General features: G+C 43.6%; 44 protein-coding genes and 1 pseudogene. 28 read left to right on the forward strand and 17 right to left on the reverse strand.

Going from position 1 to position 42,163, the window contains the following annotated elements; translation table 11 throughout:
* Positions 1 to 395: 395 nt before the first annotated feature.
* From LYNGBM3L_RS07615 to LYNGBM3L_RS07630, 5 genes are all read left to right on the forward strand, one after another.
* Positions 396 to 929: a helix-turn-helix transcriptional regulator gene (locus LYNGBM3L_RS07615; RefSeq protein WP_008181031.1), complete on the forward strand. Its 534-nt coding sequence runs from the start codon at positions 396 to 398 to the stop codon at positions 927 to 929.
* A 199-nt stretch (positions 930 to 1,128) separates the two neighbouring features.
* Entirely contained in the window at positions 1,129 to 1,338 is a 210-nt protein-coding gene (locus LYNGBM3L_RS45525; RefSeq protein ID WP_131826954.1) for a hypothetical protein, read from the forward strand.
* A 38-nt stretch (positions 1,339 to 1,376) separates the two neighbouring features.
* Positions 1,377 to 1,844 (forward strand): helix-turn-helix domain-containing protein, encoded by a 468-nt coding sequence (locus tag LYNGBM3L_RS07620; protein ID WP_008181033.1) that lies wholly within the window; start codon positions 1,377 to 1,379, stop codon positions 1,842 to 1,844.
* Positions 1,845 to 1,911: 67 nt separating this feature from the next.
* The gene (locus LYNGBM3L_RS07625) at positions 1,912 to 2,829 is read left to right on the forward strand and encodes a nucleotidyltransferase domain-containing protein (protein ID WP_008181035.1); all 918 of its coding nucleotides are present in this window, start codon (positions 1,912 to 1,914) and stop codon (positions 2,827 to 2,829) included.
* 6 nt (positions 2,830 to 2,835) lie between these two features.
* A complete protein-coding gene (locus LYNGBM3L_RS07630) occupies positions 2,836 to 3,594 on the forward strand; it encodes a nucleotidyltransferase domain-containing protein (RefSeq protein ID WP_008181036.1) in 759 nt (252 codons plus the stop codon).
* 5 nt (positions 3,595 to 3,599) lie between these two features.
* Here the strand turns inward: LYNGBM3L_RS07630 and LYNGBM3L_RS43005 are convergent, their stop codons facing one another.
* Entirely contained in the window at positions 3,600 to 3,740 is a 141-nt protein-coding gene (locus tag LYNGBM3L_RS43005; protein ID WP_154659706.1) for a hypothetical protein, read from the reverse strand.
* Between LYNGBM3L_RS43005 and LYNGBM3L_RS07635 the strand changes: the two genes are divergently transcribed.
* The 3 genes from LYNGBM3L_RS07635 (at position 3,739) to LYNGBM3L_RS07645 (ending at position 6,159) form a co-directional block, all read left to right on the forward strand.
* Positions 3,739 to 4,353, forward strand: coding sequence for a hypothetical protein (locus LYNGBM3L_RS07635; RefSeq protein ID WP_008181038.1), 615 nt, complete (start codon positions 3,739 to 3,741; stop codon positions 4,351 to 4,353). The genes LYNGBM3L_RS43005 and LYNGBM3L_RS07635 overlap by 2 nt on opposite strands.
* Positions 4,354 to 4,684: 331 nt before the next feature.
* A complete protein-coding gene (locus LYNGBM3L_RS07640; RefSeq protein ID WP_008181039.1) occupies positions 4,685 to 5,260 on the forward strand; it encodes a Uma2 family endonuclease in 576 nt (191 codons plus the stop codon).
* A gap of 131 nt (positions 5,261 to 5,391) precedes the next feature.
* A complete protein-coding gene (locus LYNGBM3L_RS07645; RefSeq protein ID WP_008181041.1) occupies positions 5,392 to 6,159 on the forward strand; it encodes an SDR family NAD(P)-dependent oxidoreductase in 768 nt (255 codons plus the stop codon).
* Between the two features lie 266 nt (positions 6,160 to 6,425).
* On the opposite strand, the gene LYNGBM3L_RS07650 is transcribed toward LYNGBM3L_RS07645, so the two are convergent.
* On the reverse strand, positions 6,426 to 6,656 hold the full coding sequence (locus tag LYNGBM3L_RS07650) for a hypothetical protein (protein ID WP_008181043.1): 231 nt from the start codon (positions 6,654 to 6,656) through the stop codon (positions 6,426 to 6,428).
* Positions 6,657 to 6,944: 288 nt separating this feature from the next.
* Between LYNGBM3L_RS07650 and gcvT the strand changes: the two genes are divergently transcribed.
* Entirely contained in the window at positions 6,945 to 8,102 is a 1,158-nt protein-coding gene (gcvT, locus tag LYNGBM3L_RS07655; protein ID WP_008181046.1) for a glycine cleavage system aminomethyltransferase GcvT, read from the forward strand.
* A 100-nt stretch (positions 8,103 to 8,202) separates the two neighbouring features.
* Here gcvT and LYNGBM3L_RS07660 read toward each other — a convergent pair whose 3' ends face one another.
* Positions 8,203 to 8,643: a DUF4079 domain-containing protein gene (locus LYNGBM3L_RS07660; RefSeq protein ID WP_008181048.1), complete on the reverse strand. Its 441-nt coding sequence runs from the start codon at positions 8,641 to 8,643 to the stop codon at positions 8,203 to 8,205.
* Positions 8,644 to 8,982: 339 nt separating this feature from the next.
* A complete protein-coding gene (locus LYNGBM3L_RS07665) occupies positions 8,983 to 9,369 on the reverse strand; it encodes a DUF1830 domain-containing protein (protein WP_044492458.1) in 387 nt (128 codons plus the stop codon).
* Between the two features lie 459 nt (positions 9,370 to 9,828).
* Here LYNGBM3L_RS07665 and LYNGBM3L_RS43010 point away from each other — a divergent pair, with 459 nt between their 5' ends.
* Genes LYNGBM3L_RS43010 through LYNGBM3L_RS07675 form a run of 3 tightly spaced genes read left to right on the forward strand, consistent with a single transcriptional unit; the run spans position 9,829 to position 13,001 of the window.
* Positions 9,829 to 9,975: a hypothetical protein gene (locus LYNGBM3L_RS43010; RefSeq protein ID WP_154659707.1), complete on the forward strand. Its 147-nt coding sequence runs from the start codon at positions 9,829 to 9,831 to the stop codon at positions 9,973 to 9,975.
* 32 nt (positions 9,976 to 10,007) lie between these two features.
* On the forward strand, positions 10,008 to 11,591 hold the full coding sequence (locus LYNGBM3L_RS07670) for a photosystem II high light acclimation radical SAM protein (RefSeq protein WP_008181051.1): 1,584 nt from the start codon (positions 10,008 to 10,010) through the stop codon (positions 11,589 to 11,591).
* 57 nt (positions 11,592 to 11,648) lie between these two features.
* A complete protein-coding gene (locus LYNGBM3L_RS07675; RefSeq protein ID WP_008181053.1) occupies positions 11,649 to 13,001 on the forward strand; it encodes a DICT sensory domain-containing protein in 1,353 nt (450 codons plus the stop codon).
* A gap of 33 nt (positions 13,002 to 13,034) precedes the next feature.
* Here LYNGBM3L_RS07675 and LYNGBM3L_RS40025 read toward each other — a convergent pair whose 3' ends face one another.
* Complete coding sequence (locus LYNGBM3L_RS40025; protein ID WP_131826956.1) at positions 13,035 to 13,277, reverse strand: hypothetical protein; 243 nt, start codon at positions 13,275 to 13,277, stop codon at positions 13,035 to 13,037.
* A 13-nt stretch (positions 13,278 to 13,290) separates the two neighbouring features.
* Between LYNGBM3L_RS40025 and LYNGBM3L_RS07680 the strand changes: the two genes are divergently transcribed.
* Positions 13,291 to 13,926, forward strand: a complete 636-nt coding sequence (locus tag LYNGBM3L_RS07680) for a pentapeptide repeat-containing protein (RefSeq protein ID WP_008181057.1) — start codon at positions 13,291 to 13,293, stop codon at positions 13,924 to 13,926.
* Here LYNGBM3L_RS07680 and LYNGBM3L_RS36085 read toward each other — a convergent pair.
* From LYNGBM3L_RS36085 to LYNGBM3L_RS07705, 6 genes are all read right to left on the reverse strand, one after another.
* Positions 13,897 to 14,136, reverse strand: coding sequence for a hypothetical protein (locus LYNGBM3L_RS36085; protein ID WP_202799165.1), 240 nt, complete (start codon positions 14,134 to 14,136; stop codon positions 13,897 to 13,899). The genes LYNGBM3L_RS07680 and LYNGBM3L_RS36085 overlap by 30 nt on opposite strands.
* Positions 14,137 to 15,156: 1,020 nt before the next feature.
* On the reverse strand, positions 15,157 to 17,079 hold the full coding sequence (gene glmS, locus LYNGBM3L_RS07685) for a glutamine--fructose-6-phosphate transaminase (isomerizing) (protein ID WP_008181061.1): 1,923 nt from the start codon (positions 17,077 to 17,079) through the stop codon (positions 15,157 to 15,159).
* A gap of 140 nt (positions 17,080 to 17,219) precedes the next feature.
* Positions 17,220 to 17,465, reverse strand: coding sequence for a photosystem I iron-sulfur center protein PsaC (gene psaC / locus LYNGBM3L_RS07690; RefSeq protein WP_006616272.1), 246 nt, complete (start codon positions 17,463 to 17,465; stop codon positions 17,220 to 17,222).
* Between the two features lie 281 nt (positions 17,466 to 17,746).
* Positions 17,747 to 19,246 carry an AAA family ATPase gene (locus LYNGBM3L_RS07695; protein ID WP_008181064.1) on the reverse strand — a complete coding sequence of 500 codons (1,500 nt, stop codon included), beginning with the start codon at positions 19,244 to 19,246 and terminating at the stop codon, positions 17,747 to 17,749.
* Positions 19,247 to 20,171: 925 nt separating this feature from the next.
* Positions 20,172 to 20,507, reverse strand: coding sequence for a XisI protein (locus LYNGBM3L_RS07700; protein WP_008181072.1), 336 nt, complete (start codon positions 20,505 to 20,507; stop codon positions 20,172 to 20,174).
* On the reverse strand, positions 20,495 to 20,914 hold the full coding sequence (locus LYNGBM3L_RS07705; protein ID WP_008181074.1) for an element excision factor XisH family protein: 420 nt from the start codon (positions 20,912 to 20,914) through the stop codon (positions 20,495 to 20,497). Before LYNGBM3L_RS07705 ends, LYNGBM3L_RS07700 begins: the two co-directional genes overlap by 13 nt.
* 158 nt (positions 20,915 to 21,072) lie before the next feature.
* On the opposite strand from LYNGBM3L_RS07705, the gene LYNGBM3L_RS40030 reads away from it, so the two are divergent.
* Positions 21,073 to 21,348, forward strand: coding sequence for a hypothetical protein (locus tag LYNGBM3L_RS40030; RefSeq protein ID WP_008181075.1), 276 nt, complete (start codon positions 21,073 to 21,075; stop codon positions 21,346 to 21,348).
* Between the two features lie 16 nt (positions 21,349 to 21,364).
* Here LYNGBM3L_RS40030 and LYNGBM3L_RS07710 read toward each other — a convergent pair whose 3' ends face one another.
* The 4 genes from LYNGBM3L_RS07710 to LYNGBM3L_RS07725 all read right to left on the reverse strand — a co-directional run bounded on the left by LYNGBM3L_RS07710 (position 21,365) and on the right by LYNGBM3L_RS07725 (position 26,803).
* Positions 21,365 to 22,888, reverse strand: a complete 1,524-nt coding sequence (locus LYNGBM3L_RS07710; protein ID WP_008181076.1) for a DUF1802 family protein — start codon at positions 22,886 to 22,888, stop codon at positions 21,365 to 21,367.
* 258 nt (positions 22,889 to 23,146) lie between these two features.
* Complete coding sequence (locus LYNGBM3L_RS07715; RefSeq protein ID WP_008181077.1) at positions 23,147 to 24,952, reverse strand: hypothetical protein; 1,806 nt, start codon at positions 24,950 to 24,952, stop codon at positions 23,147 to 23,149.
* Between the two features lie 83 nt (positions 24,953 to 25,035).
* Positions 25,036 to 25,791, reverse strand: coding sequence for a hypothetical protein (locus LYNGBM3L_RS07720; protein ID WP_008181078.1), 756 nt, complete (start codon positions 25,789 to 25,791; stop codon positions 25,036 to 25,038).
* A 490-nt stretch (positions 25,792 to 26,281) separates the two neighbouring features.
* Positions 26,282 to 26,803 carry a phosphoribosyltransferase gene (locus LYNGBM3L_RS07725; RefSeq protein ID WP_008181079.1) on the reverse strand — a complete coding sequence of 174 codons (522 nt, stop codon included), beginning with the start codon at positions 26,801 to 26,803 and terminating at the stop codon, positions 26,282 to 26,284.
* A gap of 219 nt (positions 26,804 to 27,022) precedes the next feature.
* Here LYNGBM3L_RS07725 and LYNGBM3L_RS07730 point away from each other — a divergent pair, with 219 nt between their 5' ends.
* Entirely contained in the window at positions 27,023 to 28,723 is a 1,701-nt protein-coding gene (locus LYNGBM3L_RS07730) for an MFS transporter (RefSeq protein WP_044492460.1), read from the forward strand.
* Between the two features lie 257 nt (positions 28,724 to 28,980).
* On the opposite strand, the gene LYNGBM3L_RS07735 is transcribed toward LYNGBM3L_RS07730, so the two are convergent.
* Complete coding sequence (locus LYNGBM3L_RS07735) at positions 28,981 to 29,235, reverse strand: hypothetical protein (protein WP_008181083.1); 255 nt, start codon at positions 29,233 to 29,235, stop codon at positions 28,981 to 28,983.
* A gap of 159 nt (positions 29,236 to 29,394) precedes the next feature.
* Here LYNGBM3L_RS07735 and LYNGBM3L_RS07740 point away from each other — a divergent pair, with 159 nt between their 5' ends.
* The 3 genes from LYNGBM3L_RS07740 to LYNGBM3L_RS40035 all read left to right on the forward strand — a co-directional run bounded on the left by LYNGBM3L_RS07740 (position 29,395) and on the right by LYNGBM3L_RS40035 (position 32,728).
* Positions 29,395 to 31,515: an NAD(P)/FAD-dependent oxidoreductase gene (locus tag LYNGBM3L_RS07740; RefSeq protein WP_008181086.1), complete on the forward strand. Its 2,121-nt coding sequence runs from the start codon at positions 29,395 to 29,397 to the stop codon at positions 31,513 to 31,515.
* Between the two features lie 265 nt (positions 31,516 to 31,780).
* Entirely contained in the window at positions 31,781 to 31,984 is a 204-nt protein-coding gene (locus LYNGBM3L_RS33750) for a hypothetical protein (RefSeq protein WP_008181088.1), read from the forward strand.
* Between the two features lie 60 nt (positions 31,985 to 32,044).
* On the forward strand, positions 32,045 to 32,728 hold the full coding sequence (locus LYNGBM3L_RS40035; RefSeq protein WP_048815185.1) for a hypothetical protein: 684 nt from the start codon (positions 32,045 to 32,047) through the stop codon (positions 32,726 to 32,728).
* 22 nt (positions 32,729 to 32,750) lie between these two features.
* On the opposite strand, the gene LYNGBM3L_RS07750 is transcribed toward LYNGBM3L_RS40035, so the two are convergent.
* Positions 32,751 to 34,103 (reverse strand): RNA-guided endonuclease InsQ/TnpB family protein, encoded by a 1,353-nt coding sequence (locus LYNGBM3L_RS07750; RefSeq protein ID WP_008181092.1) that lies wholly within the window; start codon positions 34,101 to 34,103, stop codon positions 32,751 to 32,753.
* 892 nt (positions 34,104 to 34,995) lie between these two features.
* Between LYNGBM3L_RS07750 and LYNGBM3L_RS07755 the strand changes: the two genes are divergently transcribed.
* The 10 genes and pseudogenes from LYNGBM3L_RS07755 to LYNGBM3L_RS47085 all read left to right on the forward strand — a co-directional run.
* Entirely contained in the window at positions 34,996 to 35,400 is a 405-nt protein-coding gene (locus LYNGBM3L_RS07755; protein ID WP_229414363.1) for an ATP synthase subunit I, read from the forward strand.
* Between the two features lie 76 nt (positions 35,401 to 35,476).
* Positions 35,477 to 36,226 carry a F0F1 ATP synthase subunit A gene (atpB, locus tag LYNGBM3L_RS07760; protein ID WP_008181099.1) on the forward strand — a complete coding sequence of 250 codons (750 nt, stop codon included), beginning with the start codon at positions 35,477 to 35,479 and terminating at the stop codon, positions 36,224 to 36,226.
* 132 nt (positions 36,227 to 36,358) lie between these two features.
* On the forward strand, positions 36,359 to 36,604 hold the full coding sequence (gene atpE / locus LYNGBM3L_RS07765) for an ATP synthase F0 subunit C (RefSeq protein WP_008181101.1): 246 nt from the start codon (positions 36,359 to 36,361) through the stop codon (positions 36,602 to 36,604).
* Positions 36,605 to 36,705: 101 nt separating this feature from the next.
* Complete coding sequence (locus LYNGBM3L_RS07770) at positions 36,706 to 37,137, forward strand: F0F1 ATP synthase subunit B' (RefSeq protein WP_008181102.1); 432 nt, start codon at positions 36,706 to 36,708, stop codon at positions 37,135 to 37,137.
* Positions 37,138 to 37,345: 208 nt separating this feature from the next.
* Complete coding sequence (locus LYNGBM3L_RS07775) at positions 37,346 to 37,879, forward strand: F0F1 ATP synthase subunit B (RefSeq protein ID WP_008181104.1); 534 nt, start codon at positions 37,346 to 37,348, stop codon at positions 37,877 to 37,879.
* On the forward strand, positions 37,876 to 38,430 hold the full coding sequence (gene atpH, locus LYNGBM3L_RS07780; RefSeq protein ID WP_008181106.1) for an ATP synthase F1 subunit delta: 555 nt from the start codon (positions 37,876 to 37,878) through the stop codon (positions 38,428 to 38,430). Before LYNGBM3L_RS07775 ends, atpH begins: the two co-directional genes overlap by 4 nt.
* Positions 38,431 to 38,600: 170 nt before the next feature.
* The gene (gene atpA, locus LYNGBM3L_RS07785) at positions 38,601 to 40,118 is read left to right on the forward strand and encodes a F0F1 ATP synthase subunit alpha (RefSeq protein ID WP_008181107.1); all 1,518 of its coding nucleotides are present in this window, start codon (positions 38,601 to 38,603) and stop codon (positions 40,116 to 40,118) included.
* 97 nt (positions 40,119 to 40,215) lie between these two features.
* Positions 40,216 to 40,473 carry a hypothetical protein gene (locus LYNGBM3L_RS45530; RefSeq protein WP_131826958.1) on the forward strand — a complete coding sequence of 86 codons (258 nt, stop codon included), beginning with the start codon at positions 40,216 to 40,218 and terminating at the stop codon, positions 40,471 to 40,473.
* On the forward strand, positions 40,461 to 41,411 hold the full coding sequence (locus LYNGBM3L_RS07790) for a F0F1 ATP synthase subunit gamma (RefSeq protein WP_008181110.1): 951 nt from the start codon (positions 40,461 to 40,463) through the stop codon (positions 41,409 to 41,411). Before LYNGBM3L_RS45530 ends, LYNGBM3L_RS07790 begins: the two co-directional genes overlap by 13 nt.
* Positions 41,412 to 41,555: 144 nt before the next feature.
* Positions 41,556 to 42,163: pseudogene (locus LYNGBM3L_RS47085) on the forward strand (RNA-guided endonuclease InsQ/TnpB family protein); the annotation flags it as partial.

Raw genomic sequence — 42,163 nt, forward strand, 5'->3', positions numbered from 1 at the left:
GAAGCGTTCGCTTCCGCGTGGCCTACGGCCTCCAGCTTCCGCGCTTGTGCAATCGGAGCCTCTGTCAGTAGACATACTGCCAAAGTCAGTCACAATATCCCACCAACACTTAGGTGCGCAAGACCCATTAAGAATTAAATTCGCCACTGGTCGCACCTCAGGAAACCTCTTCACAATCCTGTTCACAATGCTTTGCTACTTGATGTTTTAATAATTCAAATTAGAGCCAGCTGAGAGCTCAAAATTATTATACTTTATTATACAAATTGTCAAGTGCCAATTTTGGATCATCTGTTGTGATCACGAGGTGATCCAAACCTGATCCAAAACTGTGTCTAGCACAGCCTGGGCAAATCCGGAATTCTGGATAATGTGTAATTCAGGTTTAAGTAGTCATGGCACAAACAAGGTCAGAACCCCCATTACTGATCCAAGCAATCCTTGAGGGGTTTGTGGATGGGGTGCTGATTCTAACTACTAACCAAGATTGGTTTCATGCCAATGAGTGTGGACGTCGAATGTGTTCTAAAATCACTCAAGGTAGGTCACAGATAAATTCTATCCCTGACCCAATTTGGCGAGTTTGCGAATCATTAATTGATAGTCGTGAGTGGTTTTGCGATCGCAAACTAATTATCGAAGCTGAAATTCAAGTGGATAAGTCAGTTAACTTTCGGGTTAGGGTTAGATGGTTAACGTTAGAGTTATCTCCAGAACCTTACCTCTTAGTAACCCTAGAAGATCAAAATCAATCTTATCAAATTTCCGCTAGCACTGATGCTCTAAAATATGGCTTAACGCCCCGGGAAGAGCAAATATGGTCACTTAAAAAAGCCAACTTTACTTACCGAGAAATTGCCCAGCAGCTATTTATCAGCATCAATACGGTTAAGAAGCACCTAAAAAATATTTACGCTAAACAAAAATAATGATAGGCATCACCATTATTATATAGCAATACTTGTTTGATGGACTTTATTAATTGGTTTTATGGAGTAGGTATTGGTAGAAAATAAATTTAAATTTGTTCAGGTTTTTAATTTATAATTCAACGAATAAAGTTATGACTATATAGCGTTGATTGCAGTTATGAGGTACAGTCTTTTTTGACGTTGATTCCCTGTTTTGATGCAGCGCATTCCTATTCCCTATTCCCTGTTCTCTCTTCCCTGTTCCCTGTTCCCTGTTCCCTGTTCCCTGTTCCCTGTTCCCTGTTCCCTGTTCCCTGTTCCCTGTTCCCTGTTCCCTGTTCCCTGTTCCCTGTTCCCTGTTCCCTGTTCCCTAAAATCCCGAAATTTTGTACCTCATAGCTATGATAATTGCTATAAGTTTACTTAAAAAAATTAATAATTTAAAAAATATGGGATAAAAACTCTATGTCAAATCAAGAAAACCGAAAGTTGGATAAGTGGATTAATAGTAATCCAGATTCAAGAGAATTAAAAAGAGCGCTAGCTGTAAAATTTGCCATACAAGGCTGGAAATATCAAGCAATATCCGAATCATTAAATGTATCAAAGAGCTTCATTAGTAAGTGGAAAAAAAAATTTAATTCAGCGGGTGTAGAAGGATTAAAATTATCTTACAAAGGGGGTAAAGGCTATTTAAATAAACAAGAAAAAAAAGAAGTTATCACTTGGATAAAAAAACGATATAGATGTAACTTTGAGCAATTAGAGGGTTATTTAATTGAAGAATATAATGTAGTTTTTAAATCCCCAACTAGCTATTATAAATTACTTTCTGAAGCCAGGATGAGTTGGGAAGAGTCAAAAAAAAATAATCCTTATAAAGATCCAGATTTATTGGATAAAATACTGAATCGTATTTACAATCAAGCCTAGTTTTACATCTTACTTAAGAATGCTATAATATTTTAATATTAGGGTTTATACAAAAAACTTATAACAAATGAATCCTCACTTAATCTTGCCAGTCGGTACCCAAGTGGTAACTCGTGTGGCTGCTAAAAACTCTGCGGGTGAAACATTATGTGTACAAGGAGCAGTCGGTGTAATAGTCAAGGCACCAACAGATGATTCCCATGCCTATCGGGTGCGTTTGCCTGATGATAGGGAAGTTACCCTACGTCGCCATGAATTTAGTATTCGTAAACACTTCCAAAAAGAAGGGTTACAGCTCTCGGAAGACTTACTCACAGAGTTAAATTTATATGATCATGTTATCTACCGCTGTGTAGTAGGGTCGAGAGCATTTGGTCTCGATGATGAAAACTCTGATATAGACAGACGGGGTATTTACCTGCCACCAGCTGTGGTTCACTGGTCACTGTATGGGATTCCGGAACAGTTAGAAAAGCACGAGACTCAGGAGTGCTACTGGGAGCTTCAAAAGTTTATCATTTTGGCACTGAAGGCTAATCCAAATGTGTTGGAATGTCTCTACACACCACTAGTGGAAACAGCCACTCCTATAGCAGAGGAATTGCTAGCTATTCGAGATATTTTTCTGTCTAAGTTGGTTTACCAAACCTATAATGGGTATGTGATGTCCCAATTTAAAAAAATGGAGCAAGATTTTCGGACTAAAGGAGCAGTTCGATTAAAACATGCTATGCACTTAATCCGTTTATTGCTCTCAGGGATCACAGTCTTGAAAGAGGGGTTTGTACCAGTGAAAGTTGAGGAGTATCGGCAACAACTCCTAGCCATCCGTCGGGATGAAATGCCATGGGAGGAGGTTACGGCTTGGCGATTGAGTTTACATCAAGAGTTTGATGCTGCTTTTGCTAACACCAATTTGCCAGAACGTCCGGATTATGAAGCAGCTAATGGGTTTTTGATTAAAGCACGTCAAAGTATGGTTTAGTTATATATGAATTTAAACCAAAAACTACTATCTGTAATTTATACTCAACCCCATCCACTGTTATTCGCTACCCTCAGTGGAGCGCATTTGTATGGTTTCCCTTCACCAGATTCTGATTATGATTTGCGTGGTAGTCACATTCTGCCAGTACAGAAAGTTATAGGACTAGAGCCGGGACCGGAAACGATTGAAGTTTCGGAAATTCGGGATTCCATAGAACTGGATCTAGTCACTCACGATATCAAAAAGTTCTTTGAGATGCTGCTGAAAAAGAATGGTTATGTCTTAGAGCAGCTGTACTCACCCCTAGTGATTCATACTACACCGGAGCATGAGGAATTAAAAGCGATCGCAAAACAATGCATTACTTGCTACCATGCCCATCACTATCTAGGATTTTCCCGAACTCAATGGAAACTGTTTCAAAAGATGAGTCCATGTCGGGTCAAACCTTTGCTTTATGTCTATCGGGCGCTGTTGACTGGTATCCATTTAATGAAAACTGGCGAAATAGAAGCTAACTTGGTTAAGCTCAATCAGGTGTTCCAGTTACCTTATATTCCAGATTTAATTGCTCGAAAGCTAGCAGGAGCAGAAAAGTCTGTATTGGAAGATACAAATATTGAATTTCATGAGGGAGAATATAGTCGTCTACAGAGTCAATTAGAGGAAGCTTCTGAGTCTAGTTGGTTACCAAAAGCACCATCAGCTAAGGATGCTTTGAATGATTTGCTCTGTAGATTGAGGATGGCAAATTTAAATTGAAATTGCTATATAGCAAAGGGAACATCGGATCTGGGAACAGGAAACAGGGAACAGGGAACAGGGAACAGGGAGTAGGGAGTAGGGAGTAGGGAGCAGGGAATAAAATTTATAGGAAACTCTATAATAACTATTCGCAATTGTGACATGAGATTAAAAGGATTAGCAATTCCTAGTGTTATGGTTGCTCTGCTTGTGCTTGGTTGTGCTAGTGAAAGCCCAGCAGATAAAACCCAGCCTCGGAACGTAGCAGGGGATTGTAGCGAACGCCAATGTCAGGAAGTTTTAGCTGACCTTGGCGATAGTTTTCCTGAACAAATAGCTGAATGGGAAAGGGAGTGTAGTGATAGCAAACATTTAAGTTTAAAGGTTTTTCAGAATCAAGGACAACCCCAGCGAGTCAGCTTTTTTTGTTGGGATAAACCTATAGGAAATGGCAGTCGCACTGGTACATGGTTAGGGGTTTTGCCCTTAGTAGCCAATGATTCTACGTTTGTGAAGCCATTAGTTTGCTCTACTTCTGACCAACAGTGCCAGAAAGTATTGCCTCAATTACGAACAAAGGCTCCAGAGCTAGTCCAGAAAGCAGAATTTAAATGCGCGACTAAACAGGGGTCTCTATTTTTGAGAGTTTCTGAGCAGGAAATCGATATTATATGCGGTTTTTTCGCGACCTCTGTTTGGGATGATAATGGCGATGGTTTAGTGGATAATGAAGACCCAGTTAGTGTTGATATTTCAGTGGGTACTTTTAAACCCTAAGGTAAGCATTCAGCGGTCAGTGTTCAGTGGTCAGTGGTCAGCCGTTGGCCTTTGGCTGATAGCTGATAGCTGATAGCTGATAGCTGATAGCTGATAGCTGATAGCTGATAGCTTACGCTAATTTAGTATAATATCAAAAAATACTCCCAGCTCTTTACTACGATTCCCGATTCCCGATTCCCGATTCCCGATTCCCGATTCCCGATTCCCGATTCCCGTTCCCCTCCTGGGAGGGGTTAGGGGTGGGTTCCGATTCCCGATTCCCGATTCCCGATTCCCGATTCCCGATTCCCGATTCCCTATCTCCCCGAAATTGCTATAATTATCAATTATGACTGCTCTTATTCTCAACTTAGCTCCCACGATTAAACTAACAGATGAACAGTTCTTCCAACTCTGTCAGGACAATAAAGATTTACGTCTTGAGAGTACCAGCAAGGGAGAACTAATTATCATGGCACCAACGGGATGGAAAAGCGGAAACCGGAATAGCCGACTGACGCAACGTTTGGGTAATTGGGCTGATAGTGATGGAACCGGATTAGTGTTTGATTCTTCAACGGGCTTTACGCTTTCTAATGGTGCCAATCGTTCTCCTGATGCCTCCTGGGTAAGGGTAGAAAGATTAGAAGCACTTAATCGGGATCCTGATAAATTATTACCAATGGCTCCTGATTTTGTGGCGGAACTCCGCTCTGTTAATGACAACCTGAAGACGTTGCGGGAAAAGATGCAAGAGTACATGGACTGTGGTGTACGTCTAGGTTGGTTAATTGACCCTCAAAATCAACAGGTAGCAATTTATCGCCCTGGGCAGGATAGGGAGGTTTTGGAATCCCCGAGCAGCTTGTCAGGAGAGGATGTGTTGTCTGGATTCGTGCTAGATTTATCACAAATTTTGAGCTAATGTTGTTTGTTAAGATAAACCTTAAAATTATCTCCGGATAATTACCCTTAATAAAAATCTCTCCTATGTCCCTAAACTTCCCAAACTTCTCCTACTCCCTACTGTCTACTCCCTGCGCGGAGCCCTAATAAATGTCTATAGATGGAATTAACAACGCTAATGCCTTAATTATCGGTTCCAGCGGAGGTATTGGTCTGGCTTTTGTCAAACAATTGCTGCAAGATGAAACGTTTACCAAGATTTATGGCAGTTATCGTAACCGTGATTCTAGTTCGGAATTAATTGGGCTTGAAAACAACTATCCTAATCGATTAGTTTGTCTATCGATGGATATTACCGACGAGTTGCAAGTATCTGAAGCTGTCAAACAAATCAGTGTAGAGATAGACAAACTCCACTTAGTGATTAATTGTGTTGGATTGCTTCATGACGGCAGCTTACAACCAGAAAAAAGCCTGAAACAGATTAATTCAGAACACTTGATCCGTTACTTCCAGGTGAACAGTATTGGAGCAGTGCTGCTGGCTAAACATTTATTACCATTATTCCGTCATAGCGATCGCAGTATTTTTGCTAGCATTTCTGCCAAAATTGGCAGTATTGGTGATAACCAACTGGGAGGATGGTATGGCTATCGAGCATCGAAAGCAGCCTTAAATATGTTTATGCGAACAGTGGCAATTGAATACAGTAGAAAAAGTCCTCAAACTATCGTTGTTACCTTGCATCCTGGTACAACCAATACGCGCCTTTCTAAACCCTTTCAAAAAAATGTACCTGCTGATAAGTTATTCCCAGTAGAGCGTACTGTTACTCAACTACTGGCGGTGATCGAAAAGCTGGATAAAGGGGATAGTGGACAGTTTTTCTCCTGGGATGGAAGCGAGTTACCTTGGTAAACTACTGTAAGCTATCAGCTATGAGCTATCAGCTATGAGCTATCAGCTATGAGCTATCAGTTATCAGCTTTTGAATAAAACAGGTAAGGATTAGTTTAATAGTCACGAAAGTCTTTTGAATAAAACAGGTAAGGATTAGTTTAATCTGAGGAAAAAGGTTGATTTTAAGCTGACCACTGACCACTGACCGCTGACCGCTGACCGCTGACCGCACCTCAAGTAGCGCATATGCTTACATAAAAACTTAATTCAGTCTTGATAACTGACTAGTTTGAGTCGTCTTTGGCCACCTTATCTCTGGGAAAACCGGATATCAATCCGCTTTCAATCATCAAACCAATCCCGGCATTAATCACCACTAAGCTTAAGGTTCCTAACCAAAACCAAGGCTCTCCTTCAATTCTTTTAGAAACGGCTTCTCCAAATAAGCATAAGCCTAAGGGAAAAAGCAGAACTCCAACTTGAGATTTGATATACCAAATTACTTTCTTGTTCATATTAGTGGGATAGTCTTTACCAAGATAATATAGTACCTTAACAGTGATAAATTTAAAAGGGGCGTATTTACTAACTGTTTAGCAACTGTTGTTAAAAAAACGCGAAATTGTAACGGGCAAGATGCCCATTCCACATTGTGCTACACGGCCAAGATGCCCATTCTACATTGTGCTAAACGGGCAAGATGCCCATTCCACATTGTGCTACGCACACGCTACGGGAACGCATCTGATAATAGCAGATAGATGGTACACTAACCTGATAACTGAACACCATTATTAAAACCCGTGGCCAATTCCCCAGGATCTCCAGAGTCCCAATCCGAAACCCCTAAACTGGCTCGCACTCCCCTCTTTGACCAGGTGGTAGCACAAAATGCCCGCTTGACAGCTTTTGCCGGTTGGGAAATGCCAGTACAATTTAGCGGATTGAAAAAAGAACATGCTGCAGTACGAACTGCTGTCGGAATTTTCGACATCTCCCATATGGGTAAGTTTGCTTTTAATGGTAAGCAACTACGGGAGCAATTGCAGTCTCTAGTGCCTTCGGATTTAACCCGCTTGCAACCGGGTCAAGCTCAATACACGGTGTTGTTAAATCCGAATGGTGGAATCATTGATGACATTATCTTCTACTACCAAGGTGAGGAGGAGTCTGGGGAGCAGCGGGGGATGATGATTGTTAATGGAGCAACCTGCACCAAAGACAAAGACTGGTTGTTAGCTCACCTGGATGCTGACTCAGTTACCTTACAAGACCTCTCAACATCAAAAGTCTTGATTGCAGTACAGGGACCATTGGCAATATCACATCTTCAGCCATTTGTCAAAGAAGCCTTAGCACCAGTCAAAGCATTTGGACATCTAGAGGCAACGGTGTTGGGGAAACCGGCATTTATTGCTAGAACCGGTTACACAGGGGAAGACGGATTTGAGCTGATGCTAGACCCAGATGTCGGCATAGAGCTGTGGCACAAACTTTTAGAGTCTGGTGTCACTCCCTGTGGTTTAGGTGCCAGAGATACCTTGCGCCTAGAAGCGGCTATGGCACTCTACGGACAAGATATTGATGATACCACGACACCCTTAGAAGCTGGGTTAGGTTGGCTAGTGCATCTTGATAGCAAAGGAGACTTCATCGGACGCTCGGTGCTAGAGCAACAAAAAGCAACGGGGATCGAGCGCAAGCTAGTTGGGATCCAGATGCAAGGAAGGCAGATTGCTCGCCATGGTTACCCAGTCCTAGCTGATGGTGAGGTGGTAGGAGTTGTTACTAGTGGTACATTAGCACCAACCTTAGGAAATGCGATCGCACTAGCCTATGTTCCCAGAAAGTTGGGCAAAGTTGGACAGCAGCTGGAAGTAGAAATCCGGGGTAAATCCTATCCCGCCGTTGTGGTCAAAAAGCCTTTTTATCGCTCTCAAAATCGTCCATCGGCAAAGTAAAGCTATCCATCCCTGACAGATAACTTTAAAGTTTAAAGTTAAAAGTTTAAACTTTAAACTTTCGATAAATTTAAAATCGAAACTAACAATTAACAAATGACTAATGCCTAATATATTTCTGCACAACTTCCCAACCAGTAAGGGAAACCCAGGTAAATCCCACTAGCAAAGCAATGTTAGTAGCAACGTGAACAGCCCTTGCTAAGGGTTCTTGAGGGCTAATTTGGGTAGCACTAAAGGCTGAGAGTAATACCAGTGCTACCACAGACCATCCAGCTATTAAGTGGGCTGAATGGCCTAGATGACCGTAATGGCCGATGGTACCTACTAAACCAATCCCCAGCAGAACCAAGACTAGAGCGACCATGATCCAACCAATGATGTAGTGCAGAGGGCGTAACCAAGTCGGTCGTGGACGTCCAGAGTGACGTTGAGAAAACACAATGCTGCCGGTGATTGCCAGGAGTACATAGGCAAAGAGGGATAAACCCATAGACCAAGCAGCAATTTTCCAGAGCCAGAGAAAAGAAGGCAGATTCACAGGGTGATGGAGTGATGGGGTGATGGGGTGATGGGGTGATGGAACAGAATCTCAAGATCTGTTCTTGTTCACTTTTGAATTACCCTTGCTATGGTTACAGACCAAGTGACAAGTTACAAGTCTAGCACTATAGCCTATTTAGCTTGAACTCTCAACCTACCTGACAAGGGACGCCTGGGCAAGAACAACCTTCAACCTTCAACCTTCAACCAAACAACCTTCAACCTTCAACCAAACAACCTTCAACCTTCAACCAAACAACCTTCAACCAAACAACCTTCAACCAATGAAAAAGGGGTTGCTCCTGTTGTAAGCAACCCCAACGTATAGAGATAGTAACTAGACCGCGCTAACCAGGGTAGGCAATTTTTCAGTGAACACTCTTTGACTATCAACTGTTTCTGGATGTGGCTTGATATCGGCAGGTTGGGCTGATTCGGCGGAAACAGGATAGCCATAAGCATTACCACTTTGGCTAACCAATAAGCGGTCACAAGGGATAGTATCTGAGAGAATGGCACTTGCCATCATCCCTGTATGTATTTCTAGAAGAGCCTGTGGCGGTGCTTCAAAAACTAAGCGCTGCCCTGGGAAAACAACTCTTTCAAAGTACCAGTTAGGTATATTCGTTATTCTAGCAATCTGGATCTGGCTAGTGGCGTTCACATAGCAGCACAGAACGGAATCTTGGCTATCTGAAGGAATAGGATCAAAAATTTGTGTCATATCTATTAATTCTCTAAAGGTTAATTTATTACAAACACCAAGGTAGCATTTATGATCCCGGCGAGCTGTAAACATGGCTACTAATTATTGAAGTCTACCTCAGCCTATCACCGACAAAACCGCGTCAGTATGCTAATTATTGGTATTATTTAGGATTATTTGCTTTTTTTAGCGATATTCAGTATAAATCAGGTCTAATGCTCATTCTATAAAGCCTATTATAGTACTTTACTCTATTAGATGACTTGATGCTGATTTTTGATCCCTATAGACAAAACTACCATAAGGTTGAGGTAAATCCCTAATTTTGGTAAAGTTAAGATATGTAAAAACCAATTTCATAATTGTTGCCCACCCTTGGTAGCTTCTGCCCGCCGTAGTCTCAAAGTAGAGAAAATGGCGGTAGATAAATCTGTCTATAACTCTGGGTATAGATCTGGCTTGAAATCTTGAGCTTAATTGGCCTTTTGGCCTTTCGGCCACGCTACGCGAACGGCCACGCTACGCGAACGGCCACGCTACGCGATGGGCTTTGCCCGCGCCAAAGGCGATCGGAATTGGTCAAGAATAACCCAAACTAACCTTACTGATAAAAAAAACTTATAATAACAAAAAAACATTACTATAAACAGTTACCAATGGAACAGAAAATACTATATGTTCGCCTTCCGTGTAATCCAATCTTTCCGATCGGGGTGGTTTATTTAGCTGACCATGTTCATAAACAGTTCCCGGGTGTAGAACAGCGCATTTTTGACTTGGGAACTGTACCTCCTCTAGACTTTGCCAGCGCCTTGGATACTGAGATAGACCAATTTAAACCAACCCTGTTGGTATTTTCCTGGCGCGACATTCAAATTTATGCTCCAGTGGGTGGTAGGGGTGGTAACCCGCTCCAAAATGCCTTTGAGTTTTACTATGCTCGCAATCCCTTGGTGAAATTACGGGGAGCGTTGGGGGGTCTGCGTTTAGCGGCGTCTTACTATGGCGAACTGTGGGGGAACTTGGGGTTAATCAAACAAGGACTCAAACGGGCTAAACGATATAACCCAGACGCTCGCTTGATTGTGGGGGGTGGAGCAGTTAGTGTATTCTATGAGCAGTTGGAAAATAAACTGCCAACTGGAACCATCGTTTCCGTTGGAGAAGGGGAAACCTTACTCACGAAAATTCTCCTGGGTCAGAACTTCGATGATCAGCGCTGTTATGTGGTAGGGGAAGCTAAACCACGCGATCGCATGATCCATGAGTCTCCCACTCCCATTGAAAAAATTGCTTGCAACTACGACTATATTCAAAGCATCTGGCCCAGCTTTGATTATTACTTCCAACAGAACGACTTTTACATTGGAGTTCAAACCAAGCGTGGGTGTCCCCATAACTGCTGCTACTGTATCTATACCGTTGTAGAAGGCAAACAGGTAAGGATTAACCCGGCAGATGAAGTGGTCGCAGAAATGCGCCAACTCTATGACCGAGGCATCCGCAAGTTCTGGTTCACTGATGCCCAGTTCATTCCTGCCAAAAAATTCATTGGTGATGCCGTTGAACTGTTGCAGAAAATCCTTGATGCTGGAATGAGCGACATTAACTGGGCAGCATACATTCGGGCAGACAATCTCACCCCAGAATTATGCGACCTGATGGTAAAAACCGGGATGAATTACTTTGAAATCGGGATTACCAGTGGTTCTCAGGAACTGGTGCGGAAAATGCGCATGGGCTATAACCTACGCACCGTACTGCAAAACTGTCGTGATTTAAAAGCAGCGGGCTTCAATGACCTAGTTTCCGTCAACTATTCTTTCAATGTAATCGATGAAACCTTTGACACCATTCGCCAGACTATTGCCTATCACCGGGAACTAGAGCAAATATTTGGTAGGGATAAAGTCGAACCAGCCATTTTCTTCATTGGTCTACAACCCCATACCCATTTAGAACAGTACGCCTTTGACAAAACTATGCTCAATCGGGACTATGATCCCATGAGTCTGATGCCCTGGACAGCTAAGAAACTCCTATGGAATCCCGAACCCCTAGGGTCTTTCTTTGGTGAAGTTTGTCTGGAAGCTTGGCGGCAAAATTCCAATGATTTTGGCCGTGAAGTGATGAAAATCCTTGAAGAAAGACTAGGAGTCGCTCCATTAGAAGCAGCCCTCACTGCCCCAATAGTAGCAAATAAACGCCAAGAAAAACAACTGGTCAGTTTAAGTAAATAGAAAGGTGAAATGGCAAAATTTAATTAACAAAATTTAATTAACAATTTTTTAGTAACCATGCGCTCAGGTTCGATATTACAAAAACTAGAACAAGCCCATCGCGGCACCAAAAAACCTTTAAGCTTTGGAGTTTATTACAAAAATACCTTAGTATCGCTGTGCCATGCCCTAGAAGACTTTATCCTAGAGTCCGACAGTGCTCCACTAATGATTACGGCCTTCCAGCGGGGCCAATGGTATCTTGAGGAAGCTGAACGCTACGGCGATATAGCGGTAAAATCATCTCAGGTGGTAATCCTAGCAGCACCAGATACTGGCTTTGCTGAACATCCCACCAGCCAGCGGTCGAATGTTGCCCTAGTTAGTTTAGATTCCTCCGATCCTGTAGCTCAAGAGTGGCACTTGATTATTATTTCCGAGACATACACAGCAATGGTGTTATGTCAAGAATTATCTGAGTCGGATTATGGCACTCAAGGACTGCCAGAGCAAGACCGAGAGCGCAAATTCTACGGATTCTGGACATTTGAGCCAGACTTGGTCAGGGAGACAGTGGAGTTTGCGATCGCTCACATTGGTAAATATAAGCCAGACTTGCAAGCCAGCTTAACTGCACAACTTCAACAGATTATCGAAAGCACCAAGCCACGAGACTATATTGGGGCAGTGGTGAATCGGGTCGTGAACTATCTTCAGAAGGGTCAACAAGAGTTACCTTCCCATACCTCCCCTAGCCATGTTCAGGTGTTAGACGATAACCTGGTTTCTAATGAAATGCAGGCTTTCTTGCGTATGGCCCAGCTAATTGACCAAGCGGATGCTGTCAATCCCAATGCTGGCGCTGAGGTAAAAACCTTGTGTGAGACTATCGGGCAGTTGCTGGATTTACCAGCATGGCAACTGAAACGTTTAAGTCTGGCAGCACTCTTGCACCGTCTATCCCCCTTGCAGGGGGTTAACATAGAACTACCCCCTAAGTCAGCTGCTCAGAAAGACGTAATCGAGAAGCAGGAATCTCTTCCGAGGGGATCGGTGTTACGGATTATGCCTCGATTACAGGCTGTCGCTAACATTATTACCCATCAAACCGAATCCTGGGATGGTTCAGGACAACCGGATGGCTTAGCTTACGATAATATTCCCTTGGAATCGAGGATTTTGAGGCTGATGGCCTATTTTCAGCAGCAACTCAATACCCATGAATCTGAGGAGGATGCTCTGTCTATTGCCCTAAGAAGCTGTCAGGCATTGTCAGGGGAAGCGTTTGACCCTAAACTGGTGGAAACCCTGGGACTGATAGTGATGGGAATGCAGCAGGGTATGAGTTTGCAGGCTAATCAGCCTAAAATTGCTTCAGGAATGTGGTTGCTTGATTCCTTATCTGAGGAAAGAGTAACGGTTGAAGGATGAAGGAAGAAAAGTTGAAGGTTATATGGTTGAAGGTTATATGGTTGAAGGTTGAAGGTTGAAGGTTGTTCGCGTAGCGTGGCCTTTTGGCCAAGGTTGAAGGTTGTTCGCGTAGCGTGGCCTTTTGGCCAAGGTTGAGGGTTGAAGGTTATTGGGTTGAAGGTTATTGGGTTGTTCGCGTAGCGTGGCCTTTTGGCCAAGGTTGTTCTTGCCCAGGGGTCCGGTGTAGGGTAGGGTGAAGGATGAACAGTTGAACGCGTAGCGTGGCCTTTTGGCCAAGGTTATCTGGTTGATGGAAATTGAAGCAATTCGGGCGGGGAAAGTAAAGCAACTGCCAGGAGCAGATTTGGAAGATGAGGATCTTTCCGGTAGCCAATTGGAAAAAATTAATCTTGCTGGTGCAACACTTGTGGGGGTAAATTTCTCTGGCTCTAATTTGAATGGTGCTCGTCTCGATGGTGCTAACTTAATTGGTGCCAAACTCGAATCTGCTGACTTGCGGGGGAATTTGCTAGGAGCTAATTTGATGCAGGCGGATTTGAGTGGTGCGGACTTGCGGGGTGGTAATCTCCGAGGCGCTAATTTGATGGGGGCTAAGTTGAGTCAGGCTTCCTTTACCGGTGCTTTTTTAAGTGGTGCCAATTTGATGGGGGTGAATTTGCAAGGGGTAGATTTGCGAGGGGCAGATTTGCGAGGAGCTAATCTTAATAGTGCCAATTTGAAGGGAGCCGATTTGTCTCAGGCAGATTTACAAGGGGCAACCTTAAGTGAAGCAAATCTGGAAGAGGCCGATCTCCGTGGAGCTAATCTATCTGGTAGTAATCTCAGTGGGGCGAATTTGCTTTGTGCTGAGATGGATGGGGCTTCTTTGAGTGGTGTTAATTTGGATCGAGCTTGTTTAGTGGGAACCTGTGTGCCTGAGAAATAATTGGCAATAGTGGGTAATCGATTGGGGTCTTTCGTGAATGGCAAGGGGGGACATGATTTCTAAATTTCCTTGATAGTAGGTCAGCCGCACTTGTCGCTTTTCCCCAATTTCCTCAAGAATTGTTTCAAAGTCTTGCCATTTAAGGTTATCTATAGTAATGACACTACCGGGTGTGAGTTGGATAGCTTTGATGGGTATATTGACACTCACCGCCCTGGAAGGACGGGGATTCTTGCTTCCACGGGGTGACTTGTTTAACCAGGCCGGAGCCAGGAAAAATAGAGGTCTCCTCTCCACAAGCGTATTTGGTCTTTGACCTAGGTTTCGGTGTGCCCCACCGTACCTTTATGTTTATCTATTTAACTAGATACTTTTTTATCTAAATTCTTCATAGACATTTAAGTCGTTAGACCCAATTACGCAATATGTACGCTCTACATATTTTTTACGTTGCCTACTTATGTTTAGATAGTATCTAGCTGGTACAAAAGTCTATTGCTTATAATTTTAGAATAGCACATCTAGTGTAAACTTTCAATACGAAGTCTAAAAGAAAAGCCGTCCTATAAGGACGGGGCTTTAAACCCAATAATTTTGGTAACGGTCATGGTTTTTGCTCAACTTTACCAATGCTAACCAGTCGGTAAGTTTAATCCTAGAACAAATTAGTTTAGTAGGGTACGTTATTAATTCACCCTAGTGGCGTGGCATACCTTAAATGTTGCTTTAGAAAAATACCATAATCTACTTTTAACAAGGGTTTAGCAGAAAAAACTATTGCACTATTTTAGCTGTGCCACGCCACTAGAGGTAATGCACCCTAAAGGTAGTGTTACTGCGTAAGTCCTGTAACCTTAGCCAAAAGGCCACGGGTGCGCGTTCAACCCTATAACCTTGGCCTTTGGCCACGCGTTCACATTCAACCTTCAATCTTCAACCAAATAACCTTCAACTAAATAGGGCTTGCTGAATAAGTCTACAAAGCGACTTTAGAGGCTACACAGCTTGAGAAATCTGAGTTTCACCCCTTGGTTTCCCAAGAAAACCCAGGGATTTCCGACAAAAGTACCAGGTTTTTGAGCGACAAGATGCCTATTCCTTGCACTTGTTTTGGGAAAAAAGGCTTGAAAGCCTTGTCGGGTATGCCTTCTGCATTCATGCAGCCAGCCCTAAATAACCTTGGCCAAAAGGCCAGGCTAGGCGAACACCCTTCAGCAGTCAACAAAAAATCTATTCCACAGTCACCGACTTCGCCAAATTCCTGGGCTGATCCACATCCAATCCTCGCCTTGCCGCAATGTGATAGGCTAACAACTGCAACGGAATCACTGCCAGAATTGGTGAAAGCAACTCCTCGACTTCTGGTACAGGTAACAAATCATCAAAGATATCCATCGCCTCTTTGCCATTGCTCGGTGTCACCCCAATCAACCGAGCATCCCGAGCCTTAGCTTCCTGAGCATTAGAAATTACCTTCTCATAGACAGCACCAGGCATTGCGATCGCAACCACAGGCACCTTAGCATCCAGCAGAGCAATCGGACCATGCTTCATTTCCCCAGCTGGGTAGCCTTCAGCATGAATATAGCTAATTTCCTTAAGTTTCAGCGCCCCTTCTAAAGCAATCGGAAAATTAATCCCGCGTCCTACAAAGATAAAGTCTTGGGTTTCCGCAAACTCATGGGCTAATTCTTCAATATACTTTTCTTGACTTTCCAGCACTTGCTCAATCTGAGTAGGCAATTGCCGTAAGTCTGCCATAATTGCTTGAATTTTTTCAGGGGCGAGAGTATTACGTCGGTAAGCTAACTCTAGCGCTAGACAATAAAAGGCCACTAACTGGGTCACAAAGGTTTTAGTGGCCGCCACCCCAATTTCAATACCTGCCTGGGTATCAATCACATCAGGCACCAACTGAGCCAAAGAACTTTCTGGTCGATTCGTAATTCCCAGGAGTCGGGGCTGATAGAGAGGGTCTAATCCACTGCGACGGTGTTTTTCCATCTCCAGTGCTGCTAAGGTATCAGCAGTTTCCCCAGACTGAGTTACCCCAATGGTTAGGGTATTCTTAGTTAACGGACCTGGTGCATAACGAAACTCAGATGCATACTGCACCATGGTGGGAATTCCTGCCAACTGCTCCAACAAATATTTACCCACCAAACTAGCGTGCCAACTGGTCCCACACGCCAGAATCTGAATCTGTTCTACATCCCCGTACAGTGACTCTGGTATGCCTAACTGAACTGGGGAATTAGCCAGGTCTGCCTCTGCCTCTGCCTCTGTAGGATTAGCATGCCAATGACTATTGAGATACCGCTCGAAACAGTTGCGCACTACCCCTGGTTGCTCATAAATTTCCTTAAGCATAAAGTGTCGGAATCCTTGCTTTTCCACTTGAAAGGGATTCCAACTGAGGGTACGGGGGAACTTATTCAAGCGACGACCCTCAAAGTCGTAAACTTCTGCCCCTAGGGGAGTTAACCGTGCGATTTCCCCATTGTCTAAGTTCAATACTGCCCTGGTATGGGGTAACAATGCTGGGGTATCTGAGCCAAAGAAAAATTCCCCTTGACCAAACCCAATAATCAAAGGAGCCTGTTGCCGCACTCCAATCAATTCATCAGGATAGTCAGCACAAAGGATAGCTAGGGCAAAAGCTCCCTCTAATCGATTCACTGTTTGCCGCACTGCTTCTAGGAAAGGAGAAAAGAACGAAGAGGAAGAAGCAGAATTTTGCTGTAAACACTCAGCAATTAGATGGGGAATAACTTCTGTATCGGTATCGGAGCGGAATTCATGTCCCCGCTGGATCAATTCCTCCCGCAATTCCCGGTAGTTTTCAACAATGCCATTTTGTACCACTGCCACCCGCATTGCCATGTCCATGTGGGGGTGAGCATTATACTCTTCCGGTTTACCATGGGTTGCCCAGCGCGTGTGTCCAATGCCAATCCGCGCCTGGTTTTCGATTTGTACCAGTTTTTCGCGCAAATTGTGCAATTTTCCCTTAGCACGGACACAATGAACATCCCCTTCCGAAACTGTAGCAATCCCAGCAGAATCATAACCCCGATATTCGAGTTTCTCTAATCCTGCCATTAAAATTTCTGTAGCGATTTGCGGACCGATATAGCCGACTATTCCACACATAGTGTTGAGTTTAGTAAGTAAGCATAATACTCAAACTATAGCCATGCTATGAGTGGAGTGTCCTGTGTTGACGGTTGACCGTCAACGGTTGACCATCAACAGTCAACCGTCAACATCGGATAGATTGCGCTTGTTAATGCTTAGTAAGCCAAGCCCATGCTGCGAGTTGTTTCAGCTCCCAGGTAAACCCGGACGCTCAAGAAGTCAGTAGGACAAGCAGTTTCGCACCGCTTGCAACCAATACAGTCTTCTGTACGAGGAGAAGAGGCAATCTGACCAGCTTTACAGCCATCCCAGGGAACCATCTCCAATACATCTAGAGGGCAAGCCCGAACACATTGGGTGCAACCAATACAGGTATCGTAAATTTTAACGCTATGAGACATTGATTTAAGAACTCCTACATTTTTTTATCGGACATTGCGGAAAAACCGCTTACCTGTCTCCTTGGGAAAATTGGGGATATTCCCGATGATTCCACCAGGATTATCTTTGCCTAGGTTCGTATTGTCGGCGTTTGAGGCAAACGACAGGGAATTTTAAGGATCAAGGGCTAGTTTACCGCAGGGTTTTGATAGTCTTGCGCCAGAGGTTACAGAACTTTAAATTCTTTAATATATCAGTATGTGAAACTATTGTGTCATCGAACCTAATCTATGGGTCAACCTCAGGAAGAACGATAACGGGGAAACCTTGGTAATTCAATAGACGCTAAGGATTTGCGCCCTTTGGAGGGACGTAGGGGATAGAGTACTGGTGATGGCGACTTACCGTGAGACGGAAATACGTCATTGGTTTGATTTGACTTTGACTCAGCCTCTATGATATCTTCTGGCAATTCCTCACTCGGTGGATTGGCTTCAGGCTCCAAGGTCTGAGTATGCTCTGACCTACTGGTTTCCTCAAGGTCACTAGTCAATTCAACGGTTTGGTCAGATTCATCTAAGTTAGCGGTTTCTAGTGTGGTTTCTAGTTCTGATGTGCCATCGACTTTGGTATCAGCCCACTCTGATGGCAACTCGGACAACCCAAATTCCTCTGCCAGGGCAGACATTTGTTCAATTAACTGTTGTGCTACTTCTAACTCTTTGGCTGTCACATTTTCAGGGGAGATTACCTGAGTTTGCCCTGGACCTAAGGCATCTGCTGGGGATATAGGATCAGTTTGGTTAGGTTGGCTGCTGTCAACCGATAATGCTTCTGTGGTAGATTCAGACTGGGCAGGAGAATTACCAGTACTGCTGAAAATAAATTCTTCTGCAAATAACTCTGGGTCAGCAGACCAGGGTCTAATGGGCTGGGCTTTTTGTAGCAGAGATTGCTGAGCAATGATGCTCCGACTCTCTTGCTGTTGTACCACAGAACTCTCAGAGGCAGGCATTTCCAGACACTTTTCTAAGGCTACCTTAAATTGCAAGGTTTGCTGTTGTTGTCGGTATAGACGGGTTCTAAGTTCTCGACAGGTATCTTTCAATTGCACCAGCTGATGAGATTGTTCGTTGTAGCGCTGCTGGGTTTGGGAATAGTCCTGTTCGAGTCTGGCAACTTGATCCTGAGAGCTTTGTAACTGTTCTGATAAGGTTTCGACCAAAATTTGCTGGCGTTGACCGGATTGATGGGATGATTCTAGAGTGTGGAACAAACGGGTTAATTGGTCTTGAACTGTATTGAGTTCCAGATCTTTTGTGGACAGGAGTTTGTCGTACTCTCGCAATTGCTTAGCTTGTCCGTTTAACTCCTGCTGTTTTTCCTGGAGTGCTTGCTGCAGCTGAGTCACTTGCTGCTTTAAGCGATGATTGTCCAAGCTCAGTTTTTGGGCTAAGGCAAACCATTCACCATCCTTGGCTAACTGTTCCTCAGAAACATCAGCTATCTCAGTGTCAATATCAGTGGTATCAGTATCATCAGTGCCATCAGTATCCGTTTCTGTAACTGATGATGCCATGGTGGTAAGGAGTGATTCTATAGTCTGTTCTAGTATTGACTGTTCAATAAGATTATCTATATCATCAGATACTATCGTGAAATCATCAGGTACTGGTGCGAAGCTGAGCATTTTTGGGTTATGGTCGGTCTGCTGCTGATCTTGCTTCTTAGTATCCTGGTTATCCATTTCGGTAGTAGACTCAGGAAGGGGAAGGTTATTGGGGTTTTCAGATTCACTCATTGCTCTTCATCAAGGGGTTCACAATTTCACCATTGGGGCAAGGAGCCAAAAAGTCAATCGCTCAAGATGATTTTAGTCTTGAGGGGCAACTTTGGGTCAAGATGCAGACTCTCGAAATTGCCGATGGCTTGGTATTGACTTAAGTTTGGGCGCAGATGGTTGACATTACCTTACAACTTACTAACCCAAGAGTAATGCCTAAAAATTGACTGGCTAAAAATTTTGAGACCAAAAATGGATGGTGATTAGAAAACAGGAGCTAGGGAGCAACATTTTAATACAAATGTACTATCATTGAGCAATGAGCTAATGCGTTACCGTAGCGTGGCCGTAGACCAATCGCCATTTCAGTTTTTCATAAATCTGATTACTATATAGCGTTTAGCTATGAAAAATTAGCAGTATTTTTCATTAGCTATTTGGCAATTATATAGATATTAAATGTATTTAATTTTCCTTGATTATACCATTTTTTTTATTAAATTGTCAACTAGTAAAATTGTAAGCATTCAGCTATCAGCTCTCAGCTATCAGCTCTCTAGCTTATGCGCTACAGATGGTGCTACTTGAGGTGCTCTCAGCTCTCAGCTCTCAGCTCATGCGCTACAGATGGTGCTACTTGAGGTGCTTTTGAATAAAACAGGTAAGCATTGGTTTAATTTCTGTTACGTCAGCTGACGGCTGACCGCTGAATCCTTACGTAAAATTTCAATCCCTTCATCTGTTTTAAGGATAGGGCAATGGGTTACAGGGAGGGCAAAGTTTGGCTTGAAATAAGACGAAGCGGGATTGATATGAGAGTTGGAAATACCCCCTGGCTGATAACCAGTGAAAAAAGCGATTGGCCTATGGCCACGCTAAGCGAACGCCTTGGCTTAAAAAGCAATATAGCTGTTGCGAGTTAAGGGATTGACCTTTGGTCACGCTACGCGATCGCATAACCAGTATGGGGACGAACTTCTGGTGGGTGAAACCCTAGCACAATATCTGATTTGGGAACCCCTGCAGCTACTAGTTCTTCGGTGATGCCATCTTCGATACCATCCCGTTGAATCCAGATTTTTCCATCAATAATTTGAACATGGGTAATGCAGCCGTGGACTCGACGTTTGCCATCCCAGCCAACAACCATGAGCATAAAATGATTGTTTAGAGTATCGGCAATCGCATAACTTTGGATATCTCCGTGACTGTAACTAATCCGAGCGTAACGCTCTAGAATTTCTCGAATTAATCTGGAATACTCATCTAATCTATCCATTGCACTATTTCCTCGCCGTTGGCCTCAAAAATTAGCAAATTTAACTGATTGCTCTCAATAGCAATTCGAGCAATTTTATCTTGAAAAAAATCTAAGTAAACTGCATTGCGAATCGCTAGATATAATGTTCGTTCTCGATGGATAATCGATTCTTTTAACAAACTTCTATAAAGCACATATTGACCAAGGGCATTTTCTAGGTCTTGTACAGGAGAAGGACGAATAAAACTTTTTACCTCAACTGCAATACGTCGCCAATCTTTTTCTGCTGCAAAAAGTTTCTCGGAGCCCATATCTACGTAAACGGTTCGCTCTCCAACAGCTAATGCTAGGGGATCGTTAGTAATCATCCATCCGTCTTTGATCAGAGCCGTTTTCACGGTTTCGTGGTAGATATCCTTTGCCATTAAAAGTAGCTCATTCTTGGGATGCTCAAGGCTATCTCCATGGTAGCTTGATCACGCTTTAGGTATTGGTCACAAGCATAAATTTGGAATCTTGAAATAAAACGTTACACAAACCGGCAGATTTTGACTATAGCGCTTTATATCCTAATGAGGTACACATGATTGTTTACCTCTTGCCTCTTGCCTCTTGCCTCTTGCCTCTTGCCTCTTGCCTTCCCCTCCTGGGAGGGGTTAGGGGTGGGTTCCTCTTGCCTCTTGCCTCTTGCCTCTTGCCTCTTGCCTTCCCCTCCTGGGAGGGGTTAGGGGTGGGTTCCTCTTGCCTCTTGCCTATTCCCTGCTCCCTGCTCCCTGCTCCCTGCTCCCTGTTCCCTGCTCCCTGCTCCCTGCTCCCTGCTCCCTCAAAAAAAGTACCTCACCAAATTGAAAAATACTAGACTGAACAAGTGCTAATTAATCCATGGGCAAGTCCCGCAGGAAGTAAAAGCAATCACTTTTACTATCCGTTTCCTTGATTCTCCCCAAGTAGCCAGTTAAGGGAGAAGAAAGCTCAATCAATATTTCGTGTAGTTCTGCCTGAGTCAAGGACTGGGGTGGATTGGAGAAGTTATAGGCTCCATAGATCATCTCTACTCCCACGGTGTGATTATCTCTATCGTCAATCAGCTTTTTCACCAGCTGGACAATATGCGATCGCAATTTCAGTTTTTCAGAAACATGATTAATATATTTCTCAACTTCCTGATCAGCTTGACCAGGTATCAAGTAATCCTTTAGTATAATTAAATCAACGGAATTGGGATACTGGCTTTGAAGTTTCACCAGCTTCTGAAGAGTTTCAGGATTAATAATTGCCATACCATGTACAATAGCTGCATCCATAAGTTGTTTAGTCGGCTCACCAGGGCCAATGATTAACTTAGCCGTTTTATTAAGTAGTTCTTGATTGTTTAAACGTAATGTTCCTAAATTCAACAGTTGTACTGCCGTATCGTTAGGAATTTTTTTCCCAGCCTTGCACTCACCCACCAAGGGATAAGGTTTTGAGCAGAATAAATCTAAGCCACCAGCACCACCTTTGTGAGCATGGTCGATGGTAAATCCTAGAAACTTAAGGCTATCACGAACAATATTTTCAAAATCTGTACCAGCTTGATAATTAGTTTTACCTTGATCCAACTCTTTGCTGCGATTTCCCAATGCTGCGATGGTATTTATCCAAGCTAAATCTGGATTAGATGAGGTTAACTGCTTGTTGCTACTCCAGCCTATAAATTTTTTGATCTCTTCGTCAAGGGCTTTAGCAGCTGGGTTAGTAATTGCCAGGTTAGCGATTTGACTCTGTAATTCTTCCAATTCCGGATACAGTGGCGGGAGTCGATTTTCTAGCTGGTGTCGCCGTTGGCTGAAAATGCGATCGCTTAATACTGGCCAATCGTCAGTAACCCTAATATTATCACCTAAACTAACAAACTTTCCAAGGGGCTGACTAGTAGTATTTCTAATATTACTAATACTATCATGTCTAGGTACTTCAAGAACTTTAGGCAACTGATAAACCCGCAAGTAAGCCAGGAAAATACCCTGCTGTTTCTCAAGTCTTGCTTGTAATCCGGCTGCTGTCCATACCGTTAACAGTGATAACTTCTCCAAGGATTCAGTTTTCTTCAGGTGTTGGCAAAGTTCACACCTAGCCCAAGCCTTAATCAAAACTGTCTCAGAATTCAGTGCCGTTAGACTTTTTTGGGCTATTTCTCTAAAACTAGAGCGATAATATTGCTCAGGATACAGGCAATGACTTGATGGATTATTCCTTGATATCTTATTAGTTAATATCTTAGACGGATATAGGACAAATTTTCGCCCTGGATTGATAAATAGCTGAGGTATAGCAGCAATCATTCGCCCTTGAATTAAGGCTTCGATATCTGGTGCCGGTAAAAGTAGGGCTATTGAAATTAAATCTTGCTGACTCATTATCTTGCTGACTCATTAGTAGATATCTAGATCACTTACTATCAATCAATCTCATCCCTAGCGTCAACTATGTAACTCCTGTCAACTCTAGCATTTATAAATCAATTATACCAAAGAAAGTTACTTTTTTGATATTACCAAAAATCCCTATATATTTTCTTAACTCTTGCCTCTTGCCTCTTGCCTCTTGCCTTTCCTTAAGGGAGTATGTTCACAAATCAAAGGAAAATGCTATAGATTCATTGACTTACTCATCCTTTAACTTTCCGACTCTTCATCCACTGCCTCTTCAGGAATTTGTCCCGATGGAGCACTCAAAATTTTTCGCAGTAATCGGTTATCTATGGCTAGCTTTGTGTTAGAGATAAAATCCTTAATCTGCTCTTCACTCAACTCATAGTCTTCACGACTCTCATAAACAGAGCGAATCGCAATTAAGGGTTTAACCTCCTCTGTTTTCAACACTACCCATTTTCCTTCTTGAGCCTTCAGGTTATTCAAACACTCTTGAGCCTTCTTAGCACTTTGACTTATGGGTTTAGAGCGGACTAAACAACCACGGGTCAGATCATATTTTTTATAATTCCCAAGATGAGATAACCCAGCCGTTACAGTATTTCCAACAGAGGCTTGGATCACCGCTAGTCCGATTTTGACCGTATTCCCGTCTTCTTTACCAACTATCTTGAGCCCTAAGTATTTATTTTTAGGTTTAACTGGAGCTTCAATTTTTTCGATTGTGACTCCTGACACTATCTGTCCTATGAGTTGGTTGAGGCCAAACTTGATAGCGTTAGTGAGCTGAGGGTCATCCTCCATATACTCTTCATTGTCAATATTTTTGATCTCGTTATTATAAGCAGAACTAACCGGATTTATAGCAGGTCTATGGGATGAAACTTGCTGACCATTAGGTAATCCCCAGTTAGTTTGACACCATTTAAGAACATCTCTTGCTGTTGGTCGTTGTTTCCCAAATTCTTTCAGTTTTTCTTCGGTAAAGGGATAAACCCGCTGAGGAGGAGTTAGTTTATTCTGATTATAAAACGCTTTTAACCGTAGGGACACTAGATCAATTATCTGCTCAGAATTTAGAGGATTTAACTCAACTTCTCGCTCGCCTATTCTGTCAACAACTGCCTCATTTAAATCTAATGCTCTGATTTGATGTGTCCAAGTGTCAGGATACATAGCGGTCAGCAGCACACCCCGTTTAATGCTATTGTATAAATCTGTTGCTAAGCTGGCAATAACTTGTGCTCTGGTAAACCCTCCATCATCACATTCTGTACTATCTAATTGATCAAAACACACCACCAAGGGATTGTAATCACTAATTAGGTCTAAAATCTGACAAGTTATATCGAAAGCGTCTTTGTCATCTTCCGAATTGTTGGGTAACTCCATCTCGTCAGCTTTTTTCTGGGCTAAACTTTGGCCAGACAGCCATTTAATAGCATAAGGGGCATGCTGCTTTGATAATGTCCATAAAATCGCTCTGATCAGATCCGGATTGTCGATGTCTGTCTTGATTTCAAGAACTTTATCAGTCAGTTGATCAATTAGCTTGGGATTTTTAGCCAAGGCATTGGGAAATACATTGACTAACTGCTGAGATGTGTAACTTCTTTTCATCGCCTCATTGGCTAAAGCAGTCCCTAAATCTTGCCACTGACTCACCCCCTGGCTACCAACCTCCTTGAGACTTAATGCCAGGGTCTTAAAAAATTCCGGCTTGATCCGGTTAAGGTCATTGTAATCAGTCATATAGACAAACCAAGCACCGCCATCAGATTGAAGTTGATGGCGAACCCTACTGAGCAAATGAGTTTTGCCTAACCCTGGTTCAGCCTTGATGGTAATGCCAATAACGTGACGCTCCCCGCCACGAACTTCTTCAATTGCCTTAAAAACCGCGTCGGAGGCATGAGCATTTATAGAAGGAACGTGAGGGAATTCTTTTTTCCATACATTTTGCTTCTTGACAACCAACTCTCTGTTAAAAGGGTTTTGTTTTTTGATGGCATTCTGGAGTTGTTCAAGGGGAGATGAACTATTAGTCATGATAAACTGTTAGTCATGTTAGTGTGAGGAAACGCTACAAACAGTCAACAGAGATTTATTACAATAACCAGGCCAGCCTAGGATTATAGCCGCTTAGCATAGCAGCGTAATCCACTCAGTTCTGTGGTGATGGAATCTTCGATTTGGGATGGATCGCTATCCGGTAAGCTACCGCCTTGGAGTTGCAAAATATCCTTAGCCTGCATTTCCAACAACCACTCATTAAACTGGGAACGACTGACACTATCCCCAATTTCCCGTCTAATCCGATAAATCGGTACGAGATCATCAAGGTTATAGTCCTGATTTAGCTTGTCGTAAACCTCCAAGACCACCGACTCAAAGGTTTCATAAGAAGCGATCGCATTTTCCCCAGTTTTCTCAGCATCAGCGCCTGGGTCAACGACCTTAGCCACTGAGCTTCTTTCTCGAATCCAATTTAGAACAGCCTTGACATCCTTGGCTCTGACCAGACTACCGTCAAACTCAAAATCAGCGCTTTTGATGCCAGCGTCTAGCACGTGCAAGCCTTGCTCTGTCAAAAACACATACTCGATTCGGGCTTTTTTTGTTTTCTTGATCGTCCCATCTGTTTCCAATGTTTTAAAGATGTCAGTATAATCACCAGACCTCTCATTATTCAGTTTCACTGTATCACTTAAGTCTTTTCTTTTGACTTCTTGCTTTGATCCTCCTAGATTCCACAAGTGTAACAGGAGGCGAGTTGTAGCTTGGGCTGGGGTCCCTCGTAACCCTTTCTTATTTTCTTTCTTATTTTCGGGTTCAGGGTTTGTTGACATTTCCGTTTGTTCTGTTTGTTCTACTGTTGACATTTCCATTTGTTCTAGGTATTTTGTTCTAGTATTTACGTAGATCAGATTATGGCTTGTCACCTCTCTATCCAGTGATAGCCTAACCAATAGTATGATGCCAATTCGGCACGATTGAGTCAGAAGCCATAAATTTTTATGGCTAGCCTAGCCTCAGGCCAGCCAAATTAAGCGTCTGCCTTTGTATAGCCCTAAAATTGCATTTTGAGGGCTATGAGTCATAGCTAAGTCAATCACAATTCCCCATGGGATTGCCCCTTGGGGTGCTGCGAAAAGCGAAATCGTACTCTCTTGCCTCTAGGATCATAATTTCCAAACTATCCAGTCTTTCCCCCCAGAAAGCGATCGCATTTACTGGGAAAATCTCCAATTCTGCTAGCTTGAGTAGAGCAAGGTAGTCGAGTCTCGATATTATATCACTTCTGTTCAGTCCTAGGTTACTTTCAACTATTATTTCTGTGCCCCCTCTGGTTCCTCTGCTCCCTCTGTGCTGATAGGATCACACTTCTCTAATTAAATAGGTTTGAGCCAAATCAGCTGGACTCATGGACTCATACGGTTCAAAAGGCTGATGAATCCAAGGATTATCTGGCAAATAATCCACATAGTAATCAGGAGCAATCCCAGAACAGCCTTTATACCAGATCACAGCAGTACGAATCTCCTCAATTTCTGTACCATAATGACTATAAAGCCATTTAATCCCCTCTCGTAGACTAATACCAGAATCCACTAAATCATCCACCAACAGGATCCGAGTACCTAATTTTGCCGTCGTCATCGCCAGGTGGCTCGAAAACGTAATCGGTCTTCGGATCCGATTGTCTGGTCCGGTATAGGAAGCAGCAGACATAATCCCTAAGGGCTGATTGTAAATGCGGCAGAGGATATCACCAACCCGTAATCCTCCCTTAGCAATACAGACAATCTGGTTGAAATCCCAATCGGCTTGATAGACTTTGACAGCTAGCCGTTCGATTTTTTCATAGTACTCTGACCAGGAGACGTAAAGTTCTGACATAGTTCGCGCAATTGATATTGGTTAGGTATTGGTGAGGGAATCGACCATTAGCAAAAGTCGAAAACTATTCGACCATTACCAGCGGTTGTTCCGAATTTCCCAAGTTCGGAATTTCCCTACTTCTACAAGAAGTCTAATGTTAGAAATGGCTTATGAGTGATTCGTTTTGCTAAAAAAATTCCTATCACCACATTGCCTAGCTCAATTATCTTATCGGTTATGACTGATGTTTCTAGTTCTGATGCCAGTAATCGTCCCCAAGTCTCCGGTGGACTCGAAAAGCTTAACTTTACCACCAAACTAGCTTATGGTGCTGGAGATATGGGTCCAGCCATGACCGCCAATCTCTTAGTCTTTTACCTCCTGCCATTTTTAACCAATGTGGCTGGTTTACCAGCCGGTTTGGCAGGGAGTATTCTGATGATTGGCAAAGTTTCCGATGCCATCAATGATCCCATGGTTGGGATTATGAGCGATCGCACTCGTTCTAGTTGGGGGCGTCGCATTCCCTGGATGCTGTTTGGGGCAATTCCCTTTGGTTTTCTGTTTTTCTTACAGTGGATTGTCCCCCACTTCAGCAATAACAATACCATTAATAACTGGTTACTGTTTAGCTACTACCTTCTGATTGCTATTCTGTTCAACATTGCCTACACTGCAGTTAACCTACCCTACACCGCCCTCACCCCAGAACTCACCCAAGACTACAACGAACGCACTAGCCTCAACAGCTTTCGCTTTACCTTTTCCATCGGTGGCAGCATCCTAACCTTAGTTCTAGGGGGATTAATTTTTAGTGCCTATGCCGGTGATAGTGGGAAGCAATATCTAGTGCTAGGGTTAGTCTGCACCTTGCTGGCGGTGGTGCCGATATTGTGGTGTGTGCTGCGCATCCAAGAACGAGGTGCACAGCCTATATTGGGAACTCAGCAGAAAAAGACTCTAGGAACTCTGCTGACCCTAATTGGACCCCTATCATTTTTCTATGGCATTGCCCGGATTATCCCAGTGACTGCCAAATTATTGGGTGCCACTAGCAACCCTGATATCACTGGTATCTTTCTGAGTCTTCTTGGTTTACTAATTACCGTCTTTGGTATAACTCTGATATTTTCTACCCCAGAACCCCACCTGAAAGATAGCTTTGCTTTCACAGAGCGCTCTGAAGCTGACACTTCAGCCTCCTTATCCTTTTTTGAGCAACTGCGGATTGTATTCAGTAACCAGCCTTTTCTCTATGTGATTGGCATCTACCTGTGTTCCTGGTTAGCTGTCCAGTTAATCGGTTCTATCTTGCTTTACTTCATAGTCAATTGGATGGGATTGCCCGAGTCTAGCTTTTCCTTAGTCGCCCTTGCGATTCAAGGTACTGCCTTATTGATGCTGTTTTTCTGGAAGATGGTAAGTGAGCGATTGGGCAAAAAAACCGCTTACTTTATGGGCACTAGTCTCTGGGTTATCGCTCAAGTTGGTATATTTTTGCTACAACCTGGTCAAGTGGCCTTAATGTACTGTTTAGCTGTTATGGCTGGTTTTGGGGTTTCTGTGGCTTATCTCATCCCCTGGTCCATGGTGCCGGATGTGATTGAACTTGATGAATTGACCACAGGTCAGCGTCGGGAAGGGATATTTTATGGCTTCATGGTTTTGCTGCAAAAACTTGGTTTAGCCCTAGGGTTGTTTTTAGTCGGTATTGTCCTAGAGTGGTCAGGATTCATCTCATCTACTGCTGGGCAACCAGTCCCCACCCAACCCGATTCCGCACTGCTAGCCATCCGTATCGCTATGGGACCACTGCCAACTCTATTCTTGATTGGTGGTGTAGTACTTGCTTACTTCTATCCCATCACCAAGGAATTTCATGCCCAAATTCTCTTGCAGCTAAGAGAGCGTGATCAAGCTACTAGGCAAGGGGAATAGGAATTGATCGGTTGTGTTAAAGATCTAGTTTGACTCAGGAGTAATGTTATAACTGGGGGAAATTTGCCAATCAATAGACTTCGCCGCAGTTGTCAGGCAAAAAGCTTGCATAAACAACAATTGACGCAAACAAGATCAGAAAACTACTAAGTCTGGCAGGTCTAATACCAATCAATCAATCAATCAATCAATGATGAAAAAGGTAGATGCGTTATGGCTTGAGTCGTAGCAATTAACCTAAGCAGCTTGGGCGTCGCTTAAGACGCCTGCCATTCTAATTCAGGCAGACTCTCCCAGGCTTGGACAACCAGGTCATTGAGTAATACTCTTTGTGAGTGATCAAGCCAATCGTCTTCTGCTAAGACTTCGGCAGTTAAATCGTCAAGAGACTGTCCTTCTTGACGGGCAATTTGAATGACACCAGCAATCGCCATTACCACCAGTTCTTCATCAACTGGTTGTTGACGTAGGGCGACTATTTCTTGTGGACTAGCTGGAATGGGATAATTCATACCTAACAAACAAGGGCACCCTTGACTATAACTAAACTGAAATCAATGTAAAGTATTTTTACGAATATTAAACAAGTCGATACTTGGAAGCTTAGCGTATTTTCATCACTGATTACCTCCGTCTCTCCTCTTAATGAAATTTGTGATCACATAACCCCTATGAAAGAGATTCTGTACGTAGAAATCCCTACACCAGACACCAAGACTGTGTGCCAATGGTTGCAACAGGAATGGCAGCCTAAGCTCGGGGATAAGATAATCACGCCAGATGGTATTCGTCTGCAATGGGAGACTACTCCTGATGAGAATTCTAATCACAAGACTACAGTTGCCCTATCTTTGATTCCAGAAATCTCGATTTTTGTGTGGTCTGTGCAGCGAACCACCTACCTCAAAGCTTTTCGTTGGTCCGAAAAGCCCCTGAGCGGCGAAACGCTAATTCTAAGACAGCTGACCCAGAGTCTTCGGGAGCAATTCCCCTACCACTATCCAGAACCACCGGATGTAGAGTTATCTGAGCAATCCATCTTTGAAGCATTAGCACCCTATTATCCTCAGACTGTGCACTTTTTCCGGAAAATGCCTAGAGGAGAATATGACCTGAATCGAGTTTATTGGTGGGAAAAGCGCTGGCGTGAGGGGGTTCGTAACCCCGAGCAGCCCAAGCAGGTAGTGTTTAAGGGGTTGAAGGCCACGCTACGCGAACAACCATCTAACCTTCAACCGACTAACCTTCAACCATCTAACCTGCAACCTTCAACCCCTAAGTACGACGTAATCTACATCGGTGGTGCTTTGGGAGTGATCCATGCTGCAACAATGGCGCAGCGGGGTTATCGGGTATTGCTGATTGAGCGGTTAACCTTTGGGCGGATGAACCGGGAATGGAATATTTCACGGGATGAGTTTCAAAGCCTGATTGATTTGGGTTTATTTACCCCAACTGAGTTTGAAGGGATCATTGCTAGGGAATACCTTGATGGATTTAATAAGTTCTTTGATAGCAACAACCCACCCCACTTGAAAGCAGCCATCTTGCACACGCCAACGGTGCTCAATATCGCCATTGATTCTGCTAAGTTTTTGCAACTGTGTGGAACAAAGCTCACCAGTGCTGGGGGAGAAATCTGGGATGAGACAGAGTTTATCCAAGCAACTATCACCCCAGAGGAAGTTGTGGTGGATTTGCAACACTTACCGACTAAATCTCACCGACAAGCGAGTGGTCGTCTGTTAGTAGATGCCATGGGAACGGCTTCACCAATTGCTTGGCAACTCAATGGGGGTAGGGCGTTTAATAGTGTCTGTCCCACGGTGGGGGCTGTGATTGAGGGATTAGAGCCTCAGGTGTGGGATCCCGATTATGGTGATGTTCTCAATAGTCATGGGGATATTTCCCGGGGACGTCAACTGATTTGGGAGTTGTTCCCTGGTGCAGGTCAGGAATTGACAATTTATTTGTTCCATTACCATCAGATACATCCTGAGAATCCCGGCTCTTTATTAGAAATGTATGAAGATTTCTTTACTATCTTACCGGAATACCGCCGATGTGATATGGAAAAATTGGTGTGGAAGAAGCCAACCTTTGGGTATATTCCCGGACATTTTACGGTGGGAAGTCGCGATCGCATTGTGGCCTTCGACCGACTGGTTGCCATTGGTGATGCTGCCTCCCTTCAGTCCCCCTTGGTGTTCACTGGCTTCGGTTCCTTAGTGCGTAACCTCTATCGCTTAACCGATCTCTTGGAAACTGCCTTGCGGCACAATCTTTTGAGTGCTAAGGATTTAAATCAAATTCGTGCCTATCAAAGTAATATTGCTGTGACCTGGCTCTTTTCCCAGGGGATGATGGTACCAACAGGTCGTCATCTACCACCCCAGCGGATTAACTCCATGCTCAATACCTTCTTTGGTTTGTTGGCAGATGAACCACCGGAGGTACCAGATACGTTTATTAAAGACCGTTTCAGTTGGTTAACCTTTAATCGACTGGCACTCAAAGCAGCTCGCCGAAACCCTGCCCTCATCCCCTGGATTTTGGAAATGGCTGGTGCAAAGGATTTCTTGCTTTGGGTAGGCAGTTACTTAAGTTTTACTAGCAATGCCTTTGTCAGCGGGTTGCTCAAAGGTTGGTTTCCCAGTCTAGTTCGACGGTTACAGCCCTGGCTTGAAAAGCGTTATCCACGGCTTTGGTTACAGTTGTTGGCTCAAAGTTATGCCATCACAGCTGGGATGGGGCGTCCTGAAAAAATAAACCGTGAGCTCAAGTTCGATTGAATACTTATCATTTAAGGTTATTCGTTAATTGTTAATTAGTAATTAACAATTTTTTATTAACCAAGAAGGTAAGCATTCAGCTATCAGCTATCAGCTATCAGCTATCAGCTAATGCCCTAGGCGCACGCTACACCGAACAGCTAAAGGTCTGTGGCCACGCTACACCGAACAGTTTATGCCCATAGCGTACGCTACTAATGGTGCTTTTGAATAAAATAAGCTGACAGCTGACGGCTGATAGCTGAATGCTTACCCAAGAACTAAAATGATGATGATTCAAAGAAAGACTTTAGTAATTATCTGTCTAATTTTAATCGCTGTTGTCGGTGTTGTCATTAATGTCAAACTTTTACAAGTTTGGAACTATAACACTGAAGGACATGATATTTACTATAGCTGGGTAGAAGGGAAGCGAATTTTATCGGGGCAAAATCCCTACGCTAGAGTCTTATCGGGAAATATGAGATAAAATCAGAAGTATGCTACGTATTTACCCATTTTTTATTGGCTTTCAGCATTAACTCAATTATTGGGATTCCAAGACTACTCAGACTGGATTTCCCTATGGCGACCGATATTTTTAATGGTTAATATCGGGATTGCTGGTCTAATTTTCTATCATTTGTATAACCATAAATTATTTATTTTTGGCTGGTTTGCTGCTTTATTATGGTTACTGAACCGATGGACGCTTTATGTTAGTATCGACGCTAACTTGGATTTCCTAGCCATATTTTTTATGATTCTTTCCCTGATGTTACTGCCGAAACACAAGTCCAAAGCTTTCTTGATGTTTAGCTTGTCTTTAGGGATTAAACAAATTGCTATATTTTTAGTACCACTTTATCTGATTTGGGCTTGGCAATCATCAGAGGATAATCCTGTAAAGGATACCTTCATCGCTTTGTTGTTAATACTTGTTATCCCTGGGATAACGTCACTACCATTTATCTTATGGAATGCAGAAGGATTCTTTAAATCGATTCTATTTTCAGCCACTAGAAATCCAGACGGACATGTTAATGCTCCTTCCTTAGATGGGTTAATTACATTATCAAATCCTGATTTCATTGGTATCAAAGCTAAGTTGCCAATGGTGTTGGTAATGAGTCTAGTATTTCTGAGTGCCATGAAGCGACAAATTGGCATCTATACTAGTGCTTTGCTGAGAGGTTGTCTGAAAAGTCTCATTTGCTACATCCAAGCCCCCTAAATCCCCCAATTTTGGGGGACTTCTACCAGCAAATTGATTCTTGTTCCCCCCAGAATTGGGGGGCTAGGGGGGCAAAATTCAGTATCAAAAAACTTTTCAGATATCCTCTGACCATGTCCGTATTTATTGAGTTCAATTCAGTAATATTTAACCAATATTTTTGTTGGGTGGTACCTTTGTTGCCTGCTACGAGAAACTGATATAATGCGGTACAAACCGTATTAAAGTTCCCTTCCTGCTTCTTTCCAGTTACCTGGTTTTTCATAGGGTGTCGGCACTTCCTATTCCACAGGCTTAGACCGAATAGCCTTCGGCAAAACGTTCGCGCGTTGAGGCTGGCGTTATAGTCACGGTCTTTGACTTCACCGCAAACCTCACAATCAAAAACTCGTTCTTTAAGTGGCATTTCCTGAACATGACCACAACTAGAACAAGTTTTAGTGGATGGGTAGAATCTATCTACAAATACCAATGAGCAACCGTACCACTCAGACTTGTATGAGACTTGACGACGAATTTCATAAAGAGCGGAATCGGCTATCGCACCTGCTAAGTTCTGGTTTTTTAGCAGACCGGAAACATTTAGATCTTCTAACCCAATGACTGCGTGGTTTTTGCAAAGCCAAGAGGTTAATTTGTGAATTGCATCTTTCCGGATGTTAGCAACACTTTGATGGACTTTAGCTAATTTCAGCTTGGTCTTATTTCTATTGGCAGAACCCATAGTTCTTCTAGATAGTTCTCGTTGAAGTCTAGCCAGCTTTTTCTGAGCTTGTTTGTAAGCTCTAGGATTAGGAAATACCGTCCCATCTGAACAGGTGGCTAGAACTTTAACCCCGACATCAACACCTAGATATTCTCTAGATTTAACAGTGGGTTCAGGTTCCAACTCGTAGGCCAAAGAAATATACCAAGAATCGGCTACTCGACTGATTGTGACCCGCTTCGTCTGGATTTCAGGTAAAGGTTCATAAGTGCTAACCCACCCAATAAAAGGGAGTTTCAACCGAGTTCCTGAAAACTCCATGACCTTCCCACAATTATCTAGGGTGAAGCTATCATTTCTACCTTTCTTCTTGAACTTAGGGTGTTGAGCTCTCCCTTGAAAGAATCGGTTAAACGCTTCTGATAAGTGCATGAATACGAATTGATAAACCCTAGAACTTAAGGTAGACTGCCAAGGATATTGAGGTTTAACATGATTGGTGTAGAACTTTTTCAGCTTGTTAGCAGAAGGCTTTAGCCCGGCTTTATAGGATTCGTTCCACATATTTAAAGCCCAATTCCAAAGCCACCTAGAATACCCAGCGTGTTGAGCCATCAAGGTTTTTTGTCTATTATTAAGTTTTAACTGGGTCTTGAAGCCTCGTTGCATAAGTCTGGGTCATTCTTCATTTTGGTTTGATACTAAGCGAGCAGATCGGCGCTGTCAGTCATGGAGTTTTAATGGCTTTGATTATCCCTGCCGTTTCCCATCAAGCTCACGTTCTGACATTGACCCCGACTCACTCAGCAGCAACTATGAGGCAGGAGGTACTTATTCACCGAGCTACTGTTGACGACATACTGATCGTATCGTTTTGTACCGCAAATCGTCAACTAAGTTACTCCTCTCGCGAGTTGCGAGATTCTTCCTAAGAAGGATGCCAAATGATATATAACGCGATGCTCGGTACAAGCCGCTACGCGATTGGCCTACGGCCACGCTACGCGAACGCATCGGGATAGCAATACAAGATATAGACTTTCCCTGTTGAGTAACTTTTATTGCTTTGTCTGTTGGGTCGAACATAGTGAAACCCAACCTTGGCAATGGTTTTGTTGGGTTTAGCTATCGCTCCACCCCTGCCTACATAAAATCCAGGGTTTTTGCACTCAAGTCAGTCAATCAGGCAGTTATCAGGGTCTATCACGACGCGGCCACCCCCTCAAGGGTGGAGCTATAGAAACTTTCGTCTGCACCTCAAGGACTTAAAGAAAATCATTGGTGTGGTGAGCCTCAGTCTGCAACCTTAGTTTGTGTAGTCACTACCTATCCGTTACATGCACTTATCCGTTGCCCCATTTATCCATCACCCTGTCAGCCGAAACCCTTATTTATACCGCACTTCGGAGGGATTAGTTATTTTTATACCAGATTTGTTAAGTATTGTGACCTTTCCCATGATATGATTACGTCTGGTTTGTGAAAACAAGCCAGATCACTGGACTAGCATTTGCTGCTACCGGTGAACTTGTCAGATGACCCTCTTGAGAAACCATTGACCATGGAGGAAAACACGCAAACAAGTTACTTATCCCCTTCAACGAGTTCGTCAATGCAGGAGTATTACCAACTCAAACAAACTCTGTTGTTGGTCACCCTAGTCGCGACAGGGATTATTTTCATCTGTGTGTGGCTGGTTTACTCCCTCAACATTGCCTTAAATTATTTGATCGGGGCGTGTACTGGTATGGTTTACTTGAGAATGTTGGCTAAAGACGTAGAGCGGCTAAGCCAACAAAATAGACGTCCGAGCATGGCTCGGTTTGCGGTTTTTATTGGGATAATTGTAGTAGCCAGTCAATGGCAAAAATTACAAATACTTCCTATATTTTTAGGGTTTCTGACGTACAAAGCCGCAATTATCGTCTATGTGCTGCAAAGCCTAGTAAATCCTACCTCTAAGTAAGATTTATTTAAGTCGGATTTATTGGTAGGATAAACAGACGTTTCACCCTTGACAGAAATCTGGGTAAATCTCCAGAATGGAAATGATAAATGCTTTAAACGTTCTGAATTCTTTACCCCTTGCTTCCTTAGAAGTTGGTGAACACTTTTATTGGCGGATTGGCAATTTAACATTACACGGTCAGGTTTTTCTCACCTCCTGGGTAGTGATTGCTATTCTGGTAGTAGCTTCCCTTGCGGCAACTCGAAATGTCCAAATGGTTCCTGGCGGTATCCAAAATGTGATGGAGTACGCCCTAGAATTTTTGAGGGATTTAGCGAAAAACCAGCTGGGGGAAAAAGAATATCGCCCTTGGGTACCTTTTATCGGTACACTGTTTTTGTTTATCTTCGTGTCAAACTGGTCAGGAGCCCTAATTCCTTGGAGTATTATCGAGCTACCATCCGGTGAGCTGGCGGCTCCTACCAATGACATCAATACCACCGTTGCTTTAGCCTTACTAACATCCTTGGCGTATTTTTACGCTGGTTTGAGCAAGAAGGGTTTAGGTTACTTCGCTGGCTATATTCAGCCAATACCAATCCTCTTGCCGATCAAGATTTTAGAAGACTTCACCAAGCCCCTCTCCCTAAGCTTCCGTTTATTTGGCAATATTTTGGCAGATGAACTGGTAGTAGCCGTGTTGGTGCTGCTAGTGCCTCTGTTTATTCCCTTGCCAATTATGGCGCTAGGTCTATTTACCAGTGCAATTCAAGCCCTGGTCTTCGCTACCTTGGCAGCTGCCTACATTCACGAGGCAATAGAAGTCGAAGGCGAAGAACATTAAGGGATAACCTTATGATGGGAATGGCACGGTAGCCTTAAATTAGGAATAGTTGGAATTGATGACTCCTTCGGAGAATCCTTCTGACTAGTAGCTCTGTATTTTGTTCTTTAATCACGGATAAGAAAAATCATCATGGATCCAATCGTTGCTGCTGCTTCAGTTGTCGCTGCTGCTCTTGCTGTCGGTTTAGCTGCTATCGGCCCTGGTATCGGTCAAGGAAACGCTGCTGGTCAAGCTGTAGAAGGTATTGCTCGTCAGCCGGAAGCTGAAGGAAAAATTCGCGGTACTCTGCTGTTAACCTTGGCATTCATGGAATCCCTGACTATCTATGGTCTGGTAATTTCTCTGGTACTGCTGTTTGCTAACCCATTTTCTTAGAACCTGATACTTTATGTAGAGACGTTGCAGGCAACGTCTCTACATGGTAGGTCTGATACGGTCAATTGTTCGGTTTTATTCCGATTGGGAATCTGTGAAAAATGTTTGATTTTGATGCTACTCTGCCTCTGATGGCATTGCAGTTTCTGGTTTTGACAGTTGTATTAAATGCCATATTCTATAAGCCACTGACAAAAACCCTCGATGAGCGTGACGAATACATCCGGAATCAGGAATCTGATGCCAAAGAACGCTTGTCTAAAGCCGAAAAAATGGCTAAAGAGTATGAAGAACAGTTGGGTCAAGCCCGGAAGCAGTCTCAAGCTGTGATCGCTGCTGCCCAAGAAGATGCCAGAAAAATGGCAGCTCAAGCGATCGCTGAAGCCCAACAAGAAGCTCAGGCTGAACGAGCAAAAGCTCAAGAAGAAATTGATCAACAAAAACAGCAAGCAATGGCTTCCCTCGAACAACAAGTCGATGATCTATCTAGCCAAATCCTAGAAAAATTGTTAGGGCCAGCGTTAGTAAGATAAATGGTTGGGCCTTGACCGCCTGACCCATATATTTACTACAACTCCTAAGAGATTGGCGATGTGGGAGTACTGTCAAACTATGTCAAACTATTAATTATCTTGAGATAATTGTCTTGAGATAATTGTCTTGAGATAATTATCTTGAGAGTAGGTGGACAGGTCATAGCTTAGCAAGATTATGCGTTCAAAACAATTGTAAACGGATATGATGGGGAATTTAGTATTATTGGCAACAGAAGCTCATGGAGAAGGTGGTTTCGGATTAAACTTTAATATTCTTGAAACCAACCTAATCAACCTGAGTATTTTGTTGGGGGTACTGTACTACTTCGGTCGCCAATTAGTGGGAAACGTTTTGAGTGAGCGACGCTCAAAAATTGAACAGACTATTAAAGAAGTAGAAGCTCGTCAAAGACAAGGAGCCGAAGCCTTAGCAGATCAACAGCAGAAGTTAGCTCAAGCCCAAGTCGAGGCAGAAAACATTCGTGCTGCAGCAGAAGTTAATGCTAAAGCAGCTAAAGAGGCAATTTTGGCCGCTTCGGCTCAAGAGATAGAACGGATGAAAGAATCAGCAGTTCAGGATTTGAACTCGGAAAGGGAACGAGCCATGGCCGAACTACGTCAGCGAGTTGCTACTATGGCAATGGCTAAGGTGGATTCCCAACTAAGAGAGACATTAGATGACTCTGCTCAACAACAATTAATTGACCGCAACATCGCTCTGTTGGGAGGTGGCTCATGAAAGGTGGTTTTTTGAGTGGCCAAGTACTCGAACCTTATGCAGAAGCTTTCCTCGATTTGGCTAAGTCCGATAACGAACTCAAAGGCAAACTGAGTGAGGATGTAGATACTCTGCTGAATCTTTTGAAAGAATCGCCACAATTGCAGGAGTTTTTAGGCTCTCCTGTGGTCAAAGCTGAGGATAAAATCGGGGTGTTGCAACAAATTGCTGGGGACCAACTTCACCCCTACACCATGAATTTTTTAAGAATTCTAGTAGACCGTGGGCGCATTGTGTTTTTGGAAGGCATTTGCCTGAAGTACCAAGAACTTCTCAGGGAGTTAGATCAAACTGTTTTGGCTGAGGTCAGTTCAGCAATAGAACTCAGTGAAGCTCAGCAAGAATCAGTTCGTGAGAAAGTTAAGTCCCTCACGGGAGCCAACCAGGTGGAACTGCAGACAAAAATTGACCCGGATGTAATCGGTGGTGTGATCATTAAAGTCGGGTCTCAGATATTTGATGCCAGTCTCAAAGGACAACTACGTCGCATCGGTATGGCTCTGACCAGTTGAAGTACGTCACGTTGGTGGTTGTTAGCCTGAGGCTTCCCTTTTAGGGTAGGTTAGTAAGTTAAAAGTTAACCCCTTGGGAAATAACCTTGAACAGTTAATAGTCAACAGTCAAAAGTCAACAGTTAATAGTTAACAGTAAACAATTAGTTAGTTAACGATAAAAACACATCATGATTAGCATTAGACCAGACGAAATTAGCAGCATTATTCGGCAGCAAATTCAAGGGTATAACCAAGGTTTTGCGGTTTCCAACGTTGGAACGGTTTTGCAAGTTGGTGATGGTATTGCCCGGATTTATGGCTTGGAAAAGTGCATGGCTGGGGAACTGCTGGAGTTTGAAGATGGCACCGTTGGCATTGCCCTGAACTTAGAACAGGACAATGTGGGTGCAGTGCTGATGGGGGATGGTTTACAGATCCAGGAAGGTAGCTCGGTTACTGCTACTGGTAAGATTGCTCAGGTACCCGTCGGAGAGGCACTGATTGGTCGGGTAGTTGATGGCTTGGGTCGTCCCATTGATGGTAAGGGGGATATTCAAAGCACTGAATCCCGTCTGGTGGAATCCATTGCCCCAGGGATTATTGCGCGGCGTTCAGTTTGTGAACCCATGCAAACTGGAATCACCGCTATTGACGCTATGATTCCCATTGGACGGGGTCAGCGAGAGTTGATTATTGGTGACCGACAAACCGGGAAAACTGCTATTGCTGTAGATACGATCATCAACCAGAAACAAGAAGATGTAATTTGTGTCTATGTTGCTATTGGTCAGAAGGCATCTACGGTAGCCCAAGTGGTGAATACCCTCCAGGAAAAAGGAGCATTAGACTACACTGTGATCGTGGCAGCGAATGCCAATGACCCAGCTACTCTACAGTTCTTGGCTCCCTACACCGGTGCCTCGATTGCCGAGTACTTTATGTACAACGGTAAGGCAACCCTAGTGATTTATGATGACTTGTCTAAGCAAGCTCAAGCCTATCGCCAGATGTCCCTACTGCTGCGCCGTCCACCAGGACGGGAAGCTTATCCAGGAGATGTGTTCTACGTCCACTCCCGGTTGTTGGAACGGGCAGCTAAACTGAATGATGAACTGGGTGGTGGTAGTATGACCGCACTGCCTATTATTGAAACTCAGGCTGGTGACGTATCAGCTTACATCCCGACTAATGTAATTTCTATTACCGATGGTCAAATCTTCCTCTCCTCTGACCTATTCAACTCTGGTGTCAGACCAGCGATTAACCCTGGTATCTCAGTGTCACGGGTAGGTTCTGCTGCCCAAACCAAGGCCATGAAGAAAGTGGCTGGTAAGTTGAAGCTAGAACTAGCCCAGTTTGACGACTTGCAAGCTTTTGCTCAGTTTGCCTCCGACTTGGATGCCGCAACCCAAGCTCAGTTGGCTCGGGGTCAACGTTTACGGGAAGTGTTGAAGCAACCTCAGAATTCACCCCTAGCTGTGTTTGAGCAAGTGGCAATCGTTTACGCTGGACTCAATGGCTATCTCGATGATGTGCCTACTGATAAGGTGACAACTTTTACTCAGGCACTGCGGGAGTACTTGAAAACCAGCAAGCCAGAGTACGTTGAGATCATCAAAAACGAGAAGAAGCTCACTGATCAAGCCGAAAGCATTCTAAAGGAAGCGATCGCAGAATACAAACAGACCTTCCTAGTCTCTGCTTAACAGGTTAAAGATTAGTTTCGGTTGCAGGTTAATTTCCGTTGCAGGTTACCGGTTAGTAGGTTGCAGGTTAGTAGGTTGCAGGTTAGTAGGTTGCAGGTTGCAGGTTAATTTCAGTTGCAGGTTAGTAGGTTGCAGGTTCTCTAAAAAACAGTCAACCTACCCTACACCGAACCCCAAAGGCCAACAACCAGACAACCTTCAACCTTCAACCAGACAACCTTCAACCTTCAACCAGACAACCTTCAACCTTCAACCAGACAACCTTCAACCTTCAACCAGACAACCTTCAACCTTCAACCAGACAACCTTCAAGCCGAGACAACCGTCATCCTTGAACAGATTATGCCTAATCTAAAAGACATTCGCGATCGCATTAAGTCAGTCAAAAATACCCGGAAAATCACCGAAGCGATGCGCCTTGTGGCTGCGGCTAAGGTACGTCGTGCTCAACAACAGGTGACTGCCACCCGTCCTTTTGCTGACCGCTTAACACAAGTTCTCTACGGTTTGCAAAACCGGATGCAGTTTGAAGATGCCAATCTGCCCCTACTAAAAGAACGGGAAATCAAGAATGTAGGCTTGCTCGTCGTTTCAGGGGATCGAGGACTATGTGGCGGTTACAATACTAACGTTATCAAGCGTGCCGAAAACCGTGCAAAGGAACTACAGGAGAAAGGGGTTGGCTACAAATACGTGCTAGTTGGACGCAAAGCTATTCAGTACTTCGAGCGCCGCAATCAGCCAATTGATGCCAAGTACACCGGTTTAGAACAGATTCCCACAGCATCAGAAGCATCTATGATTGCTGACCAACTCCTCTCCCTGTTTCTGTCTGAAACCGTAGACCGGGTGGAGTTGATATACACCAAATTCGTCTCATTGATTAGTTCTCGACCTGCGGTTCAAACCCTGCTACCCCTAACAGCTAAGGGACTAGAATCACAGGATGATGAAATCTTCAGACTGACAACTAAAGGTGGTGAGTTCAAGGTGGAGCGGGAGGTAGTCACAAGGGGAACTACCGAGACTTTCCCCCGTGACATGATTTTTGAACAAGACCCCGTGCAAATCCTCGATGCCCTGTTGCCTTTATATCTAAACAACCAGTTACTACGGGCATTACAAGAGTCAGCAGCTAGTGAACTGGCTTGTCGGATGACAGCAATGAGTAATGCCAGTGATAATGCATCGGAACTGACTGGTAAACTAACCCTAACCTACAACAAGGCACGGCAAGCCGCAATTACCCAGGAAATTCTGGAAGTTGTGGGTGGTGCTGAAGCACTCGGTTAATTTCATTTTATTTAATTTATTTTATCAAAAAAAATTGGGTCTAAAACCCCGTCCTTCTAGGACGGCTTTTTTTTTGGGGCTAAGACTTGACGATTTGTGCTGGGCGCGTTAGCATAATGATATAACAGAAAAGGTCGATTTCTGATGATAATTCTTGAATTTAAGGCATACGGCAAAAATAGTCAGTACTCAGCTATAAACGAGGCTATCCGGACTGTTAAGTTTGTCCGCAATTCCTGTCTTAGGTTGTGGATTGACAATAAGGGGATTACAAAATACGACTTAAATAAATACTGTAGAGTCTTAGCTAAGAACTTTTCTTTTGCCAATGAATTAAATTCGACCGCTCGGCAGGCTGCTGCTGAGAGAGCATGGTCATCGATTGGCCGTAGGCCACGCTACGCGAACGCCCGTTTCTATGAAACTGCAAGAAGAAAGTACCTGGAAAGAAAGGGTTCCCCCGATTCCAGAAGCATTGTAGATCGGTCGAATACAAGCAGTCAGGATGGAAAATATCCCCTGACAAAAAGTCGTTCGCGAAGCGTCGGCTTTGCCGAATCACGTTCACTGACAAGAAAGGAATTGGGAAGCTCAAACTCAAAGGTAAGTGGGACTTATGGCGTTTCGATAAGAAACAAATCAAGCGAGTTAGGATAGTAAAAAGAGCAGATGGCTACTATGTCCAGTTTTGTGTCTCAGTTGATAACAAGGAGGAACTAAAGCCATCAAGGAAAACTATCGGATTAGACGTT

Origin of the sequence: Moorena producens 3L, from assembly GCF_000211815.1 — a bacterium.
Lineage (GTDB): Bacteria > Cyanobacteriota > Cyanobacteriia > Cyanobacteriales > Coleofasciculaceae > Moorena > Moorena producens.

Excerpts from the sequence above, each read along its gene's own strand:
- LYNGBM3L_RS07615 (WP_008181031.1), top strand. The coding sequence starts at position 396 with ATGGCACAAACAAGGTCAGAACCCCCATTACTGATCCAAGCAATCCTT.
- LYNGBM3L_RS45525 (WP_131826954.1), top strand. The coding sequence starts at position 1,129 with ATGCAGCGCATTCCTATTCCCTATTCCCTGTTCTCTCTTCCCTGTTCC.
- LYNGBM3L_RS07620 (WP_008181033.1), top strand. The coding sequence starts at position 1,377 with ATGTCAAATCAAGAAAACCGAAAGTTGGATAAGTGGATTAATAGTAAT.
- LYNGBM3L_RS07625 (WP_008181035.1), top strand. The coding sequence starts at position 1,912 with ATGAATCCTCACTTAATCTTGCCAGTCGGTACCCAAGTGGTAACTCGT.
- LYNGBM3L_RS07630 (WP_008181036.1), top strand. The coding sequence starts at position 2,836 with ATGAATTTAAACCAAAAACTACTATCTGTAATTTATACTCAACCCCAT.
- LYNGBM3L_RS07635 (WP_008181038.1), top strand. The coding sequence starts at position 3,739 with ATGAGATTAAAAGGATTAGCAATTCCTAGTGTTATGGTTGCTCTGCTT.
- LYNGBM3L_RS43005 (WP_154659706.1), bottom strand. The coding sequence starts at position 3,740 with ATGTCACAATTGCGAATAGTTATTATAGAGTTTCCTATAAATTTTATT.
- LYNGBM3L_RS07640 (WP_008181039.1), top strand. The coding sequence starts at position 4,685 with ATGACTGCTCTTATTCTCAACTTAGCTCCCACGATTAAACTAACAGAT.
- LYNGBM3L_RS07645 (WP_008181041.1), top strand. The coding sequence starts at position 5,392 with ATGTCTATAGATGGAATTAACAACGCTAATGCCTTAATTATCGGTTCC.
- LYNGBM3L_RS07650 (WP_008181043.1), bottom strand. The coding sequence starts at position 6,656 with ATGAACAAGAAAGTAATTTGGTATATCAAATCTCAAGTTGGAGTTCTG.
- LYNGBM3L_RS07665 (WP_044492458.1), bottom strand. The coding sequence starts at position 9,369 with ATGACACAAATTTTTGATCCTATTCCTTCAGATAGCCAAGATTCCGTT.
- LYNGBM3L_RS07670 (WP_008181051.1), top strand. The coding sequence starts at position 10,008 with ATGGAACAGAAAATACTATATGTTCGCCTTCCGTGTAATCCAATCTTT.
- LYNGBM3L_RS07675 (WP_008181053.1), top strand. The coding sequence starts at position 11,649 with ATGCGCTCAGGTTCGATATTACAAAAACTAGAACAAGCCCATCGCGGC.
- LYNGBM3L_RS07680 (WP_008181057.1), top strand. The coding sequence starts at position 13,291 with ATGGAAATTGAAGCAATTCGGGCGGGGAAAGTAAAGCAACTGCCAGGA.
- glmS (WP_008181061.1), bottom strand. The coding sequence starts at position 17,079 with ATGTGTGGAATAGTCGGCTATATCGGTCCGCAAATCGCTACAGAAATT.
- psaC (WP_006616272.1), bottom strand. The coding sequence starts at position 17,465 with ATGTCTCATAGCGTTAAAATTTACGATACCTGTATTGGTTGCACCCAA.
- LYNGBM3L_RS07695 (WP_008181064.1), bottom strand. The coding sequence starts at position 19,246 with ATGAGTGAATCTGAAAACCCCAATAACCTTCCCCTTCCTGAGTCTACT.
- LYNGBM3L_RS07700 (WP_008181072.1), bottom strand. The coding sequence starts at position 20,507 with ATGGATAGATTAGATGAGTATTCCAGATTAATTCGAGAAATTCTAGAG.
- LYNGBM3L_RS07705 (WP_008181074.1), bottom strand. The coding sequence starts at position 20,914 with ATGGCAAAGGATATCTACCACGAAACCGTGAAAACGGCTCTGATCAAA.
- LYNGBM3L_RS40030 (WP_008181075.1), top strand. The coding sequence starts at position 21,073 with ATGATTGTTTACCTCTTGCCTCTTGCCTCTTGCCTCTTGCCTCTTGCC.
- LYNGBM3L_RS07710 (WP_008181076.1), bottom strand. The coding sequence starts at position 22,888 with ATGAGTCAGCAAGATTTAATTTCAATAGCCCTACTTTTACCGGCACCA.
- LYNGBM3L_RS07715 (WP_008181077.1), bottom strand. The coding sequence starts at position 24,952 with ATGACTAATAGTTCATCTCCCCTTGAACAACTCCAGAATGCCATCAAA.
- LYNGBM3L_RS07720 (WP_008181078.1), bottom strand. The coding sequence starts at position 25,791 with ATGGAAATGTCAACAGTAGAACAAACAGAACAAACGGAAATGTCAACA.
- LYNGBM3L_RS07725 (WP_008181079.1), bottom strand. The coding sequence starts at position 26,803 with ATGTCAGAACTTTACGTCTCCTGGTCAGAGTACTATGAAAAAATCGAA.
- LYNGBM3L_RS07730 (WP_044492460.1), top strand. The coding sequence starts at position 27,023 with ATGACTGATGTTTCTAGTTCTGATGCCAGTAATCGTCCCCAAGTCTCC.
- LYNGBM3L_RS07735 (WP_008181083.1), bottom strand. The coding sequence starts at position 29,235 with ATGAATTATCCCATTCCAGCTAGTCCACAAGAAATAGTCGCCCTACGT.
- LYNGBM3L_RS07740 (WP_008181086.1), top strand. The coding sequence starts at position 29,395 with ATGAAAGAGATTCTGTACGTAGAAATCCCTACACCAGACACCAAGACT.
- LYNGBM3L_RS33750 (WP_008181088.1), top strand. The coding sequence starts at position 31,781 with ATGATGATGATTCAAAGAAAGACTTTAGTAATTATCTGTCTAATTTTA.
- LYNGBM3L_RS07750 (WP_008181092.1), bottom strand. The coding sequence starts at position 34,103 with ATGCAACGAGGCTTCAAGACCCAGTTAAAACTTAATAATAGACAAAAA.
- LYNGBM3L_RS07755 (WP_229414363.1), top strand. The coding sequence starts at position 34,996 with ATGGAGGAAAACACGCAAACAAGTTACTTATCCCCTTCAACGAGTTCG.
- atpB (WP_008181099.1), top strand. The coding sequence starts at position 35,477 with ATGGAAATGATAAATGCTTTAAACGTTCTGAATTCTTTACCCCTTGCT.
- atpE (WP_008181101.1), top strand. The coding sequence starts at position 36,359 with ATGGATCCAATCGTTGCTGCTGCTTCAGTTGTCGCTGCTGCTCTTGCT.
- LYNGBM3L_RS07770 (WP_008181102.1), top strand. The coding sequence starts at position 36,706 with ATGTTTGATTTTGATGCTACTCTGCCTCTGATGGCATTGCAGTTTCTG.
- LYNGBM3L_RS07775 (WP_008181104.1), top strand. The coding sequence starts at position 37,346 with ATGGGGAATTTAGTATTATTGGCAACAGAAGCTCATGGAGAAGGTGGT.
- atpH (WP_008181106.1), top strand. The coding sequence starts at position 37,876 with ATGAAAGGTGGTTTTTTGAGTGGCCAAGTACTCGAACCTTATGCAGAA.
- atpA (WP_008181107.1), top strand. The coding sequence starts at position 38,601 with ATGATTAGCATTAGACCAGACGAAATTAGCAGCATTATTCGGCAGCAA.
- LYNGBM3L_RS07790 (WP_008181110.1), top strand. The coding sequence starts at position 40,461 with ATGCCTAATCTAAAAGACATTCGCGATCGCATTAAGTCAGTCAAAAAT.